The organism is Mesorhizobium sp. M0563 (genome assembly GCF_040321065.1).
Lineage (GTDB): Bacteria > Pseudomonadota > Alphaproteobacteria > Rhizobiales > Rhizobiaceae > Mesorhizobium.
On record NZ_JAMYQV010000011.1, the window covers coordinates 115,344 to 170,606 of the forward strand.

Genomic DNA, 55,263 nt, shown 5'->3' on the forward strand with positions numbered 1-55,263 from the left:
GAGAAATTCCATGCCGGCGTCGACGCGCTGTTCCCGGCGGGCAGCGACATCGGCGACACCACGGCGTCTCCCAAGATCTGGCAGGACATGGCCGGCTTCAAGACGGCTGAAGGCAAGTACCTCGCCGACGTCAAGGCGGCGGTCGCCGCGGCACCTGCGGATGCCGACGCGTTGAAGGCACAGTTCAACACCATCGGCGGCGGCTGCGGCAACTGTCATCAAAGCTACAGGGTGAAAAAAGGCTGATAGCGGGCAATGCCCTTGCTGAAGAAACTCGTCGGCGCCGCCCTCGTTCTGGGCGGCGTCGCCGCGATTGCCGGCTGGTTCCTGTCGGCTCCGGTCAGGCTCGGTGCCGCCACGCTGGCGCAGCTTGGCCCCGGTGACGCTGACAGGGGCAAGCGCATCTTCTACGCTGGCGGCTGCACATCCTGTCATGCCAAGCCTGGCTCGCAAGGCGACGCTCGCCTTCAGCTGGTCGGCGGCCTCGAGCTCAAGACGCCATTCGGCACCTTCGTGCCGCCGAATATCTCGCAGGATACCAAGGACGGCATCGGCGCCTGGTCGGTCGAAGACTTTGCCAACGCCATGCTGAAGGGCGTGTCGCCGTCGGGCGAGCATCTTTATCCAGCATTTCCCTATATTTCATACGCGCGCATGAAGCCGGCCGACATTGCCGATCTCTATGCGTTCCTGAAGACCTTGCCCGCGGTCGCCGGCAAGGCACCCGCCAATTCGCTGGGGTTTCCCTTCAACGTCCGACGCGGCCTTGGTCTGTGGAAATTGCTCTATCTGAGCGACAAGCCGGTCGTTTCCTTTCCCGAAGGCACGCCGCAGCCGGTGCAGGCCGGCCGCTATTTGGTCGAAGGCCCCGGCCATTGCGGCGAATGCCACACGCCGCGGGACCTTACCGGCGGTACCAGGAAGAGCCAGTGGCTGGCAGGCGCCGCGGCCGCGGAAGGCAGCGGCATCGTGCCCAACATCACGTCGGGCGAGGGCGGCATCGCCGACTGGTCGGAAGCCGACATCGCCAACTATCTCGAAACCGGCTTCACGCCGGACTTCGATACGGTCGGCGGCGCGATGGTCGACGTGCAACGGAACATGGCCGTGCTGACCCGGGAGGACCGCGCGGCGATCGCCGCCTATCTGAAAGCCGTGCCGCCGCATCCCAACGGCTATCCGGCGCGCAAGAAGCCGGCGAGCTGACGGGCCGTTGGGTCAGCGGTCGCCGAGGAAGTCGAAGCCGGTTTCGAAGAAGTGATTGTAGTCGCAGGTCATTTCCTCGCCGGGCGCAATGTCGCGCAAGGCATAGGTCTCCTCCGGCTGCGAGACGTCGCAATTCGGGCTGTCGGCATGGTTCATGTAGCGCGCATCGTCGGCTTCGAAGACGATGTAATTCGGGTCGCGCCGGTCCGGATAGGCGTAGCGGTCGAGATAGGTTTTGACCGGCCCGGTTTCCCGCTCGTAGGTCTCCACCTCGATGCGCCGGTCGTATTTCGGGTCGAGCTTCCAGACCAGCGTGCCGCGGGCAATGTGGTTTTTGGCAAAGACGCCGATGCCCTGGATGGGCGATTTGTCGAGATAGACATCGACGAGCAACATGGCAGATCCCTGGGTGATTGTGTGTTGGCGCGGCTGTGAAAAGCCGCGCACTGGGTAGCGCGCGGCCTTTGCAATTGCGAGCGGAAAATCAGCTGTGCCTGCCCATTATCCGAAGCCTCATACGGCGTCGCCTGTCGAGGTCCTAGCGCTGTTGCAGCGCCAGCCGGATGCCCAAGGCGCAATAGATGCCGCCGACAGCCTTGCCTTGCCATCTCAGCACCGTCGGGTTTCGGCGCAGGAATGCACCGAGGCCACCCGCACCCACGGCGAAAACCAGCGTGCTGATGAGGCCCAACAGAACAAAGATCACGCCCAATGTCGCCAGTTGAAGCATCACCGATCCGTTTTCAGGCCGCACGAACTGCGGAAGAAATGCAAGGAAGAAAAGCGCGGTCTTGGGGTTGAGAACCTCGGTCAAACAGCCTGCCGAAATGCTTTGGTAGCGGGGATCGCAAGTGCGCCGGCGGCCGGATAGGCAGGCGTTTTCTCGATGATCGCGCGAATGCCGAGATAAATGAGGTAGGCTGCGCCGATGTACTTCACGATGCTGAAAAGCGCCGCCGACGTGGCAATGATCGCCGAAATGCCGACGATCGCCATGAAGGTGTGAACCACGTCGCCGGCCGCGATCCCCGCGCCGGTCGCGATGCCAACCCTGGTTCCGGAACTGGTGGCCCGCGCCACGGTCAGAAGGGTGGCCGGACCGGGGATGAAGACAAAGCCAAGCACAACCGCGACATACGCAATCAATGTGGCGAGATCGATCATTGGTGGGCGTCTCCGCAACTCTTACCGCGAATGAAAGCCACGTCTCGGAACGGAAGGCAATGACCGCTCTCCCCCGACTTCACGCGGCTGGTTCGGCCTTGCCTGTTACCTTGAGCGCGAAGGCATAGGTGAACGCGATTTCCTCCAGCCTGGAAAACCGGCCGGAGGCGCCGGCGTGGCCTGAATCCATGTTGATCTTGAACAGAACCGGATTCCCCCCTGTCTTGCGGTCGCGCAACCGCGCCACCCATTTGGCCGGCTCCCAATAGGTGACGCGCGGGTCGGTCAGGCCGGCCAGCGCCAGGATCGGTGGATAGTCGAGTGCGGCGACATTGTCGTAGGGCGAGTAGGCGGCGATGGTCCGGTAATCCTCCGCCGAAGCGATCGGGTTGCCCCATTCCGGCCATTCCGGCGGCGTCAGCGGCAAGCTTGCGTCGAGCATGGTGGTGAGCACGTCGACGAAGGGAACCTCGGCGACGATGCCGCCGAAGCATTGCGGCGCCATGTTGGCGACCGCGCCCATCAGCATGCCGCCGGCCGAGCCGCCTTGCGCGACGATGCGGTCATGCTGCGTGTAGCGTTCGGCGACGAGGTGGTGGGCGGCAGCGACAAAATCGGTGAACGTATTCATCTTGTTCGCCCGCTTGCCGTCGTCGTACCAGCCATAGCCCTTGTCCTTGCCGCCGCGGACATGGGCAATCGCGTAGACAAAGCCGCGGTCGACCAGCGAAAACAAATTGGTGTTGAACGCGGCCGGCACCGCTATGCCGTAAGAGCCATAGCCGTAAAGCAGGCAAGGCGCCGATCCGTCGAGCGGCGTGTCGCGGTGGTGGAGGAGCGAGATCGGCACCAGTTCGCCGTCGGCGGCAGGCGCCATCAGCCGGCGCGTGACATAGTGCTCCGGGTCGTGGCCGGACGGCACTTCCTGGGTCTTGAGCAGCACGCGCTCGCGGGTGCGCATGCTGTAATCGAAGACCTGCGCCGGCGTCGTCATCGACGAATAGGAAAAGCGCATGATTTCGGTGTCGTATTCGTAGGAGCCGGACAGGCCGAGCGAGAAGGCTTCCTCGTCGAAGGAGATCAGGTGCTCCTCGCCGCTCGTGCGATCGCGCACGACGATGCGTGGCAGGCCTTCCTTGCGCTCGAGCCGGACCATGTGGTCCTTGAAGCCGATTACCGAAAGGATCAGCCGGCCCGCTTCGTGCGGCACCAGTTCCTGCCAGTTGGCGCGCACCGGATCATCGGCCGGCGCCGTCATGATCTTGAAGTCCTTGGCGCCGTCGGCATTGGTGAGGATGAAGAAGACGTCGCCGCCTTCCTCTAGGTCGTACTGCAAGCCGGTTTCGCGCGCTGCAACCAGCTTCGGCTCTACGAACGGGTCGTTGGCGATCATGATGCGGTATTCCGACGTCTCATGGTCGTTGATTCCGATCATGATCCACTCGTTGGAGCGTGTGCCGCCGACATCCATGAAGAAGCCCGGATCGGTTTCCTCATAGATCAGCCGGTCGTTTTCAGGACCATCGCCAAGCGCATGGAACAGCACTTTGGAGGGACGGTGGTTGGGGTCGAGGCGGGTGTAGAAAAAACCGTCATTACCGGCATCCCACACACCGCCGCCGCCGGTGTCCGGGACCCTGTCCGCCAGATCGTTGCCGCCGGCGAGATCGCGGACGCGCAGCGTGTAGAATTCGGAACCCTTGTCGTCGAAGGCCCAGAGCAGTTTGCGGTGGTCGTCCGAATGATCGACGCCGCCCAGGCGGAAATAGGGCTTGCCCTCGGCCTCGGCATCGCCGTCGAGCAAGATCTGCTTGTCGCCGCCGTCGCGCGAGGTACGGAAATAACGCGGCTGCTGGCCGCCAAGCTTGAAGGAGGAGCCGTAGGCGTAGGGCCCGTCCTTCATCGGCACGGAAGAATCGTCTTCCTTGATACGTCCCTTCATTTCCGCGAAAAGCTGCTTCTGCAGCCGGGCTGTATCGGCCATCAGCGCCGCCTGATAAGCGTTCTCGGCTTCCAGGTGGGCGCGGATCTCGCCGTCGAGCAGGGACGGATCCCTGAACATCTCTTGCCAATTCACGGTCCTCAGCCAGGCATAGTCGTCCGTCCGCGTCATGCCGTGATGCGTGTCGAAGATCGGCCGCTTCTCCGGCTGTGGCGGGGTGGCGGTCGGAAACACTGGAGTTCTGGTCATTGCGTCTCGCTGTGGAAGCTACTTGAATGGCGAATGAACACGCCGATCAGCGCGGGTTCAAGGGCTACGATCTATTGTCGTGGTGGCTCAAGAGGACGGGCTGGAGGAGAGGACAATGAATATTTTTTCTCGGACTGCCGCGGCCCTCGCCGTCGCTGCGATGACCCTGGCCAATGCCGGTCAATCTCATGCAACTGCCTTTGCGGCTTGGCAAGTGGCCAATGTGCCGTTCGGCGACACGCTCAATGTGCGCAAATATCCTTCAGGAACTTCGCAGAAGCAGGCCGCCTATCCCAACGGGACGGTTCTGCAGATGACCGGCAAATGCACCGGTGGGATAAACCTGCTCGACATGACCAGCCAAACCTACTGGCAGCAGAAACAGAAGATCCGCCATCGCTGGTGCGAAGTCTGGCACGATCCGGCACAGAGCGGCCAGTTCGTCACCGGCTGGGTCTACGGAAAATACATCACCCCGTTTCAGTGACGCAGCACGCCGCTCCGGCCGACGGCTCACGAGCAACAGTAACCCTTCGCAACCTATGATTTTACTGAATCCGCCGATCGGCCAGGCTGTAATGCTGCCGGCAGGATCAAGCATTGAGCTCTATTTACCTGCTGCCGTCTGTGTAATGGCTGCTTGCCGCGGCGTCAGTCGATGCTGGTCTGACCAGAAAAAACGGCAAAGTTACACTCTGCACGAAAGAGTGAAGCTGAATATGAAAGATTTGACTTGTATCGCTGAATAGAGCGCAAGAAGCGAATTGACTTACTTGACGCTCAGGCCCATTAAGATGCCGCGACGCGAATCGCGGAGGCTTTTTCCTGCACAAGTTCGCGCGATGCCCAACTATCGAAACGGGCGCAAACAGAAACAATTCTCGTTGGGGCCTGAACGCCATGGATATTACCGAAACACCTTCCAGAAACAGTGACGCGCTGATCGAGCTCACCGCCGATGTGGTGGCCGCCTATGTCAGCAACAATCCCGTGCCGGTCGGCGAATTGCCGAACCTCATCGCCGATGTCCATGCCGCTCTCGGGCGCGTCGGCGGGGCCGCCGAGCAGCCGCCTGCCGACAAGCAGAAGCCGGCGGTAAATCCGAAGCGTTCGGTGCATGACGACTACATCATCTGTCTCGAAGACGGCAAGAAGTTCAAGTCGCTCAAGCGTCACTTGATGACCCACTATGATCTGACGCCCGACCAGTATCGCGAAAAGTGGAACCTGGACCCGAGCTATCCGATGGTTGCGCCCAATTATGCGGCCGCCCGTTCGCAGCTCGCCAAGAAGATGGGTCTCGGTCGCAAGCGCAAGGGACGCTGACAAGCGGCTCTTCCGGTTTGACACTCAAGCGGCGCCTTCGGGCGCCGTTTTGTATTGTGGGGAGACCAAGCTCGGGCCGCCAGTTCTTCATACTGCCGGTAATTGCCGTCCGGTCAGGCGGTCTGCTTCAGCGCCGCCTCGGCGTCACGCTTGATACGCTTGACCATCGAGCGAAGACCATTGGCGCGCTGCGGCGACAGGTGCTCGTCAAGTCCGAGTGCCTTTAGCGTTGCCTCTGCGTCGGTCCTCTGGATTTCGCTGGCGGGCCGTCCCGAAAACAGCGCCAGCATGATGGCAACCAGGCCGCGCACGATATGGGCGTCGGAATCGCCCTTGAAGGTGATAACGGGATTGGCACCCTCGCCTTGCTCGGTGGTCAGCCAGACCTGGCTGACGCAGCCGGGCACCTTGTTGGCTTGTATGCGTTGCTCGTCGGGAAATGGCGGCAGCGCTTCACCCAGTTCAATCACATACCGATAGCGGTCTTCCCACTCGTCGAGCAGGGAAAAGTCGTCGCGGATGGTCTGGATCGTCGTGGTCATTTCCCCGGATATAGTCATCCGGCGCGGCCGCGTCACGGAAAAAGAGGAGAAACGCCGCAGGCGCCGAGAGCGGGGCGCCCTGCGGTTTAGCGATGGATTCGGCCGAAACAGTCTCAGTTCTTTGCCGGCAAGTGCACTTTCGCCGGCAAATCGACTTTCGCCGGCAAGACGATTTCCTCGGGCACGCTGCCGGTGGTCGTCACCGTATCGGGTTCAGCGGCCTTGTCGTCCAGCATGGCGGCCGCGATCTTGGCGGTCTCCTTTGCCCGGGCGGTGATGGTGTGCATTGCCGATTTGCCGGTCTCGCAGACGTCCGGCTTGCGCTCGCAGATGCCGGCGATGTCGCCGACGGCTTCGCGCGCGGCAAACAGCGCCTGGAGCGGCCCGACGCTTTCGCGGCCCGCATCATCGGAGCCGACACCCAGCGGCAGCGCCAGAAGCACCAGCGAAAACCAGAAAGCAGCTCTTATCAGAAAGCCCATCTGTCTGTCCTTTATGACGGTCATGCATCCGAACCGCACGACCCCTGTACGGCGATATTGGCACGGACGCGCAAAGGACGGCTTGTCCCGAAAGCAACAGTTTTCCTCAAATTTTAGGCAGATTCGAAACGAAGCGTTTTGAAATTCATTTGCCTCGAACGACTTAGATTTTATTCAGCAAAGGGTAACCATCCAACCTGTTGTTTTTCCTGCTCGTTTTTTGACCCGGCGACAGTTTGATGCCCTCGGCCCAAGTCCAGGCGCGGGCGGTCCGGATAACGCTCCGTTTACTATGGCGGCAATTGCCCCGGTTTTTCGCCGCCGGTATCCCGATATTTGCAGCCGGCCGGGGGACGATCGGCCCAGCCTTATCCATTCCTTAAACGCTGGATGCGAGTTTCGGATCGACAAAAGCCACCTGCAAAGCAGGGCCGTTCACGACCGGGTGCGTTGAGTTGAGTGCGATCAAGGCCAGATACGCCGAGTTGCCGGGCGCGATAGCCGCCGGTTGCGAACGGATGGTTCATCCGTCCGTCCTCGGCCAGGACGACCGCCGCCGCCACAGCCGGTTCATTGGCGTCATGCTGGCGGCTCCGTTCTTCAGCGCAGGTGCAGCGGTGACGCTGGTCACGTCGGGCATGGGCGCGGCCGTGACTGTGGCTGCGATCTTTGCCGCGTTCGGCCTTTGCTGGTTCGCCGCCCTGCTGGTGGCTGCATCGGGTAAGATCACCCTGGCCGGCCAACTAGCCTTGGTCGTGAGCAGTGTTGCCCTGGGTGCCCTTGTCGCTGCCGCCGGCGGTGTGGCCTCGCCGGTTGCCGTGCTTGCGGTGGCGCTGCCGTTTGAAGCCTGGTGGATCGGCCAGTCGCGCCGTGCCGTGATCTGGGGCGCCATATCGGCCCTTGTCGCAGTCTTGCTGCAGCCTTTCGCCGGTTCCGTCTTGCCGCTCGGCCAGACCGAAATCGCCGCATGGCACTGGCTGGTACCACTGGCCTGGGCGCTCACGCTCTTTCCGCGTGTCGCTCCACTTCGTGGCGCCGCCAACGCACAGCTCGATCCTGCCGGCAGCGACCGGCTCGAAGACCTGATCGACGCTGTCGTGCTGCGAATAGCGGCGCATGGCGAGGTTCTGGACGCCTCGACCAAGGCGCGCACCATGCTGAGGCTGCCGCCGGAGTTGCTTTTCGGCGCCGGGCTTTTCGATCGCATCCATCTGTCCGACCGCGTCCCGTATCTCAGCGCGCTGGCCGATATGCGCGATGGCGCTCTGTCGCGCCGGCTCGACCTTCGCGTCCGGCTGCCGCAGAACAGCGGCGTGACGGCCGACAATTACCGGCCGTTCTCGCTCGAGATGATGCGCGCGCCGGGGCAGGAGACTGTCTTCACGCTCGTTCTGCGCGAGAATGATGAACTGGCCGGACTGCGCCAGGAGCTTGCCGCCGCCAATGAAGCGGCTGCCTCGGCCGAGGTGGCGAAAGGACGCTTCCTTGCCGTCGTCAGCCACGAGCTGCGCACCCCGCTCAATGCCATCATCGGTTTTTCGGACATGCTGCTGCACGAGATGTTCGGCACCTTCAAGGATCCGCGCCAGAAGGAATATGTCGGCTTGGTACGGGATTCGGGCCAGCACCTGCTTGCCGTCGTCACCTCGATACTCGACGTATCGCGGATCGAATCGGGCGCCTATGCGACCGAACCGGAACCGTTCCGCTTCCGCGAAGCGGTCGAGATGTGCCAGTCGATGATGCGCCTGCAAGCCGAGGCAAAAGCCATTGATCTGCAGGCCCAGATCGCGCCGGACGCAGGTGAAATAAATGCCGACCGTCGCGCCGTGCAGCAGATCCTGATCAATCTCGTCTCCAACGCGATCAAGTTCACGCCCGAAGGCGGCAACGTCGTCATCGGCGCCAAGCGGATCGGCTCGCGGCTGCATTTCTGGGTCCGGGACACCGGCATTGGCATCGCCGAGGAAGATTTTGCCAATCTCGGCAAGCCGTTCATGCAGATACAGAACGACTATACCCGCCGGTTCGAAGGCACCGGGCTCGGGCTTTCGCTGGTGAAGGGGCTGGTGGCGCTGCACGACGGCACCATGTCGATCGAAAGCATGCCGGGCGAGGGCACCACGGTAACGATCAGCCTTCCCGTGAACGGCCCGACGGGCCACTCGGCGGAGAAGACCGGCGTGGTGCCGATGTCCGCGGCCAAAGCCAGAGCGGACGGTGGCAAAGGGGAGAGCAATGGGTCGCTCCGCAAAACAGCCTAAGGCGGTCAAACGCCGCGGCAATGCCTTCGAGCACGGAGCGATGGCTCTGGGCAGCCTGATCTCGCGCAATCCAGTTGTGGTCGGCGGCTCCACCGCATTCCTGGTGACGCTGTTCTACGTCTCGGCGAACGCTCTTTGGTACCAGCCCTTTCCGCACGCCGGCGCGTTTTTCGTCACCAGGAGCATCGAGCGCTTTCCCCGGGCGGACAGCGACGAGCCCGAAACCACCATCAACATCGTGCGTCCGGCGGCTGCGCCGATCAAGAGCGACCCGGTCGTCGAGCAGGTCCAGGGCATATTGAAGGATCTCGATTTCTATTCCGGCACCGTCGACGGCATTCCCGGACCGAATACGCGCAAGGCCATCCAGGCCTATCAGCAGAAGGTCGGATTGAATGCCTCCGGCGAGATCGACAGCATTCTGCTGGATCAACTGGGTGCCACGCCGACGACCGCGGCCGTGGTGCCGCATCCCGTGCCGCGGCCGGTCGAAACGGCCGCTGTTCCAGCCGCCATTCCAGCGTCCGCACCGGCAAATGCGGCGGCACCTGATCCCCGCATCGTCAAGATCCAGGCCGGACTGAAAGCTTTCGGCAATGACGACATGCAATTGGACGGCGTCGTCGGCGCACGCACCAAGGCCGCGATCAAGGAATTCCAGGCGCTTTTCGGCCTGCCCGAGACCGGCGAGCCCGACGAGATCGTCTACGTCAAGATGCGCGAGATCGGCCTGACCAAATGAGGGTCGTGACGGCCGCACGCCGGTCGCTCGGCAAAGACCGGTTACAGTCTTCCGGCCAATGCTGTAAGGACCGCCGCATGGCCAGGAATTCTCCATGCGGGTAACCACCGACCTGTGGGTATCGGCGCTGTTGCGTCGGGTTTTCAGCGCCGGCGGCTTTGCCGCCGTGGTCAAGCGCGGCGCGACGGAAGCCGGCGCGGTTTTCGTGCTGGCGCGGGGCAGGCTGGGGGAGATGGCGCTGTTCGGGCCGGCGCCGCAGACGAGCTACGATTCGGCCAGGCCGGACGACCGTTTCTTCAGCCTTCTCGGCGAGGGCGACGATGCCGCCATCTTCGACGCGCGGCTGGAGCGCGAGAAGAAATTCGATCCCGATATCTGGGTGGTCGAGGTCGAGGCGGGCGCCATTCCCGTTGAGGAGCTTATCTCGGTCAAGTTGCCGTAACTTTTCAGACGCGACGCGCCTTTGGGACAGCGGCAACATCGGCGCTGTTCGGCTTGCGCAGGTCGGCGTTTGCGGCGACGCGCCCGGGCTTGCGAACGATTTTCGACACGGTGTCGGCCTTCCAGCCGCGGAGCCTGTCCAACGCCGCGTCGCGGTGCAGCAGGCGGTAGCGGTCGAGGAAGATGCGGATCGCCTGCGGGTGCGGAAACTCGGTCGGATAGATGGTGGCCGTGATCAGGAACGCCTTGTCTTCGCTGAGGTCGAGCGCGCGCAAGGCGGCCAGCAGCGGTGTGTAATTTTGGCTCGTGGTGAGCGTCCGCGCCGTTGAAAAATCGACTTCGAGCGCATCGGCGAGCGCTGTCTGGAAGAATGCCGCATTGCCGGTCAGCGCGGTCTCGCGCAGCTTGACATAGGTTTGCGGCTCGACGAACGGACCGATAGCGGTGCCGCTCTCGGCGCGCATCATGGATCGCAACCGGCGGCGTACTGTTTCGGCGGCATCGGAAGCCTCTTGCCTGTTGGCATCGCTCGCAACCACTTCGGCGTTTTCGGACGCGGCTTTGGCGGTTGTTTCCGGCTGCTGTTGCGACCGCACCAGCGTCGGCCTTTCGAGCACTTTGATGAGATCCGCGATCGTTTGATTGAGGTCCTTGCGGCGGGCAATGGCACGGGCATGCGGCAGCCCGTGGCGCCCGATCAGCGCGATGAGGTCGACGTCGCTGAGGGCACGCGAGCGGATGAGCAGCGGAGCGGCGATATCGACCCGCTCCTGGCAAAGCCGCCGCACCAGCGCGGCGGGTGCATATTCGCATTCGGAAAGGGCTGCCGCGACGTAGCGGCGCGATTCGACCGAGACATTGTCGAAAAGCGGCAGCGTCAGGTCTTCGAGCTGCGCGATCTCGCGGCGTGAAGGTCGGGTGAGCGAACAGAACGCCGACACCGCGGCGCGGAACAGCCTCTCGGCCTTTCCCGATTCAGCTCCTGCTGCGATTTGCCTGAAATCCGAAGCTGACACGAAGGATACGCCCGACACTCGACACGATCTGGACTGCGCTCTGCCGGGCTGTACCGGTTTCGCGTTTCCCAAGAACAAAGATCAATTTAGCGGCGATCCGTTAGCGCTCCGTTAACCTACTGCCTCCTTAATCGACTATGGAGGCGTTGCGTTGTGCTCCGGGGCAACCGAGAGGAATACGCGAACCATGGGCATGGTACTGTCTTTCGTGCCGCGAACGGCGGCAACCAATCGAGCACAACAAACCGCGGGAACGCCGGCGGCGGTGATCATCTTTCCCGGGGTCCGCTACGAGCAGCGGCCGCTGACCGGCGAGACGCGGCCGGTCGGCCCCGATAAGCCGGGACCTTCGGGGACATTGCCGGTACCGCATCACTGAGCATCGGAAGTGGGTTAAAAATCCTGCAGTTCGCAGGAACTCTGTTCGAGAAACCGCGAGACGATCGGCTTCCAGCTGTCGTCGGGCACGAACGAGCGGATGACGAACATGCCTTCCGCTATCGGCGCTTCGACGAAGATCGCCCCTTGCAGTTCCGCGGGAAGATTCTTGCGGACCTCGATCATCTGCGCCGGCGTCAGCACCACGGTGTCGAGCACGCCTGCGGTCGCGCTGCGGTCGTTGAACGAGTAGATGTTGTGGCCGCCGCGGTCATAGACCGATATCGACCAGAACGGCACCTTTCCCGGCGCCTTGACCCGCACCATCCCCTCGGCAAGGTCGAAGCGGCAAGCCGCCGCATAAAACAGCGGATCGACCGATTTCACCACCGGCGCGCCGCCGGCTTCCGCGTCGAGCCTGGTCATCTTGTAGAGATCCGAAGCCATGGCCAATCGCGACCAGGCGTCGCGTTCGGAAAACTCGGGGACGAGCAGCAGCACGATGATGTGCACGATGCCGCCGCCAAGCAGGCCGAGCAGCACGGCATGCAGCAGGCTACGCATTGCAGCCGACCTTCTGGATCTGCGGCAGCGTGACGTCCGAGAGGCCGGTGCTGCTGGCGATCGGCGTGTCATAGAACGTGAGCACGAAGTACATCCCGCCGGCGCCGCTGGTCAGCAGCCAGTTGTCGGGCGCCGGGCGGCTGCCGACGGAAATGATCACCGAATTGTCGGCCTCGCGCAGCACTTGATAGGACTGCAGCGCAGCCAGCCTCGGCTTGCCGGTCTCGATCACGCCAAGCGACCGATCTGCGGCATAGAGGGTCCAGAACCGGGCGGTGGGAAAGCCGCCCGCAATCTTGTAGGCACATTGCCGCTTGAGTTGCTCGCCGCCGGAATCGCGCTCGGCGATGAAGGACAGTCCTTCCGCCTGTCCGAGCGCCAGCACGCCTTCGCGCGCCACGCGGGCCTTCGAATAAGGATCCGCCGTCGGCGTGCCGATATCGGGGAAGGCGGTCCATTGGCCGATCCTGATGGCGCCGACGCCGTCCTGCAGCTTCAGTGCATACCAGACGCTGCCGCCACCGCCGACGACGGCGATGGCAAGCGAAAGCAGTGTCAGGAAGGCATTCTTGAGCATGAGGAGCCGGGGAACCGAAGGCCGGGGACTGAAAGACTGTCGCTCGGGATATCGCGGTGCGGGGGCTTGTGGCAAGCGGCCCTGTGGAATTGACCGCTCAGAGCGCCGAGAGGGTCTCCGGTGCAGCGGGCGCGTCGAGCACGGGTGCCGCCTGGAACAGCTTGGTGAGTTCCTTCAGGGTCTGGGTGGTCCGGCTGGACAGCACCGGCGGACGCTCGGCGGCGGCATCGGCTGCTGCCTGTTCGGCGCTCTTCTTTTCCGCTTCCTCGGCCTTGGCAGCGATTTCGGCATCGACGAAGGGGTGATCGAGGCCAGGGATCGGTCTGAGGTCGATATTCTGGTGCGCATAGAGCATCAGGCGCTGCCACACCATGGCCGGCAGGGTGCCGCCGGTCATCTTGTTGGTCGCGGTGAAGTCGTCATTGCCAAGCCAGACGGCGGCCGTGTAGTTGCCGGTAAAGCCGACAAACCAGGCATCGCGGTAGGACTGGGTCGTGCCGGTCTTGCCGGCGACGACGATGTTTGGAAGGGCCGCGCGCCGGGCCGTACCGATCACCGGAACGGCGGCCAGCATGGTGTTCATGTATTTGAGCGCCTGCTCCGACAGCACCCGGTGCGGCGGCGGCGCATCCTTGGCGAAGTCGTAGACCACCTCGCCGGTGCGGGTGAAGAGTTGGCTGACGCCGTGCCGGGTTCCGGCAAAGCCGTTCTGGGCGAACACGCTGTAGCCCGTCGCCTGGTCCATCACGGTCATGCCCGACGTGCCGAGCACCATGGTCTTGTGTGATTCCAGCGGCGACTCGACGCCCATCGCCTCGGCCATCGCCTTGATCGGCTTGATTCCGAGATAATCCTTGGCCAGCCGCACCGGCACGGTGTTGATCGATTTGGCCATCGCCGTGATCAGCGTCACCTTGCCGGCCGACCCGCCATTGTAATTGTGGGGCGACCAACTGCCCCAGGAGATGGGTCCGCCGGAAACCACCGAATCCGGCGTGAAGCCATGCTCCATCGCCGTCGCATAGACATAGGGCTTGAACGAGGAGCCGGTCTGGCGAAGTGCCTTGGTGGCGCGGTTGAACTGGCTGGCGCCGTAGTCGCGGCCGCCGACGATCGCCCGGACCGCGCCGTTGGTCTCGATGACGACGATGGCGCCCTCGGTGACGTTGTATTCCTTGCCGAACTGGCGGAGGTGGAACTCCATCGATTCTTCGGCCGCCTTCTGGATGTTGGCGTCGAAGGTGGTGTGGGCGACAAGCGAGTGCGGGCCGCCTTTGGCGGCGATCTTCTTGACCTCTTCGAAGGCCCAATCGAGATAGTAGTCGGGGCTTTTCTGCTCGCCGCGATCAACGATTTCGGCCGGGTGTAATCTTGCCTGCAGCACCTGGCCTTCGGTCATGAAGCCGGAATCGACCAGGTTGGACAGCACGACATTGGCGCGCGCCCGGGCGGCGGGCAGGTTTATGTGCGGCGCATATTTGGTCGGTGCCTTGAACAGGCCGGCCAGCATCGCCGCCTCGGCAAGGTTCAGGTCCTTGACGCTCTTGCCGAAATAGAAATCTGCCGCCGCCTCGATGCCGAAGGTGCCGCCGCCCATATAGGCGCGGTCGAGGTAAAGCTGCAGGATTTCCTTCTTCGACAGATTGGCTTCGAGCCATAGCGACAGGAAGGCTTCCTTGATCTTGCGCTCGAATGTCCGCTCATTGGTCAGGAACAGGTTCTTGGCCAGCTGCTGGGTGATGCTCGAGCCGCCCTGGACGACAGAATTCGCCCGTACGTTCTCGAATATCGCCCGCGACAGGCCGAGCACGTCGATGCCGTAATGGTCGAAGAAGCGCCGGTCCTCGGTGGCCAGCACCGCCTTGATGACATGGTCGGGCATCTCGTCGACCGGCACCGAATCGCGCTGGATAATGCCGCGCTGGCCGATCTCGTTGCCGTAGCGGTCGAGGAAGGTGACGGCGAAGTCGCCCTGCGTGCGCCAGTCGCCGGCGGTTATCTGAAAGGCCGGCAAGGCCAGCGCCAAAAGCACAACGATGCCGCCCGCACCGAGCGTAAATCCTTCACTCAACAGTTCAATCATGCCGCGGCGCCAGCCGCCGACGCGGAAACGCCGCGAGAAGATGGTCGCCGCTTCCCAGAACTGACGCGCCCTGAAGCCGATTTCGTAGACCGAGGAATCGATCCACGCATCCACCGCCAGCAGCCTTGCGGCGATCGGACCTCTTCTCTTGCGTGGTTCCAAAGGACTAGCCATTCCAGGATCCGGCTGCGGCGATGCCGCCAACTGAGAAACCGCATGCCGGCAATTTCACGGCGGCGCACCTTGCAAGACTATTCGTCCATTTTGGTGCTGCCGACAAGGGCGATGAAGGTAAGGACGATGAAGATATAGCGGGCGGTTCGTCGAGGGGAAGACGGCTCCTGCGAGGCGTCAGCGCAGGATGTTGGCTACCCTGCGCGAGTAGGTGGTGCCGTCGAGTTGGGCGAGCATGAAGGCCGCCACGTCGGCACGCGCCAGCGTCGGCAGCAGCGACGCCGACCGGATGCCGTTGCCGTGGCGGAATTCGCCCGTTGCCGCTCCATTGCTCAACCTGGGCGGCTCCACGATGGTCCAGTCGAGCCTGGATTGAACGATCAGGCTTTCCTTCACCTCGTGGTCCGCCACCTCATGGCGCAGAACCAACGGTACGATGACGCCGCCAAGTAGCGGCCCCAGTTGCCGCCGCTCGGAGATAAGCTTGACCGCACCATGCAGGCACTGACGGCGCTTGTGCGTTCGGGCAAGAATCGCATTCAGCTGGCGCTGATCAGCGACGAGACGCGATAAGGGTCTGGTGCCGCGCTTGCGCGGGGTGCCGAGGATTGGCAATCGTCACATGGGACGCTTGTCCGCGATCTTTTTCGGGTCGCGGCCTATCGTGCCGGCGTCGGCTTTCCTGTGCTTGTCGGCAAGCCTGCGAATGCGATCGAAGCGGCTTTCCTCTGCCACTTTGGTCTTCGTGGCTGCATTTGGCTTCGGGACGAATGCGATCATGGATCGATCTCCTTGCCGATGGCGCGCGCCGGGGAATATCCCCCGGCGGCTGTCTTTCAGGCTTGTTTCCGGCAGCGGCTGGTCAATAGCCCATGCCGCCGGGCGAAGCAGCGGCTTCCTTGGCTGAAACGTCTGTGATCATGGCCTCAGCAGTGATCAGTAGCGCCGCAATCGAGCCCGCGTCCTGCAGCGCCGTCCGCACCACCTTCGCGGGGTCGACGATGCCGGCCTTGATCATGTCGACATAGACCTCGTTCTGGGCATCGAAGCCCTGATTGTGGTCCTTGCTGTCGGCGAGTTTGCCGACGACAATCGAACCTTCGACGCCGGAATTCTCGGCGATCTGCCGGATCGGCGCTTCGAGCGCTCTCGACACGATCGAAATGCCCGCCGTTACATCGGCATTGGCTCCGGTCAGCCCGTTCAGCACAGCCTTGGCGCGCAGCAACGCGACGCCGCCGCCGGGAACGATGCCTTCCTCGACGGCCGCGCGGGTGGCGTTCAGCGCATCGTCGATGCGGTCCTTCTTTTCCTTGACCTCGGATTCGGTGGCGCCGCCGACGCGGATGACGGCAACGCCGCCCGCCAGCTTGGCGAGACGTTCCTGCAGCTTCTCCTTGTCGTAGTCGGAAGTGGTTTCCTCGATCTGCCCCTTGATCTGCTGGACGCGCGCCTGGATGGTGGCCTTCTCGCCGGCGCCGTCGATGATCGTGGTGGTGTCCTTCTCGATCAGCACGCGCTTGGCGCGGCCGAGCATCTCTATGGTGATGTTCTCCAGCTTGATGCCGAGATCCTCGGAAATCATCTGTCCGGCGGTGAGCACGGCGATGTCTTCCAGCATCGCCTTGCGGCGGTCACCGAAGCCAGGCGCCTTGACGGCCGCGACCTTGAGGCCGCCGCGCAGCTTGTTGACGACCAGCGTCGCCAGCGCTTCGCCCTCGACGTCCTCGGAGATGATCAACAGCGGCCTGCCGCTTTGCACCACGGCTTCGAGGATGGGCAGCAGCGCCTGCAGATTGCCGAGCTTCTTTTCGTGGATGAGCACGTAAGGCTCCTCCAGCTCGGCGCGCATCTTCTCGGCATTGGTGACGAAATAGGGCGAGAGATAGCCGCGATCGAACTGCATGCCTTCGACGACGTCGAGTTCGGTTTCGGCGGTCTTGGCCTCCTCAACGGTGATGACGCCGTCATTGCCGACCTTGTCCATCGCCTTGGCGATCATGGCACCGACGCTGGTGTCGCCATTGGCGGCAATGGTGCCGACCTGCGCGATCTCGCCTGAGGACTTGACCTTCTTGGCTCGAGCCTGGATTTCCTTGACGACGGCGGTGACGGCAAGGTCGATGCCGCGCTTGAGGTCCATCGGGTTCATGCCGGCGGCAACGAATTTGGCGCCCTCGCGCAGGATGGAAGCGGCAAGCACCGTGGCGGTGGTGGTGCCGTCGCCGGCGAGGTCGTTGGTCTTCGAGGCCACTTCGCGCACCATCTGTGCGCCCATGTTCTCGAACTTGTCGGAAAGTTCGATTTCCTTGGCCACCGTCACCCCGTCCTTGGTGATGCGCGGCGCGCCATAGGCCTTGTCGATGATGACGTTGCGGCCCTTAGGGCCGAGCGTCACCTTGACGGCGTTGTTGAGGATTTCGACACCGCGCAGCATGCGGTCACGCGCGTCGGTGGAAAATTTGATTTCCTTGGCAGACATGATTTTTTCCAGTTCGGTTGGTTGTGGCAAGACGCTTGCAGCGCGCCTGAATCAAAGCTTGGAGCATCCTTTGCGCGCCCGGCAGGGCGCGCGGCATTCCAATCAGGCGGCCTTCTTGGTAGCCACGCTCTTGTCGATGATACCCATCTCGCTCTTGTCGATGATGCCCATGATGTCGGCCTCCTTCATGATCACAAGGTCCTCGCCGTCTATCTTGACCTCGGTGCCGGACCATTTGCCGAACAGGATGAGGTCGCCGGCCTTGACGTCGAGCGCCATCAGCACGCCGCTTTCGTCCCGCGCGCCCGGCCCGACGGCGATCACTTCGCCTTCCTGCGGTTTTTCCTTGGCATTGTCGGGGATGATGATGCCGCCCTTGGATTTGGTGTCGCTTTCGGCGCGCCGAATGACGACGCGATCGTGGAGTGGCCGGAATTTCATGGGGACTCTTTCTGGGGCCGGCTTAGGCGGCCGCCCCTCTCTATAGGCGCCTTGGCACTCGATTGATAGGAGTGCCAAAAAATATTCATGGGGTATGTCAAATATTGAATGAATTATTTTGCCTGGCTATCCCTTGGTGTTCGGGCATTGCCGAATATTAATGAAATTGAATTTCTGTCTTTGAACACCTATTTTATGGTGAAGTTCACACTCACGACTTTCGCTGCAAGGGAGATTTTACCGATGGCCGAAGGCAATCAGAACATCATGGAAAAAGCTCAGGCTCGCTTCATGGAAAATCAAAAGAAAACGGCGGAGCGGAACAAGGCAACTGCCGAATATCTCTCGGAGGCCAAGGCCAGGGCGATCAAAACGGCAAGACTGAGGGAATTGCGACTGGCCAAGGAAGAGGCGGATCGCGCGGCGGCAGCTCTGAATCCGGTCGCCCCAAAGAAGAAGCGGGCGGCGCGGACAGTCAAGCAGGCCGTATCCGCATCGACGGAGGCCAAATCATGAGCCTGACATTTCCCAATCCCAGCCGCAGCTACGACGAGGCAAGCAAACGCATCCGCTTCGTCGGCCATGACGGCATGTTCCAGATTTCCTTCTCTGTCGCAACCGATGCCATCTCCAAAGTGCAGCCGGGAACGGCGGCCTCGGAAGCTACCTATCTGGCGGCCTTCGACACGGCTTCCAGCTCGATCCACGATGTCGCCAGGAATGCCTATGCCCGCACCCGCAGGAGCATATATGTGCTGACTGCGGCCGATTTTCGCTAGATCCGTCGCGATCCGTCCACAAGACGCTTTCTCGGGGCTTCCGGTCCGCCTGCATCCGCCGCGATGTCACGACTGTTCAGCCGATCGACCATCGCGTGCGCATCGCACGTGTTCATGCCGACCATGGATTGCTGCTTGAGCTCGACAGGCTGGCCGGTGAAGACGTAGAAGACGGTCCAGCTGTGAGGACGTTCCATACGCAGCGCGTAGCGGTTTGCCATCTTGGCATCCTTTAGTTTCCGCCCGATCGATGAATGTCGCTGGGCGACGAAGAATATTGCCGCCAGGACAAGCACCGTCCACAAAACGACGAACAGCTTCAGGGCCAGGCTACCGTGCGCCGAGAGCAGCTCCCGAGTGCGGTTGACCAAATTCTTGATGGTCATCGACATGGTCGGCGCCGCAATCGCGACCGGCCGCGCCCTGACCCCAAGCTTTCCGAAAACAGGCAGCAGCGATGGCTCGCGCACGAAAACGACCTCGAATGTTTGGAAACCAGAATCTTCATAGCATCGTTCTTCGAACGCCCTGCACGCCAAATGAATTCGCGTCACCCTCAAGGGCGTCCGTGACGCGAAAGGCCGCGGCGTCGCGGGTTCCAGTAGCAGGGCTTATTCCCGAGATCATGAAGGTTCATAATCCGTATGAGACGCGCTGATTCGCGCTTTGCCGGGATGCCGCCATGCAACGCAGCTACGCAGCAGGGAGGTCGACGCGACGGGCGAGGGGAAAGACAATGACCGCGCCACCCGTCGAATTGCAGAAGGCCATATTCGAGGCAGTGAATGGCGATCCCGATTTATCGGCGGCACTGGGCGACGCAAGATTGTTCGACCGTGCGCCGGAAAATGTTGCGTTTCCCCACATGACCTTCGGCCGCACCAGCGTTTACGACTGGGCTACGGGCACGGAGAACAACGCCGAGCAGTTGCTGACGCTGCATGTCTGGTCGAAGTCCGAGGCCAGCAAGGAAACGCTCGACATCATGGACCTGGTCAGCGCCCGCTTGCGAGATGCGGCACTCTCGCTTGGCGAACATCGCCGCGCCTATCTCAAGCTCGAATTCGCCGAAGCCCGCTACGACGAGGACCTTTCGGCCCATCACGGGCTGCTGCGTTTCCGCGCCATGATCGAGGATGAGGGCTGACCGCCGGGCACTTTCCGTAAGAATCGGGCAATTTTGTTCTTGCTTTGTGCCGGCAGCTATGCTACTAATTTCACTATGGTGCTGATTGGCGCCAACGACCCGCCGCCGAGCGGGTTTTTTTGTTTCAGGTCGGTTCGCCTGAACCTGCCTTCGGTTGCCGGATCGATTGTCCCGGATCGATTGTCGAAGTCGGCGCACACCTGAAGCGATTGCCTTCTCCGCCAAATGATGCCGGTTGTCGGCGAAGGATCGGAGGGCTAGGTTAAACTTTGGCGATTTCGCGAGACGGGCGGCGAGATGGCAATCCGGTAATCTCGCGCTTCAGGGGTGTGGCGGGCATGCATTCGAGCGTTCACCGTTCATATCACGTTCAGCACCAGCGCGTTAGAACGCTGACCATGAACATCCTTTGCTCCCACTTCCGGACCGCGGCACTGGCGCTCTCAGCCGCCGGTCTGCTTGCGTCGCAGGCGATGGCGATCCCCGTTGTCGTGCCCGAGCAGCCCCAACCGGTCGTCCTCGCCGCCTCGGACTGCTATGCGATCGGCCAGCAGGTGGCCGAGCAGAATGGCGGCACCCTGGCCAAGGCCTCGCAGTCGACACGCGGCGGCCAGCCGGTCTGCGTCATCGTCGTGCTGGTTCCGGGCAAAGAAGGGCAGCGTCCGCGTCGCTCGGAGATCGTCGTTCCGCTGAACTGAACCGTGCCGTTTCCCAGTCTGCCGGAATCGGCCTATATCTGAACAGCTTCAACAGGCCTCCCGCATGCGCGTACTCGTCGTCGAAGATGACAAGGATCTCAACCGGCAGATCGGCGACGCGCTGGTCGATGCCGGCTATGTCGTCGATCGCGCTTTCGACGGCGAGGAAGGGCACTTTCTCGGCGACACCGAGCCCTACGATGCCGTCGTGCTCGACATCGGCCTGCCGCAGATGGACGGCATCAGCGTGGTCGAGCGCTGGCGGCGTGGCGGCCGCAAGATGCCGGTGCTGATCCTGACGGCACGCGACCGCTGGAGCGACAAGGTTGCCGGTATCGACGCAGGCGCCGACGACTACGTCACCAAACCTTTCCACATCGAGGAAATCCTGGCCAGGGTGCGGGCCTTGATCCGGCGTGCCGCCGGGCATGCCTCGTCGGAGCTGACCTGCGGACCGCTGCGCCTCGACACCAAGGCCTCCAAGGCCGACGTCGATGGTGTACCGCTGAAGCTGACATCGCATGAATTCCGCCTGCTTGCCTATTTGATGCACCATATGGGCGAGGTCGTGTCCCGGACCGAACTGGTCGAGCATCTCTACGATCAGGATTTCGACCGCGATTCCAATACGATCGAGGTCTTCGTCGGACGGCTTCGCAAGAAGATGGGCATCGACATGATCGAAACCGTTCGCGGCATGGGCTACCGCATGCGTAAGCCGGAGGCGTAACGCGGAACCGCTGCCTACAAAACCCGCCGTCTCGAACACGCCGTCGCTGCGGTCATGGCCGCGTTCGCTGGCGTTTCGCGTCATCGCCTTTTCCACGGTCTGGGCGATCCTCACTCTGGTCGTCATCTTCATCTTGATCACCACGCTCTATCGCCAGGCCAGCGAGCGCGGTTTCGACAGCCTGCTCTCGGCGCATCTGTTCAACCTGATCGGCTCGGTCGGCGTTTCCGAAAGCGGCCAATTGACCGGCGCTCCCGACCTTGGCGATTTGAGGTTCTCGGAGCCGAATTCCGGCTGGTACTGGTCGGTCGAGCCCGCCTCGGAAGGCGTGCACGGCGATCTCCATTCGTCGTCGATGACCAAGGCGATCCCGTCGCCAAGCGTTGCCGAGGTGCCATTCAATGCCAGCTTCCAGCGCAGTTATTCGGCGGACGGCATCGAAGGCGAGCAACTGGAGGTGTTCGAGAGCGAGTTCGTCCTCGATGCGAAAAACCGCGCCGCGCGCTTCCGTGTCATGGGCAACCAGACCGAGCTCGAGCAGGAAATCGCCACCTTCCAGCGGCGCCTTTTGACCTATCTGTCGCTGTTCGGCGTCGGCATGATCGCCATCAATGCAATCGCCATCCTGCTCGGCCTGCAGCCGCTGCGCCGGGTCAGGAATGCCCTTGCCATGGTGCGCGAAGGAACTGCGCAACGGCTCGACGGCCGCTTCCCGGCCGAGATCGAGCCGCTCGCCAACGAGACGAATGCGCTGATCGAGAACAACAGGCGTATCGTCGAGCGGTCGCGCACGCAGGTCGGCAACCTCGCGCACTCGCTGAAGACGCCGCTGGCCGTGCTGCTCAACGAGGGGCGGGCGCTGGGTGGCGCCAAGGGCCAGCTCATCGCCGAGCAGGCCGCTTCCATGCAGAAGCAGGTCGACCACTATCTGCAACGTGCCCGCGTTGCCGCGCAGCGCGACAGCGTCGTTTACCGCACGCCGGTGGCGCCGCTGGTCCAGCGCATGGTGCGCGTGCTGCAGAAGCTCAACCCGCGGACCGCGCTCTCGCTCTCGCTGCCGGCCACCGACATCGTCTTTGCCGGCGAACGTGAGGACCTTGAGGAGCTGCTCGGCAATCTGCTCGACAATGCGATGAAATGGGCAAGGAGCGCGGTCGCCGTTTCCGTCAAGCCCATCGCCGGCAGGGAAGGGGCGGCCAATCTGTTCGAGATAGCCATCGAGGATGACGGCCCCGGCATTCCCGAAGACAAGGCGCGCGAGGCATTGCAGCGCGGACGGCGTCTCGACGAGACAAAACCCGGCAGCGGGCTCGGACTTGCCATTGTCGCCGACCTTATCAACGAGTATGGAGGCGTTCTGGCGCTGGAACGATCCGTCATGGGTGGATTGAAGGCGGTGGTTCGATTGCGGAGCCTTCAGTAATGCTTTTCCGGGCGGCTGGCTGCGGCCAAATTTCCGATAAACATCGACATTATGGCGGCGCCAGCCTGCTGACAGCGCGGCGGTCCAGCTCAAGAAAGCCGGTATTGGCATGAAGATTCGCGTCGCGCTCGTTTCCGCCCTGCTCGCCGTCTCCGGCTGTACGACGCTCGGCAAGGGCCCAGCCGTTACGGTGACACCGGCCGCCACGCCTCCCAGTGGCGCCAAGGTCGCGACGACGATCATCGCCGCCATGGGCGGCGGCCTCGTCGGTGGCTCGATCGGCACCGGCTTGAGCGAGACCGAGAAGCGCAGCGCGCTCGAGGCGGAATACAAGGCGCTTGAATATACGGCGAGCGGCCAGAAGGTGGCGTGGAAGAGCGACAGTTCGGCCCATCGCGGCGAAGTTGTCGCCGCCCAGCCCTATCGCGTCGGCTCGCAGGACTGCCGGCAATACACCCATACGGTGTTTACCGGCGCTGCCGGCGCCACCGCGCGCGGAACCGCCTGTCGCAATGCCGACGGCAGCTGGACCCCGCTGACGTAGCTCGCCGGCCATTGATACACCGATCCCGGTCCGGCACTATCGATCGGAGCGGTCCCGTCAAAGCGTCGCAGCACGCTTGTGTTGGCAGGGCAAGGGTCTCGTTCTATTGGAAGAGCCATGCTGTTCTGGGTCATAGCCGCAATCCTGACGCTGGGCGCAAGCCTGGCGGTGCTGCTGCCGTTGGCGGGCGAAACAAAGAACACGTCCGCTGCCGGCGATCACGACCTTGAAGTCTATCGCGACCAATTGGCCGAGCTTGACCGCGACGTGGCGCGTGGCCTGATCCGGCCAATGGAGGCCGAAGAGGCGCGCGCCGAGATCGCCCGCCGCATCCTTCGCCTGAGCAATGCCGGCCCGGCCGGCACGACGGCGACACAGCGGTCGACAAGGCTGGTGGCGACCGCTGCCGTGCTGGTGGTTCCGCTGGTTAGCTGGGGCCTTTACGGCCAGCTCGGCTCACCCGACCTGCCGTCGCAGCCGCTCAGCGAACGCCTGGCCAAGAACCCCGCCGACAGCTCGGTGGACGAGCTGGTGGCACGCGCCGAAGCGCACCTTGCGGCCAACCCGTCCGATGGCCGCGGCTGGGACGTGCTGGCGCCGGTCTATCTGCGCATGCAGCGATACGCCGATGCGGTAACCGCCTACCGCAATGCCATTCGCCTTGACGGCGACAGTGCCGCCCGTCAAGCCGGCCTCGGCGAGGCGATCGCCAATGCGGCCGGCGGCATCGTTTCAGCCGACGCCCAGGCTGCTTTCGAGGCGGCGCTGAAGCTCGATCCGGCAAACCCGAAGGCCTCGTTCTATCTCGCCATGGGCTTGGCGCAGGAAGGCCGCACAGCTGAAGCGACGGCGGCTTGGCAAAAGATGCTTGCCGCCTTGCCGCAGGGCTCGCCGTGGCGCGGTGCCGTCGAGCAGGCGCTCGCTGAATCCGCCGCCCGCAACGTCGCTTCGGAGGCGCCCGCGAAAGGGCCGAGCGCCGACGATATCGATGCTGCCTCCTCGATGTCGCCGCAGGACCGGCAAGCCATGATCAGCACCATGGTTGCCGGCCTCGACGAAAAGCTTCGGCAAAATCCGCGCGACGAGGAAGGGTGGATGCAGCTCGTTCGTTCCTATGCCGTGCTGGGCAAGACAGATCAGGCGCGTGACGCACTCAATCGCGGTATCGCCGTCTTTGGCGCGGACAGCGACCAGGCCAGGAAATTCACCGCCTTTGCCGCCTCGCTCGGCGTGACGGCGACGGAGTAGACGATGACGCGCAAGCAGAAACGACTGTCGGTGATCGCTGCGGGGCTGGCCTTCCTCGGGGTTGCCACCGGGCTGACCTTCTATGCGCTCGGCCAGAAGGCCTCCTACTTCTACATGCCGGCCGATCTGGCCACCGCCAGCCTTCAGCCGGGCCAGCGTATCAGGCTCGGCGGCCTCGTCGAAAAAGGCACAGTAGAGCGTAGCCAGGGCGCCACCGTCGCCTTTTCGGTGACCGACAACCAGAAGGACGTCAAGGTTACCTATACCGGCATTCTTCCCGACCTTTTCCGGGAAGGGCAGGGCGTGATCACCGAAGGCTCGTTCGGCCCTGACGGAATCTTTGTCGCCGACAGCGTGCTCGCCAAGCATGATGAGACCTATATGCCCAAGGAAGTGGCCGACGGCCTCAAGGCCAAGGGCGTCTGGCAGGAGAGCAAGAGTGACTAGAGAGGTTCCGCAAAAGTGTTCCACGGTTTTGCGGCAAGAACCTGCGGCAAAACCTGGCGAGCGGGGCGACAATGGTTGAAACCGGACATTTCGCCCTGGTCCTGGCGTTTGCGCTGGCCCTGGTGCAGACGGTGGTGCCGCTGTTCGGTGCGCGCACCGGCAACCACAAGATGATGGCCGTCGGCGCACCCGCCGCGCTGACCGGCTTTGCCTTGACAGCGCTGTCCTTCGTGGCGCTGGCGACCGCGTATGCAGGCTCCGACTTTTCGGTGGAGAGCGTCTGGGAGAACTCGCATTCGCTGCAGCCGCTGATCTACAAGATCACCGGCACTTGGGGCAATCACGAAGGTTCGATGCTGCTCTGGGTGCTGATCCTGACCTTCTTCGGCGCGCTTGTCGCCGTCTTCGGCGGCAATCTTCCGGCGACGCTCCGGGCCAATGTGCTTGCGGTGCAGGGAGCGATCGGCGCTACTTTCTTGCTGTTCATCCTGACGACGTCGAACCCGTTCGTCAGGCTCAATCCGGCGCCCATCGAGGGCCGCGATCTCAATCCGATCCTGCAGGATCTCGGCCTCGCCATCCATCCGCCGCTGCTCTATCTCGGCTATGTCGGCTTTTCGATATGCTTTTCCTTCTCGGTCGCCGCCCTCATCGAGGGCCGCATCGACGCATCGTGGGCGCGCTGGGTGCGGCCGTGGACGCTGGTCGCCTGGATGTTCCTCACCGGCGGCATCGCCATGGGCTCCTACTGGGCCTACTACGAGCTCGGCTGGGGCGGCTTCTGGTTCTGGGATCCGGTCGAGAACGCGTCCTTCATGCCGTGGCTGGCGGGCACGGCGCTGCTGCATTCGGCGATTGTCATGGAAAAGCGCTCGGCGCTGAAGATCTGGACGCTGCTGCTGGCGATCCTGACCTTCTCGCTGTCGCTGCTCGGCACCTTCCTGGTGCGCTCCGGCGTGCTGACCTCAGTCCACGCCTTCGCCACCGATCCGACGCGCGGCGTTTTCATCCTCTGCATCCTGACGCTGTTCATTGGCGGCTCGCTGGCGCTGTTTGCCTTGCGCGCCTCCCGGCTGACGGCCGGCGGCCTGTTTCACCCGATCTCGCGCGAAGGCGCGCTGGTCCTCAACAATCTGTTCCTGACCACCGCCACCGCCACCGTGCTGGTCGGCACGCTCTACCCGCTCGTAGTCGAAGCGCTTTCGGCCGACAAGATTTCTGTCGGCGCGCCGTTCTTCAACCTGACATTCGGCCCGCTGATGGTGCCGCTGCTGGTCGTCGTGCCGTTCGGGCCACTGCTCGCCTGGAAGCGCGGCGACATTTTCGCGGTCGCCCAACGCCTGATGGCGGCTTTCGCGGCGGCGCTGCTCGCCGTGCTGGTGACCGCCCTGTTCATCGATGGCGCTTCGGTGTTGGCGGCACTCGGTGTCGGCCTTGCCTTCTGGCTGATCTGCGGCGCGTTCACCGATCTCGCCGTCAAATCCGGCTTCGGCACCGTCGCGCCCGCCACCGTGCTCAGGCGCTTCGCCGGCCTGCCGCGCTCGGTCTTCGGCACAGCGCTTGCGCATCTCGGCCTCGGCCTGACGACGCTCGGCATTGTCGGCACGCTTTGCTTCGGCACCGAAAAAATCCTGTCGATGCATGCCGGCGATACAGTCGAACTGTCCGGCCACACCCTGCGCTTCGAGGGGCTCTACCCGGCCCAGGGGCCTAACTACAGCGAGGATCGCGGCCGCTTCGCCCTGCTTGGCGCTGACGGCAGCATCGCTGGCGAGATCACCTCAGCCAAGCGCTCATACCCGGTGCGCCAGATGACAACGACCGAATCCGGCATCAGCACGATCGGCTTCAGCCAGCTCTATCTCTCGCTTGGCGACGAGGCCAGCGACGGCTCTGTAGTCGTTCGTCTGTGGTGGAAGCCGCTGGTGACGCTGATCTGGGGTGGCGGCCTGGTGATGATGGCGGGTGCGGCGATGTCGCTGCTCGACCGCCGCCTGCGTGTCGGCGCGCCGTCGTCCCGCAAGCCGGCGGGCGCCGTGCCATCGGCGAGCCCGCCATGAGCCAAAGGGTCACGCTGGCCTCGCTGGTCCTCTTGCTGGCGCTGTTGTTCGCCGGCGCCGCGCAGGCGGTCAAGCCCGACGAGGTGCTCGCCGACCCGGCGCTCGAGGCGAGGGCGCGCGCTTTGTCGGAAGGCTTGCGCTGCATGGTCTGCCAGAATCAGTCGATCGACGAGTCCGATGCCGACCTTGCCCGTGACCTGCGCATCCTTGTGCGCCAGCGCCTGGTCGCCGGCGATACCGATCAGCAGGTGATGGACTATGTCGTTTCGCGCTACGGCGAATTTGTGCTGCTGAAGCCGCGCTTCAATCTGCGCAATGCCTTGCTCTGGGGCACGCCAGTTCTTCTGCTGCTCGTTGGCGGGACGTTCATCCTGCTGGCCGCTCGCTCGCGCCGCTCGACAGCGACCGCTGCCCTGACCTCGGACGAGAAGGCGGCGTTGGACGCGATACTCCGCCGCGATTGATCCTAACATTACGAAAGTTTCATGTACCGGAAATGGCGCCGTAATGTGCGGCTCTCTATTTCCTTTGTCGAGGATGCCAATCAAGGGGCGTCCCTTGAAAAGAGGATACGAGAACCATGAATGTTGCCCCCAATTCATATCTTCGCACCCGCAAACGCCTGCTGGCCGCAGCCGCATCCCTAGCCATTGCCGGCGCGATCGGCTTTGGTGCTGTTGCCACCGGGACAGCCCCGGTTCTGGCCGATGCCGTGCGTGTCGAGGCACCGCAGGTCCCGAGCTTCGCCGATGTGGTCGAGCGCGTTTCGCCGGCGGTCGTCAGCGTGCGCGTCAAGGCCAAGATCCAGTCGACGGCCGATGACGGTTCCGGCCAGATGGACGACGAGGACGGCCTAGGCAATCTTCCCGACAATCCGCAGCTGCGCCGGTTCTTCCGCGAATTCCGCGGCTTTGGCGATCAAGGCGGCGACCAGGGTCCGAACGGAATGCGCCGTTTTGGACACCGTGACCGCAACAACGACCAGCCGCGGCCGGTGGCGCAAGGGTCGGGCTTCTTCATCTCCGATGACGGCTATCTCGTCACCAACAACCATGTCGTCGAGGAAGGCACCGCCTTCACCGTGGTGACCAATGACGGCAAGGAGCTTGACGCCAAGCTGATCGGCACCGATCCGCGCACCGACCTTGCCGTGCTCAAGGTCGATGACGGCAACAAGTTCACCTATGTCGACTTCGCCGATGATTCCAAGGTTCGCGTCGGCGACTGGGTGGTGGCTGTCGGCAATCCGTTCGGCCTCGGCGGCACGGTTACCGCAGGCATCGTTTCGGCCCGCGGCCGCGATATCGGCGCCGGCCCCTATGACGACTTCATCCAGATCGACGCCTCGGTGAACCGCGGCAATTCGGGCGGCCCGACCTTCAACCTCAACGGCCAGGTCGTCGGCATCAACACCGCGATCTTCTCGCCGTCGGGCGGTAGCGTCGGCATTGCCTTCGACATTCCCGCTTCGACCGCCAAGCAGGTCGTGCAGGATCTGATGAAAAACGGCACAGTCCAGCGCGGCTGGCTCGGCGTCGAAATCCAGCCGGTCACGCCCGAAATCGCCGAGTCGCTTGGCCTTGGGTCCGGCAAGGGCGCGCTCGTTGCCAGCGCGCAGGACAACAGTCCCGGCAAGAAGGCCGGCATCACCGCAGGTGACGTGATCACTCAGGTGGACGGCAAGGACGTTGCTTCGCCGAAGGAACTCGCCCGTCTGATCGGCGCTTACCCGCCCGGCAAATCGGTCGATGTCACGGTGTGGCGCAACGGCAAGAGCGAGGCGGTCAAGGTCGATCTCGGCAAGCTGCCGTCGAGCGACAAGCAGGCCTCGGCCGACCAGCAGCCTGCACCCGCGCCGAAGACCGATACGCTGGCCGATCTCGGCCTGACCGTCACCAAGTCCGACAACGGCAAGGGTCTTGTGGTGACCGATGTCGACCCCGACAGCGATGCCGCCGATCGCGGCATCCAGCCCGGTGACGTCATCACCTCCGTCAATTCGACGGAAGTGACCGGCACCGGCGACATCGACAAGGCGATGGCCGACGCGGTGAAGTCCGGACGCAAGGCGGTGCTGATGCAGATCACCCGCGACGACAGCAACCGCTTCGTCGCGCTGCCTGTCGCCAAGGGCTGACGACCGGTTCGACTTTTCCGGTGCGGCGGTTTTCACACCCCCGAGCCGCCGCACGGGAAAGCACGGGGCCTGAATACGTTAGTCAGTCATCGTGTTCCGCCCCAGCGGCAGCGGGCTTCCGATCGCCCGCTGCCGCTCGAACGTGTCGGTCAAAGCGTGAAGCGGTTTTAGGCTACGACATGCTAAAACAAAGACTTACCGCGTATTCCTGAATCACTTTGTTCGCGATACGCCATGGAGACGGCCACGATGCATATGCCGGCCACTCAATCTTCCAGCGAAATCGCGTATAACGGTTCTATGAAGATTCTCGTCATAGAAGACGATCGCGAGGCGGCCGACTACCTGCAGAAGGCGTTCGCCGAGGCCGGCCATACCGCCCATGTCGCCGGAGACGGCGAAACCGGCTTCGCACTCGCTGATTCCGGCGACTATGACGTCATGGTCGTCGACCGCATGATGCCGCGCCGCGACGGCCTGTCCGTCATTGCCGGGCTCAGGTCCAGAGGCAATACGACGCCCGTGCTGATCCTGTCGGCGCTCGGCGAAGTCGACGACCGGGTCACCGGTCTGCGTGCCGGCGGCGACGACTATCTGACCAAGCCCTACGCGTTTTCCGAACTGCTCGCCCGCGTCGAGGTGCTGAACCGCCGCGCCAGCGCCAGGGAGGCAGAAACCGTCTACCGGGTCGGTGATCTCGAACTCGACCGGCTGTCGCATTCGGTGCGGCGCGCCGGGCGCGAGATGACGCTGCAGCCACGCGAGTTCCGCCTGCTCGAATATTTGATGCGACACGCCGGCCAGGTAGTGACGCGCACCATGCTGCTCGAGAACGTCTGGGACTACCATTTCGATCCGCAGACCAACGTCATCGACGTTCATATCTCGCGGCTGCGCGGCAAGATTGAGAAGGGCTTCGACAAGCCGATCCTGCACACGGTTCGCGGCGCCGGCTATATGCTGAAAAGCGGCTAGAACCCCATGGCCCTTTCCGTGCCGGCCATCATGAGGACGACGGCAGCGCGGCTTTCAGCGCTTTATCTTCTGCTTTTTGCGCTGTGCGCTGTGCTGCTGGTCTGGTACATGACCTCGCTCTCGGCGCGCATGCTGACTGCCCAGACGCAGGAGACGATCAACGACGAGGTACTCGGCCTTGCCCGCGCCTATCAGCGCGGCGGCCTACCGGTGCTGGTCCGCGTCGTCGAGCAGCGCTCCCGCCAGCCCGGCGCCAATCTCTATCTGATCGCCGATGCCAACGGCCAGATCCTGACCGGCAACGTGCAGAGCCTGGAGCCGGGCGTGATTGAGGCCGAGGGCTGGACCACCGAACCGTTCTCCTACCGCCGCTTCGGCGAGGGCGAGCTCGAGCGGCAGCGCAACCCGGTCTCCGACCCGAACGAGCCCGCGCAGAACGAGGTCCAGGCCGAAGGCGAGAAAGGCCACAACGCCATCGCCCTGGTGCTGCGCCTGCCCAACCAGATGATCATGCTGGTTGGCCGCGACCTCGGCGAGCCGGAGCGCTTCCGCGCCGTCATTCGCCGCGCCTTGATGCTGGCGCTCGGCATGATGGGCGTCGGCGGGCTGCTGATCTGGTTCTTCGTCGGGCGCGCTGCGCTGAAGCGCATCGACAGTGTGTCGGAGGCGAGCCGCCGCATCATGGGCGGCGATCTTTCCGGCCGGCTGCCGGTCACCGGCGCCGGCGACGAGTTCGACCGGCTGTCGGAAAACCTCAATTCCATGCTGGCCAGGATCGCCACGCTGAACGAGGGACTGAAGCAGGTCTCCGACAACATCGCCCACGACCTGAAAACGCCGCTGACCAGGCTGCGCAATCGCGCCGAAGCGACGCTTTCCGGCAAGCACAACACCAGCGACTACCGACAGGCGCTGGAAGGAACGATCGCCGAATCCGATCAGCTGATAAAGACCTTCAACGCCATCCTGATGATCTCACGGCTGGAGGCCGGCTATTCCTCCGAAAGCACCACCAGGGTCGACCTGGCCGCTGCCGTGCACGACGTCGTCGAACTCTACGAGCCTGTGGCGGAAGAGGCGGGTGTGACGCTCGAAACCTCGGTACAGGGTGCCTTCGCCGTCAACGGCAATCGCGAGCTGATCGGCCAGGCGCTGTCCAATATCGTCGACAACGCGATCAAATATTCGACCGACTCGACCTCCAGGCCTACGGTTCGCGTGACGCTGGAGCGTATCGATGGCGAGATCAGGCTTGCTGTTTCCGACAACGGCCAGGGCATTCCCGACGATGTCGACCGCGCCAGGGTGACCGAGCGTTTCGTGCGGCTGGAAAAGAGCCGCTCGCAGCCGGGTTCCGGCCTTGGCTTGAGCCTCGCCAAGGCGATCATGACGTTCCACAATGGACGGCTTGCGCTTCTGCCCGGCAATCCCGGATTGTCCGTCGTCATGAGTTTTCCCGGGCGGGAGGATCGCTGATGGTGGCGAGGATGGCAGCGCGACGCCGCGAGACGGACTGGCTTTTGAAGCCGGCGGTAAAGCTCGTTCCGCTGGATGCAAGCCGCGCCAGGCAGGAATTGGCGGAGATCGCCGACGCCGCGCGGCAGGAAGAACTGCCGCGACTGGCGAAATTTCTCGCCGGCAAGGAGGTCGTCCAGGATTTCCTCGCCGCCGTTTTCGACCTGTCGCCGTTCCTGCGCGATACCGCGCGCCGCCGGCCGCGAATCCTCGATGCGCTTTTTGACGAGATCATCGAGGCGCGGCTGTCATCGATCGGCGCCGCGGTCGACAAGGCAGCGCGCGCAGAGGCCGTCTCCGAAGGCAGCCTGATGATGGAGCTGCGCCGATGCAAGGCGGAGGCGCATTTCCTGATCGCCTTGGCCGATCTCGCCGGCGAGGCCGAGACTTCGCTGACGGTGCGGCGACTGAGCGACCTTGCCGACGCCTGCACGCGTGCAGCCGTCGATTTCCTGCTCCGCGACGCGCATGAGCAAGGCAAGCTCAGTTTGCCGGATCCGAAAAATCCGGCGCAACGCTCGGGCTGGATCCTGCTCGGCATGGGCAAGCTCGGTGCGCATGAGCTGAACTTCTCCTCCGACATCGACCTCGTCGTCTTCTTCGACCCCGATGCGCCTGCCGTCGTCGATCCGCTCGATGCCACCGAGCTGTTTTCGCGCCTGACCCGCCGGCTGGTCCGCATTCTCCAGGACCGCACCGAGCACGGTTACGTCTTCCGCACCGATCTCAGGCTTCGTCCCGACCCCGGCTCGACGCCGCTGGCGATCCCGGTCGAGGCGGCGCTGCGCTACTATGAGGCGCGCGGCCAGAACTGGGAGCGCGCCGCCATGATCAAGGCGCGCCCGGTGGCTGGCGATCTTGCCGCCGGCGCCGCGTTCCTGAAGGAACTGCAGCCCTATATCTGGCGCAAATACATGGACTATGCGGCGATCGCCGACGTCCATTCGATCAAGCGCCAGATCCACGCCCACAAGGGCCATGGCGAGGTCGCGGTCAAGGGCCACAACGTCAAGCTCGGCCGCGGCGGCATCCGCGAGATCGAGTTCTTCGTCCAGACCCAGCAGCTCATCGCCGGCGGTCGCTTTCCCGAACTGCGCGGCCGCGAGACCGTGCCGATGCTTGGCGAACTCTCCGCGCGTGGCTGGATCACTGCCGATGCGCGCGATGCGCTCACCAGGCAATACTGGTTCCTGCGCCGCGTCGAGCACGCCATCCAGATGGTTGCCGACCAGCAGACGCACATCCTGCCGGAGGACGAAGAGGGGCTGGAGCGCGTCGCCCGCATGCTGGGCTTTGCCGATGCGGCAGGCTTTGCCGAAGCGTTTCGCGCGGCCCTGCACCAGGTCGAGCGCCACTATGCAGCGCTGTTCGAAACCGCGCCGGAGCTTTCGGCAGGCATCGGCAATCTGGTCTTTACCGGCGACGTCGACGATCCCGACACCTTGCAGACCCTGAAGCGGCTCGGCTTCCAGCGGCCGAGCGACATCTGCCGGGTTATCCGCGGCTGGCACTTCGGCCGGTATCGCGTCACCCGGTCGGCGGAAGCGCGCGAGCGGCTGACCGAACTGACGCCGGCGCTGCTGCAAGCCTTCGGCCAGACGCGGCGGGCGGACGAGGCAGTGATCCGCTTCGACGAATTCCTTGCCGGCCTGCCTGCCGGCATCCAGCTGTTTTCCCTGCTGCAGTCGAACCCGGCTTTGCTGAAGCTGATGGCGACGATCATGGGCGCGGCACCGCGGCTGGCCGCCATCATCACGCGCCGGCCACATGTCTTCGACGGCCTGCTCGATCCGGCGCTGCTCAGTGAACTGCCCAACCGTGCCTATCTGTCGGCGCGTCTTGCCGCCTTCCTCGAAGGCGACAGGGCCTATGAGGACGTGCTCGACCGACTGCGCATCTTTGCTTCGGAGCAAAAGTTCCTGATCGGCGTCAGGCTGCTTGCCGGGTCGATCGATCCGCCGCGCGCCGGCCGCGCTTTTTCCGATCTCGCCGATCTGACTATCGAAGCGGCATTGCAGGCGGTGATGGCCGAATTCGCGCTGCGTCATGGCTATATTGCCGGCGGCAGGGTCGCACTGCTCGGCATGGGCAAGCTCGGCAGCCGCGAACTGACGGCAGGTTCCGACGTCGACCTCATCCTGCTCTACGATCACGACGCCGATGCCGAGGAGTCCGACGGCGACAAGCCGCTTGCCCCGTCGCATTACTACAGCCGGCTGACGCAGCGGCTGATCGCCGCCGTTTCCGCGCCGACCGCCGAGGGCGTGCTCTACGAGCTCGACCTTCGCCTTCGGCCGTCCGGCAACAAGGGGCCGGTGGCCACGCATGTCGACGCCTTCAAGAAGTATCAGCGCCAGGACGCCTGGACATGGGAGCACATGGCGCTGGCGCGAGCCCGCGCGATCGGCGGCGATGCCGAGCTCTGCCGCGAGGTCGAAGGGGAAGTTGCCGCAGTGCTCGCTCTGCCGCGCGATCCAGTCAAGGTGATGGCCGAGGCATCCGAGATGCGCGCCATGGTCGACAAGGAGAAGCCGCCGCGCGATACCTGGGACATCAAGCTGATCCCGGGCGGCCTCATCGATCTCGAATTCATCGCCCAGGTTGCGGTGATTACCGGAAAGATCGAGGCAGGCCGCAGGGCCACCGGCACGGCTGACATCCTGTCGCGCCTGGCGCCGGATTTCGCCAGCGCCCAGGTCAGGCAGGAACTGGTGGATGCCTATTCGCTCTATCTGGCGCTGACCCAGATAATACGGCTTTGCCTTACCGGCGCGTTCGAACGCGACGACGTTCCGCCAGGGCTTTCGGATCTGCTTCTGGCGGTCACCGACCTGCCGGATTTCGGTGTGCTTGAAGCGCACCTCAAGGAGACGTCGCAGAAGGTCAGAAAGGATTTTGACCTTTTGCTTCGTGCGAAACAACCGTGACGGCAATCGGCCGAACGGGCGAGAGCATCGGAGCCAAAAGTGGCGGCCTGCTTTGGGAGCTTCCGATGCTCAAACAAGGAGATAGAGCGGGGATTGAAGATCTGCCGCTCTAGCATCGGGGGTGACGATGCAACAGGAGAAGACCATGAGAAAGACGACCAGACTTGCACTCGTTTTCGCAGCCCTGGCCGGCGCCGTCGGCACCGCTGCCTATGCAGACGAGCACTCCGGCGCCGGGCCGCGCGAGGGCATGATGATGCGCCTCGGTAAGGTCATGAAGGACAATGACGGCACCATCACCTTCGACCAGTTCTCCGACGCCATGAACGCGCGGCTGAAGAAGATGGTCGCCGACAATGGCGGCAAGCTGACCGTGGCACAGCTCGCCGACGCGCTGGAGAAGGCACGCTTCGAGCAGATGGCCAGGCGCATCATCGCCCGCTACGACACCAAGGGCGACGGCACGCTGACCGCCGACGACATCACCAGCCGCCAGAAGAAGGTGTTCGCCATGCTCGACCGCGACAATGACGGCAAGATCGAGAAGAACGAACTGCCGAAGGGTCCCGGCCGTCACCACCAATGGGGCGGCGACGGCAATGACGGCATGCAGTGAGAATTAATAACCTCTCCGGCGGCGCGAGCCGCCGGAGACTTATTTTGTCGTTTCAGGCAGCGGCCTTGACCGCCTGCGTGGCTTTCTTGATCGGGATGCGTACCGAGACGATCGTGCCGACGCTTTCGGTCGAGCGGATCTTCAACGCGCCACCCTGAAGCTCGGCCAGCGAGCGCGAGATGGCGAGGCCGAGGCCGGAGCCGGCATGGCTCTTGGAGAACTGGTTTTGCACCTGTTCGAACGGCCGCCCGAGCTTGCTCAGCGCCGCCTTCGGGATGCCGCAGCCATTGTCCTCGATCGTCAGGATCAGCGCGCTGGAAATGCTGCGGGCCCTGACCGAGATGTGGCCGCCTTGCCCGGTGAACTTCACGGCATTCGATAACAAATTGATGAGGATCTGCTTGATCGCCCTGCGGTCGGCGAACAGCGTCAGCGAATCGGCGATGCGGGTTTCGACGGTGATCGATTTTTCGGCCGCCTGCAGCGAAACGACGCGAACCGTTTCCCTGATCAGCGGGCAGAGATCGATTTGTTCCTGATCCAGCGCGAACTGGCCGGCCTCGATCTTCGACATGTCGAGGATATCGTTGATGACGCCGAGAAGATATTTGCCGCTGCCGTTGATGTCGGTGGCATACTCTTCGTAGCGCGGCGAACCCAGCGGCCCGAACAGGCCCCGTTCCATCAGTTCCGAAAAGCCGATGATCGCGTTGAGCGGCGTGCGCAACTCGTGCGACATATTGGCCAGGAATTCAGATTTGGCCCGGTTCGCCGCTTCCGCCCGCTCGGTTTCCTTCATGTATTTGCGATTGAGCTCGACGAGTTCGCGGGCCCGTTCTTCTTCCGCCCGACGGGCAAGGCTGAGGTCGTGGATCGTTGCCATCAAACGGCGCTCGCTGTCGACCAGCTTCTCCTGGTGCAGCTTGATCTGGGTGATGTCGGAGCCGACCGAGACGGTGCCGCCGTCCCTTGTCCGCAATTCGTTCACCTGAAGCCAGCGGCCGTCGGCAAGCTGGCGCTCGAAGGTCACGCCCCCCTGCGGTCCGTTGGTATTCGCAAGCCGCCGCTCCGAGGCGAACGCCAACATGCGTTCATCCAGCACGGCGCGCGGGGCGCCCGGCATCACGTCGCGATCCGACAGGCCGTTATCCTGCTGGTATTTGGAATTGCACATGATCAGGCGCTCGGACGAATCCCACAGCACGAAGGATTCGTTGATGTTTTCGATGGCTGTCCTCAGGCGCAGGTCCGCGGCTTCGGAGCGCAGCGCCAGGTGCCGCTGCTCGGTGACGTCGACGGCGATGCCGATCAGCTGGATCTCCGGGGCTTCCGGGTCGATAACCTGTGCTCTTGCCCGCATCCAGACCCATTGCCCGTCGGCATGACGCATCCGGAACACCTGGTCGATGTGGTCGATCTCGCGCCCGACGATCCTGTTGGCGAGTTCAAACAAATCGCCGTCCTCGGGATGGATGATTTCGTCGACTTCGCCGAACGACAGCATCGTGTCGCAAGGCTCGTAGCCCAGCATGTCGTACATCGAGCGCGACCAGTACATCTTGCCGCGCACCATGTCCCAGTCCCACAGGCCGCAGCGGCCGCGCACCAGCGCCATGTCGATGCGCTGGTGGGCTTCGAGATAGATGCGGTCGGCGGCCTGGGCGCGCGCCGCCTGGCCGAAATAGGCGTAGAGGATGATGATCAGCACGCCGGCCGTCAGCACAAACAGCGTGACGTTGAGCGAGACCGTCTTGCGCCAGGTGTCAAAAACTGCCTCCTGCGGCACAAAGGCTGCCGCGGCACCCCTTCGGCCATTCGCCAGGCTCACCGCCGCGTACCAGTCCTGTCCGCCGATGCTGACCTCCATCACCCCGGCGCGGTCGCCGAACATGAACAGCGGCTGCCCGCCCTGCACGACGCCATCGAGCGATCGCCCCTCCCAGTGCGTCGACTGCGGCGATACGGCAATGATCTTGAAGGCGCTGTCGGTGATCGCCAGTACGTGGCTTCGGCCCATCGCGCCCTGACGGCCGGTTCCCTCCAGCAGGTCCTGGATCGCGCCGGGCGTCGAAACCATGGTCGCGTCGGCAGCGATCGAACTGGCCAGTTGGCCCGCGGCCAGCGCAAGGATCGCCTTGGCGTCGCGCTCGATCTCGTCGCGCTCGTTCATCAGCGACAGAAAGCGCAATACTGCAATGATCAACAGAAAGATGATGATGAGGGCCGGTATCGATCGCCGCAACAGCGGCTCGGCTGCCAGCAGCCGTCGGTAGGCAGGTTCGGCGATGAGCCGCGTATTGCCGGCGAGACCGTCGCTTCGCGCCTCGCGTCGCTCAAAAGCCGTCCCACCGGGCGCGCCCCACGCGTCCGCCTTCGCCATAAATGGCACTCCCCGATTTTCAATCTGCTTGACGATCCGGCAACGCCGCACTTCCGAATCGTCTGTAAAGAATCAAAGGTGATTCGCCTTGTCCAGAGGCGCGGCGAAAAAAGATTAAAAATCGACTAAAATAATGCGGTTTTCGGGCGAGACGCCATTGTGGTGGTGAGCCGGCGCGTTGTCAGGCCAGCGTGCGCTCGACGATGTCTCGCAAATCGGCCGACAGCTTCTCTGCATTGGCGATCGAAAGCAGCGCCTCCCTTGCCTTGGCCTGCCGCACCGGTTCGAGCGACCGCCAAGACCTGAGCGCCGTCGCCAGCCTGGCGGCCACCTGCGGGTTGCGCTTTTCCACCTGCAGCACCGTTTCGACGAAAAGCCGGTAGCCCTCGCCGTCGGCGCTATGGAAGCCGGTCTGGTTGGCGCTGGAAAACGTACCGATGAGTGAGCGCACCCGGTTCGGGTTGGCCATCGAGAACGTCGGGTGGCCGGTCAAAGCGCGCACCGCATCGACGGTTTGCGGGCCGGGCACACTGGCCTGGATCTGGAACCATTTGTCCATGACCAGCGCATCGGTTGCATATCTCGCCTCGAAATCGGCCAGCGCCTTGGTCGCCTCCGGTGAGCCGTGGTGACGGTGCGCAAGCACGGTCAACGCCGCGGCCCGGTCGGTCATGTTGGTCGCCGACTGGAAGTGCCGGGCAGCGAGTTCCGCGCCTCCCGGCAGCAAGCAGAGATAATCCAGCAGGACATTGCGCAGTGCACGCCGCCCGGCACTGGTCGCATCCGGGCTGAACGGACCATTGTCGGCGAGCCGATCGTAAAGTTTGGAGAATATCTCGCTGTTGGTCTCGGCGATCGCAACCACTAGCGCCTCGCGCGCCGCGAAAATGGCGTCGGGGTCGATGTTCTTGCCAATGTCGCGGGCGATATCGGCCTCGCCGGGCAGCGCCAGCGCCAATGCCCGATAGGCGGGTTCGAGTGCTTCGTCGCCGGCTATCTTGCCCGCAAGCTCGGTCAGCCGGGCGCTGAACTCGGGTTGCCTGTGGTCCAGGATCTGACGGAAGGCTGCAATCAGGGCATCGGTCAAAAGCGTGTTGAACGCCTGCCAGCGCGAGAAGGCGTCGCTGTCATGGCCAGCCAGAAAAAACTGGTCGTCGGGCCGTTGCTCGACCGAAAGCGTCACCGGCGCCGAAAAGCCACGGTTGAGCGACATGGCCGGACGCTCGGCAATCCCGGAAAACCTGACGACATGGCGACGTTTGCGGATATGGATGACACTGTCCTCGACGTTCGCCCCTTCGACGCCGCTATGCGCTATCGCCTCGCCACCGGCGCCAACCAGGCCGAAGGCAAGCGGAATGTGCATCAGCCGCTTGCGGCTTTCCGCCGGTGTTGGCGGCACCGACTGCTCGATTTCGAGCGTGAATTCTCGCGCCGCCGGATTATATGCTGAACTGACGGTCAGGTTCGGCGTACCGGCCTGATGGTACCACAGCGAAAACTGCGACAGGTCGCGACCGGAGACGTCTTCGAACACCTTGATGAAGTCTTCCATCGTCGCCGCCTGGCCGTCGTGACGTTCGAAGTACAGGTCCATGCCGGCGCGGAACGTCTCGGCGCCGAGGATGGTATGGATCATGCGCACGACTTCCGAGCCCTTTTCGTAGACCGTCGCCGTGTAGAAATTGTTGATCTCGCGGTAGCGGCGCGGCCGCACGGGATGCGCCAGCGGCCCCTGGTCCTCGGGAAACTGATGGGCGCGCAGCGTACGCACCTCGGCGATGCGCTTGACGGCGCGCGAGCGCTGATCGGCGGAGAATTCGTGGTCGCGGAAAACGGTCAGGCCTTCCTTCAGGCAAAGCTGGAACCAGTCGCGGCAAGTGATTCTGTTACCTGTCCAATTGTGGAAATACTCATGGGCAATGATGGCTTCGATATTGGCGAAATCGGCGTCCGTCGCGGTTTCCTGGTCGGCCAGCACATACTTGTCGTTGAAGATGTTGAGACCCTTGTTCTCCATCGCGCCCATATTGAAGTCGGATACGGCGACGATGTTGAAGACATCGAGGTCGTATTCGCGGCCGAACGCCTCCTCGTCCCATTTCATCGAGCGTTTCAAGGCATCCATGGCGTAGCCGGCGAGCCTCTCCTTGCCCGGTTCGACATAGATTCCGAGCTCGACGTTGCGGCCAGACAGGGTAACGAAACTGTCCGAGATCTTGCCGAGGTCGCCCGCCACCAGCGCAAACAAATAGGACGGCTTGGGGAACGGGTCGTGCCAGACCGCATAGTGCCTGCCGCCGGCAAGTTCGCCGCTGCCGGCCGGGTTGCCGTTGGACAAAAGCAGCGGCGCCTCACGGCGCTGAGCTTCGATGCGCACCGTATAGACCGACAGGATGTCGGGGCGGTCGAGGAAATAAGTGATGCGGCGAAAGCCTTCGGCCTCGCACTGCGTGCAATAGACGTCGCTGGAGCGATAGAGGCCCATAAGCGCTTCGTTCCGCGCCGGCGCCAGCACGGTTTCGATTCTCAGTTGGAAGCGCCTTGCCGCAGGGGGGCTGACGATTGTCAGTTGATCGGGCGTGGCGAGAAAATCCGCAGGGCTCGTTTCCTGGCCGTCGATGGCGATGCTGCTGAGCGTCAGCCCGTCGCCATCGAGCACCAGCGGCACTGATGCCGCAATCCCGTCGCGGCGTTCGACCGCCAGCACGGCGGTGACATGCGTTGCTTCAGGTGAAAGGCGGAAAGTCAGGCTGGTTTCCGGAATGAGATAATCGCTGGGGCGATAGTCTTCGAGCTTGAAGACCTGGCCGGTATCGGTGCGCATTCCTTGATTTTTCCTGTCGATCCGGGAGTGGCGGGCGGGTCCGCTGGTCCAAATAAATTGAAGTCTGCGCTCTTTACACGAAACACTCCCTCGACAAAACTGCAGCGACGTCTATTTCAGGCGATCATTTCCCAAGCATCATCGCGAGGCTTCCATGACCGTCGTCACGCCGAAATTCGGGATGGGCGCCTCGGTGCTGCGTCGCGAGGCCTTCAAGGGCGCCGGGGAGGCGAGTACGATCGGGTCGACGCGTGCCGCGCTCAATGAGGTGACCGACGCTCTCTATAGCGCCTACGGCATCAGACATATCGACATGCCCGCAACGCCGGCGCGCATTTTGGCGGCGATCCAGGAAGCAAAAGGGGCGTGACAGCCGAACGGGACTTGCCAGTGCTTGCTGCCGGCGACCACAGCACGCTAACCGGGATCGTGCTCAAGATCGTATCGGTGGCGGTCTTCGTCGGCATGTCGTCCTGCATCAAGGCGGCAGGCACGGTGCCGGCGGGCCAGATCGTCTTTTTCCGCTCCTTCTTTGCCATCTTTCCGATCATCGCCTTCCTCGCCTTCCAGGGGAAACTCGGCACCGCCTTTTCGACAAAGCGCCCGCTCAACCACATTGCGCGCGGTGTTGTCGGGGTTTGCGCCATGGGGCTCGGCTTCTTCGCGCTGACGCGGCTGCCGCTGCCCGAGGCGATTACGCTGAACTACGCGCAGCCGCTGCTGGTCGCGGTGTTCAGTTCGATCTTCCTCGGCGAAGCCATCCGCATCTATCGCTGGAGCGCGGTTGCCGTCGGCCTGGTCGGGGTGCTGATCATCTCGTGGCCGGAACTGACGCTGCTGGGCTCGGGCGCTGCCCTTGGCGACCAGGAGGTGCTCGGCGTCATCGCCGCCCTCATGGCCGCGGCGATCTCGGCCATCGCCATGCTCCTGGTGCGCAACCTCGTCCAGAGCGAGCGGACGGCGACCATCGTGCTGTGGTTCTCTGTGACGGCGAGCGTCATGGCGCTGCTTTCGCTGCCATTCGGCTGGCAGGCGCTGACGCCAGTGCAGGCGGGGCTTCTGATTGCCGCGGGTTTTTGCGGCGGGCTCGGCCAGATCCTGATGACCTCGGCCTATCGCCATGCCGAAGCTTCGGTCGTGGCACCGTTCGAATACACCTCGATGATCCTCGGCGTCGTGGTCGGCTATCTGGTCTTTGGCGACGTCGCCACGATCAACATGCTGGTCGGCGGCATTATCGTCGTCGCAGCGGGCATTTTCATTATCTGGCGTGAGCGCCAGCTCGGCCTCGAACGCACCCGCACGCGCAAGGCGATCGCGCCACAGGGGTGATCAGCCTTTCGCCGCGTCGGCCCGCCCTTTCGCCAGCCGCACCAGCACCGCCCGCGTCTGCTCGTCGGCCGGGAAAAAGGATTCGATCGCCAGCTCCGACAACGTCACGTCGAGCGGCGTGCCGAATACGGTGATGGTGCTGATGAACGACAGCATCGCGTCGCCATGGGCAAGCTTGAGCGGATGGACAATCGCATTCGGTTCGACCGGCGCCGGCCGGCTGCCTTTGAGGCCGGACGGATAGGCCCGAAGCTCGCGCTCGAGCTCGACCAGCACCGGATCGGCGGTAGCATCGTTCTGCTGCTTCAGCCGCTCCAGAAGATGCGTCCGCCATTCCGCAAGGTTGACGATGCGCGGCGCGATGCCGCCGGGATGCAGGCTGAGGCGCAGCACGTTGACCGGCGGCGTCAGCAATGAGGCATCGGCGACATTGCGGAGGAACGGGCCTATGGCGGCGTTCGCCGACACCAGGTTCCAGTGCCGGTCGACGGCAAGCGCCGGGAACGGCTCGTGCGCCTTGAGCACGGTCTCGACCGCCGCCATCGCCGGCGCCATCGAGGCATCGTCAAGCGGCCGCTCACTGAAGCTCGGGGCAAAGCCGGCGGCCAGCAGCAGCTGGTTGCGCTGCCTGAGCGGGATCGAAAGCTGCTCGGCCAGATGCAGCACCATATCGCGCGAGGGTGCGGCGCGGCCGCTTTCGACGAAGCTCAGATGCCGCTGCGAGATCTCGGCCTCCATGGCGAGGTCGAGCTGGCTCATGCGCCGGCGTGTACGCCATTCGCGAATGAGACTGCCGGCGGAAATCTGGACTGCTGTCATGACGAGATGACTAGGCCGGTGGGAGAGGGATTTCAATTACCTGGGAAGTCATCGGCACTGTCTTTCCCTTCTCCACCACAGAGAGAAGGAAGAGGCGCGCGAACCTCAACTCAGCGCCCGCAACTTCGCCTTCACTTCGAGGAAATCCCGCCACGCCAGCTTCTTGTGCGCCGGCGTCCTCAGGAGATAGGCCGGATGCAGGGTCGGCATGGCGGGAATTGCGACGCCGGATGGGGTCGTGTGGACGCGCCAGTTGCCGCGCAGCCGCAATATGCCTTCGGAGGTGTTGAGCAGGGTCTTTGCCGACGGGCCGCCGAGATTGACCAGCACTTTCGGAGCAACCAACTCGATCTGCCGTTCGATGAACGGCCGGCATATCTCGGTCTCGTGCGGCGTCGGCGTGCGATTGCCCGGTGGCCGCCAGGGAATGACATTGGCGATGTAGACTGAATTTCGATCAAGACCGATCGCGGCCAGGATGTGGTCGAGCAGCCGGCCAGAGCGGCCGACGAACGGCAGGCCCTCTATGTCCTCGTCGCGGCCCGGCGCTTCGCCGACCAGCATCACCTCGGCAGTCGGATTGCCGTCGGCGAACACCAGGTTCTTGGCCGTGAATTTGAGATTGCAGCCGTCGAATGCCGCCATGTGCTGGCGAAGCTCGTCGAGGTTTGCCGCCGACCTCGCCAGTTGCCGCGCCAACGCCGCCTGCGCCTCGTCGGGCACCGTTGCGGTGGCCGGAGGCGTTCGCACTACCGGTGCCGTGTTCGGTCTCTCGCCCATTTCGGCGCGCGACACGCTCGTCGAGCGTTGCGGCGCCGCATTTTCACCGGCCGGCAGAGCGGCCGCCGCGGGTACCCGCTCCGGCGGCCTGGCTTCTGCAAACCTGTTTACCGGCTGTTCTTCAAGTGCCTCATCGACGCCAGCGCTGGCGTAGAAGGCCAGCAGCTCGGCGAGATCGGCTCGGTTATTGTGGGGGGCGGCAGTCATGGTTTCACATTCGGCCGCGGAGCTTGAATTTGCAAGTTCAGCTCGACGGTATGCGCGGATCCTGCACCAGATAGAACGTCCAGCGCGGCGTGTAGTCGGTGATCAGGAAATAGAAGCTGGCGGTCTTCAGCGGGTCGATCTTGCCGTTCTTGAACAGCAGGCGGTCATACGGTTCGAAATTGCGGTCGAAATCGGCGTAGCTGCTCGACCAGATATTTTCGGGCGTTTTGTTGCGCTGGTCGAACGACAGGCCGTCGCCGAACACGCTCGGCTGGTCGAGGATCTCCTGGAGTTCGAACTGGAACTCGACCCAGGCCTGGCCGCTATTGTTGAGCACGTCGATGCGCATGTACATCAGCCCATTGGCGAAGTCTCCAGCCTTGCCGAACGGCTGGATCGGCTTGGTCGTGCGAATGGCTAGCGTTACCGGCGTCGCTGAATTCAGCTCTTCGGTGATGACGAGCGGATCCTCCTTCGTGCCGACGCCCGAAGCCCCGGTGATGCGGAAGCCGCCGCGCTCGTCGGAAAAGGAGTAGGCGCCGGTCGCCCAGACCAGTCGTGGGTCGGCGCGGGCATCAACGGCCGCCAGCGGCAGAAGCGCCAAGAACGCCGCACGGCAAATCCGGCCGGGCGTGAAAAAAAAGCGCGTCGATGAAAAGCCAGCCGGCCCGAATATGCGCATGGCGGGAAGTATGGCCGATAAGCAAGCCGTCGAACAATTAAAAACATCAGTGCGACATATCTCTACAAACGGAATAGGATTGAAGATTGGTGCTCGCCACCGCGAATCTGTGCGGCAGGACGCGACTTTTTGACGAAATCGGTATTGTCACGTCCGCGCCGGTTTCCCGTCGCTATTTGATGCGCTATGCAGCGCGTGAGCCAGCAAGATGCCGGGAATAGCGAGCCAGTGAGGGGTCGATGAGCGATATCGAACGCGAAAGCATGGAATTCGACGTGGTCATCGTCGGCGCCGGCCCGGCCGGCCTCGCCGCCGCGATCCGTCTCAAGCAGGTCAATCCCGAGCTTTCCGTTGTCGTGCTGGAAAAGGGCGGCGAAGTCGGCGCGCACATCCTGTCCGGCGCCGTCGTCGATCCGATCGGCATCGACCGGCTGTTGCCGGGTTGGCGCGAAGAGGAGGGTCATCCCTTCAGGACACCGGTCACCGACGACCATTTCTTGGTTCTCGGCCCCGCCGGTTCGTTCCGTCTGCCCAATATCCTGATGCCGCCGCTGATGAACAATCACGGCAACTATGTCGTCTCGCTCGGCAATGTCTGCCGCTGGCTGGCGACAAAGGCCGAGGCGCTGGGCGTCGAGATCTATCCGGGCTTTGCCGCGGTCGGCCTGCTCTACAACGAGGCCGGTGCGGTCACCGGCGTCGTCACCGGCGACATGGGCGTCGAGAAGGACGGCACGCACGGCCCGGGCTTTGCGCCGGGCATGGCGCTGATGGGCAAATATGTCTTGATCGGCGAGGGCGCGCGCGGCTCGCTGGCCAAGCAACTGATCGCCAAATATCACCTTTCCGACGGTCGTGAGCCCGGAAAATACGGCATCGGCCTCAAGGAACTCTGGCAGGTCAAACCGGAAAACCACCGGCCGGGCCTTGTCCAGCATTCCTTCGGCTGGCCGCTCGATATGAAGACCGGCGGCGGCTCCTTTCTCTACCATCTCGAGGACAATCAGGTGGCAGTCGGCTTCGTCGTTCACCTGAACTACAAGAACCCCTATCTGTCGCCCTTTGACGAGTTCCAACGCTTCAAGACCCATCCGGCGATCCGCGGCACCTTCGAGGGCGCCAAGCGGCTGGGCTATGGTGCCCGCGCCATCACCGAAGGTGGCTGGCAGTCGGTGCCGAAACTGTCCTTCCCCGGCGGTGCGCTGATCGGCTGCGCGGCCGGCTTCGTCAACGTGCCGCGCATCAAGGGCTCGCACAATGCCGTGCTCTCCGGAATGCTGGCCGCCGAGCATGTCTGTGATGCGATAGCCGCCGGCCGCGCCAATGACGAGCTGGCCTCCTACGAGGCCGCCTGGCGCGCCACCGACATCGGCAAGGATCTGAAGAAAGTGCGCAACGTCAAGCCGCTATGGACGCGCTTCGGCACCATTGTCGGCGTCGGCCTTGGCGGGCTCGACATGTGGCTGAACACGCTGTTCGGCTTCTCGCCCTTCGGCACGATGAAGCACGGCAAGGCCGACTACGCGACGCTGGAACCGGCCGCCGCGCACCAGAAGATCGCCTATCCGAAGCCGGACGGGGTGCTGACCTTCGACCGGCTGTCGTCGGTGTTCCTGTCCAACACCAACCACGAGGAAAACGAGCCGGTGCATCTGCTCGTCGCCGACATGGACCTGCAGAAGCGCTCCGAACATGACGTCTATGCCGGGCCCTCGACGCGTTACTGCCCGGCTAGCGTCTACGAATGGGTCGACAAGGACGGCAATGCCGCCGCCGATCCTGCGGCCAAGGATGTGCGCTTCGTCATCAACGCGCAGAACTGTGTGCACTGCAAGACTTGCGATATCAAGGACCCGAACCAGAACATAAATTGGGTGCCGCCACAGGGCGGCGAGGGCCCGGTCTACCAGAACATGTAAGTCACAAGGTTTGCTCCGGACCAAACAAGATGAGGAGCAGCGCAACCATAGGATTGTTGAATAGACCGCCTGCCTGTGTTTCCTTTCTGTGACGACAGGGAGGAAGGAAAATGCGTCTGGCAGTTCTGACGAGCGCTGTGGCGATCGGGGCGTTGTGCACCCCTTTAGCCTTGGCCGACACTAAAGTATTGGTCAAGACACGAACTTATAACATTGCCGGAACCACCGGCGCGGCCCTGATCGAGGCCATGGATCGCAGTGGGCCGAAGCACGGCTTCATGACCCACGCCATCGCGCAGACCGGCTACAGCGTCGATGATTGGACCTTCGACGCCTATACGGAAAACGGCGTCTGCCGCCTGCGCCAGGCCAACGGGACGCTCAATCTCTTCTATACCTATCCCAAACTAGCCTCAGCCACGTCGCCGGCACTGCAGAAGCGGTGGAAGCGGTTCTTCGCTGGCGTCCGCGCCCATGAAGAGACCCATGGCCGCATCGCCAGACAGATGATGCGGGCCACCGAAAAGTCGGTTCGAGGGTTGACAGTCGGTGATGACCCGCACTGTTTCGAGGCACGTCGCGAGGCAAAGCGCCGGATCAATGCCATCTATGCCGAATATGAAGCAAAGCAGAAGGCCTTCGATGCGCGCGAGCATCGCGACGGCGGCCCCGTCGAGCACCTCATCCGCGCTTTTGTGGGCCAATAATAAGCCAGGGTAGAGATTGGACTGCGGATTTTCAGCTTCGGGCCCCGCCAGGCAGCGCCGCAAATGCGGTCGCCGTCTGGTGCTCGTCGAGCGGCTCTTGTCCACCCGAGCGCAGCGAAAATTCCACCAGCACCGGCAGATGGTCTGAGCCGGTGTCCCCAAGGGTCGACGCCGAACGGATGGCGATAGCGCCCTTGCTGAAAACCTGGTCGATCGGCAGTCCGGCGAAGCGCAGGAAATCCGGCAGCTTTCTGTAGAGCCAGGTCGGCCCGACCGATGGCATTACAGTCAGCTTGCCAAGCGATGCGACGCGCCGGACAGCGGCGCTCCATGGCGCTGCGTTGCAGTCGCCCGCCAGGATCGACGTCTCGCCAAGCGAGACGATTTCGTTCGACAGTCCGTCAATCTGCCGTGATTGGTTGTGCGGCCATGGCCAGGTGAGGTGGATGGCGGCGACATCGACGTCGGTTCCGCCGAAATCGACCGTAGCGATTGCCATCGCGCCGCGGCTGTCGCAGTGCGGCTCTGTGCCCGCGGCAAACGGTCGTCTGGACAGCAGCGCAACGCCGAACACGCCATTGGGATACGGGCAGAGGATCCGGTAGGGATAAGCGCCGGACAGCAGCCCAAGCTTTGCCTTCCACATTTCGGACACCTCATCGAGGGTGATCACATCAGGCTGGGTCCGGCCGATCAGCGACAGCACCTTCTCAGGCGTTGGATTGTTGAACCTGAGGTTTATCTGCAGCAGGCGGTAGACCGCCTCGCCGCCGGGCCTGGCGTCGTAGGCGGCCTGCACCTGCCATAGCCGCGAAAGCGGCAAGGCATTCGACGTGGTGGCAAAGGCGGCCACCGCAAACAGCAATCCGGCGGCGGCCTGCAGGCGAAACGAGGTGGCGAGCAGCGGCAGCGCGCAAAGCGCCATCAAGAAGGCAAAATGAACGCGGAAATGAGCAAAAGAATCGAAGGCCGGATGCAGCGATCCGAAGAACCCGGCCACCAGCGCGACCGAGAGTGCAAGCATTGCGACGAACGCCAGTGCAACCGTCATGTCTCGAACACGTGCCATCGCTTTGTCTATCGGCAGAAATGCGGCTCAATCAAGATGACGAAACGTCCTGCCGTGGACCGACACATGCGATCGGCAGCTACTGGAAGGCAGTTTCCGAAAAGCTCCTGAGCTTGCGCGAATGCAGCCGCTCCATCGGCATTTCGGCCAGCTTCTCCATCGCCCTGATGCCGATGGTCAAATGCTGCGCCACTTGCCGCTTGTAGAATTCGGTCGCCATGCCAGGCAGCTTCAATTCGCCATGCAGGGGCTTGTCGGAGACGCAAAGCAGCGTGCCATAGGGCACCCGGAAGCGAAAGCCGTTGGCGGCGATCGTCGCCGATTCCATATCGAGCGCGATCGCCCGCGACTGCGACAGCCGCTGCACCGGCCCGCGCTGGTCGCGCAGCTCCCAATTGCGGTTGTCGATGGTGGCGACGGTGCCGGTGCGCATGATGCGCTTGAGGTCGTAGCCGGAAAGCCCGGTGACCTCGGCGACCGCTTCCTGCAGCGCCACCTGGATTTCAGCCAACGGCGGAATCGGCACCCAGACCGGAAGGTCGTCGTCGAGGACATGGTCTTCCCGTACATACGCATGCGCCAGCACATAATCCCCCAGCGCCTGCGTGTTGCGCAGACCGGCGCAATGGCCGAGCATCACCCAGGCATGCGGCCGGAGCACCGCGATATGGTCGGTGATCGTCTTGGCGTTGGAAGGGCCAACGCCAATATTGACCATGGTGATGCCGCCATGGTTCGGCTTCTTCAGATGATAGGCCGGCATCTGCGGCAGGCGAGGCGGCGCGGCACCCTCACCGGGCGCGCTGTCCCCGACTTTGGTCACAATATTGCCCGGCTCGACGAACTCGACGTATCCGTCACCGCCATTGGCCATCAAATCGCGTGCACGGGCGACGAATTCGTCGATATAGAACTGGTAATTGGTGAACAGCACGAAGTTCTGGAAATGCTGGGGACTGGTCGCGGTGTAATGCGACATCCGATGCAGCGAATAGTCGATCCGTTGCGCGGTGAACGGTGCCAGCGGCCGTGCCTCGCCCAATGCCACTTCGAACGTGCCGTTGGCGATCTGGTCGTCGGTGCCGTCGAGATCCGGCACGTCGAACAGGTCACGGATCGGCCGTTTAATGCGCTCGGCAGCAGTGCCGTCGACATGCGTGCCTTCGAGAAAGGCGAAATGCAGCGGGATGGGAGTGGTCGATTCCGAAACCGTGACCGGAACGCCGTGGTTGCGCATGATCAGCCGAAGCTGTTCGGTGAGATAGCTTTCGAAAAGGGCAGGCTGGGTGACGGTGGTCGAGAAATGCCCCGGCGTCGGCATGTGGCCATAGGCCTGCCGCGAGTCGATCTGGGTGAACGAACTCGTGGTGACGCCGATCTCCGGATAGAAGGCCCGGTAGCGTTTGTTGTTGTCGCCGCCCGCGGCGAGCGCGGCAAATGAATCGCGCAGGAACTTGGTATTGCGGTCGTAAAGCACCTGCAGGGCGGCGACCGCCTTCCTGGCGTCGTTGAAGCTCTGTCGGCCAAACGGCTCCGGCGTGACGACCGATTCAATGGCTTGGGGATAGATTCGCTTTTCCATGACCCAATATAGAGAGTTGGGCGCGCAGTTGGGAGGGGGTAAGGCGATCTCAGAACGCCTGTTGGCGTTTTCTTTCCAGCGATTTAACCGCGCCGCAGGCTGACCAGCAGCACAAAGCCGACGCCGGACTTCCTCAGCGCAGGCGCCTCGATGGTCGAACCGGCATCGGCGCGCATCGTCGGCACGGCCAGGACCGGGGCCGCCAGAAGCATCAGGATGAGCGCCGTCCGCGGCAGAAGCCGAAGGGTCTTGAGGAAGTTGGCGGTGAGGTGGGTCATGGCGTGGTTTTCTAGATTCTCGCTGTCGGGTTCAGTGGCGAAGCTGGTTCGGGCAACCGAGCCGGCAGGAGATGGCGACATCCCAGGCGCGGGCCGGACGGCCGGCTTCGGCGACAAGGACAGCGAACAACATGCCGAACAGGCTCATCAGCAGGCAGACGATGGTGAAGCGGCGGGCAAGCATTGCGCGGTGTCTCCTTCAACACGCATGACAATGCCTTGCCCCGGCTGAACCGGCTCTGATGCCGGCGTTCATCTGGGGTTCAAAATGGTTGATGATCTCTGGGCGGGCTGCCTTGAAAAGCAGCGACCGATGGCGACGCCGTGGCTGCGAGACCGATAAAATGAAAACGGGGCCGACTGGTCCCGCTCACCACGGCAGGAAGGGCACGATCAGAGCTTGTGCCAGGTCTGGCTCTTGCAGATCAGCCCGCCGAGCACGCAGCCGCTCATCTTGAGCGAACTGCCGGAAAGCGACGCCTTGCCCGAATAGGTCTTGTCGGTTTCCGGGTCGGTTATCGTGCCGGCATATTTGTTGTCGCCGGCCACCTTCAGTGAACCGATGTTCTTGCCGGCAAATTTGCCGGATTTGAGCGTAATCGAAAATGCCCCGCCGCCACCCGAAATGGCGGCAGTCGATCCGGCTTGCGTTTTCCAATTGCCTTCGATCGGATCGGCCCATGCCGCGCCGGTCATCGTTATTGCGGCCGCGAGGGCCAGGCTCACTTGTCGAAACATGTCTCTCCTCCCTCAGGCAAGTCAATCGGGCTCCGCCCCGGCCGTCTGCCCCTTACGCAAACGTAAGCTAGTCCAGCTCTCGGAAAAACAAAAGCGGTGCCGCGACGGAAGGGTTGCGGGTTTTTGCCCGCTCCCGAACGGCCGCGCCGGCGAAAAATGAAACGGGCCGCACACGTCTTTGTGTTCCGTGGTTAGCGGAGTCTTGATCCGCGCCTCGCAAGTTTTCTTCAAATTTTGTGCAAACCGGCGCGATTGCTGGCTTTGTATCCTTAACGAATTTTCGCGTTTACCTCTTGTTTTAGCTTTGTTTTCCTCAAATTAAGCACGCCATTTAACGACGGATTCAAGCCTCCGCGGCATTCTCGAAAGCATCGAAAGAGAGCCGCCCCGAAGGTAGTCAAGGACACCGAGGGACAGACGGAGACACCTCTCGGGAGCCAGAACAGGGGATTTGAAATGGCACGTTTTGAAATGCTTGAAGCCGGCTTCGGCGCCATGGGGGCAACTGCCCAGGCCGATATTCTTTTCGAGTTGGGCATGATGTATGCGACCGGCCGCGATTGCGAGACCGATGTCGTCGCCGCCCACAAATGGTTCAATATCGCCGCGATCAAGGGTTCGGCCCGCGCCGCGGAACTGCGCTCTGAATTGTCGGCCGCCATGTCGAAGGTCGAGATCGCCAAGGCGCTCCGCGAAGCCCGCGAATGGATGACGATGCACTGAATTCGTCAACGTCGACTTCACGGGGTACTGAGTTCACGACAGGGACGCTTCGGGTCAAAGCCGCGCAGACGGTTAGGCCCGAAAAATCAAGGCCGCGCAAGACGGCTGGGCTAACAAGATCAAGAACACGGCAGCGAGCTGTGCAATAGACAGGGAAGGCGAGCGGTTCCTGGCGCCGATGCGTTGGGAAGCTCGATGGCAAAAGCCGCGACCGGCCGGAACAAGGCTGGCGCGGCTTTGTCTTTGGGACCGCGTGTTGCAGGCCCAATCGAGTGCCGACGATGCGCCTAGACAGCTCCGGTGAAGGATGAAATTCTCCCGCCACTCTGGAAGAGGCGCGGCCGGGACGGTCGCGCGAGAGTGGAGGAGTTGTGTCACCATGAAGAAATTCAGTATTTTGAGCGCCGCCATATTTGGCCTGATGATGACCGCGCCGGTCGCCTTCGCCGACGACATCACCTTTTCGGTGGTCGGACCGATGACCGGTCAGCTTGCCACCATCGGCGACCAGTTCAAGCAGGGCGCGCAAGCCGCCACCGACGCGATCAACGCGGCGGGCGGCGTCGACGGCCGCCAGATCAAGCTCGACATCGAGGATGACCAGTGCGATCCGAAGCAGGCAGTTTCGGTCGCGAACCGCATCATCGCCAATGGTGTCAAGTTCATCGATGGCCATGCCTGCTCGGGCTCCAGCATCCCGGCCTCCGCTGTCTACGCCGAAGCCGGTGCGCTGATGATGAGTCCGGCTTCCTCGAACCCGGTGCTGACCGACGCAGCGGCGAAGGCCGGCTGGCCGACGATCATGCGCCTCTATACGCGCGACGATGCGCAGGGCGCTTTCATCGGTCCATGGATCGCCAAGAAATATGCCGGCAAGAACGTCGTCATCATGCACGACAAGAGCGCCTATGGGCAGGGTGTGGCCGATGCCGTCAAGGCAACGATGAACCAGAACGGTCTCAAGGAGATCCTCTACGAGGGCATCAACGCCGGCGAGAAGGACTACTCCGCGCTTGTTACCAAGCTCAAGGAGCTGAAAGCTGATGTCGTCTATTTCGGCGGCTATCATCCCGAAGCGGGCCTCATCCTGCGCCAGTCGGCGGAGCAGAACCTCAAGTTCCAGCTGATCATGCCGGACTCGATCGCTTCGCCGGAATTCTGGCAGGTTGCCGGTCCGGCCGGTGAAGGCACCATGTTCGTCTTCCCATCGGATCCGCAGGCGAAGCCCGAAGCCAGGGAAGCCATCGCCAAGATCAAGGCCGGCGGCTTCGTGCCGGAGGGCTTCACGCTGTTTTCCTATGCGGTGATCCAGGCCTTCGCCGAAGGCATCAAGCGCGCCGGCAGCGACGACCCGGCCAAGGTCGCTGAAGCGTTGAAGAACGGCCAGCCGATCAGCACGGTTGTCGGTCCGGTCACCTTCGACGAGAAAGGCGACCTCAAGAACGCCAGCTACGACATCAACCAGTGGCACGACGGCAAATACGCCCCGATCCAGCCGTAATGGCCGCGGCGCCGCAAGCTGCGCTGGTGTAATCGAACATGGCCGGGGTCAAACCCGGCCATGTTGTTCTTGGCGATGCCTTTGTGACGCGTTCGAGATCACTTCGTGGATAGGGAAACAGCAGTCAGCTGTGGTTCCTCGGCAAAGCGAACCAGCACGGTTCCGTCGGTGACCTGCGCGCCTTCGGCAGCGATTTCGGCGATTACCCCGTCATGGGGGGCGGCAATGGTGTGCTCCATCTTCATCGCCTCCAGGATCAGCAGCGGCTGCCCCTTGATCACGGCCTCGCCTTTGCCAGCACGAACCAATTTGACCAGTCCCGGCATTGGCGCGCGCAGGCTGCCGGAAGCGGCTGCGGCTTCGTCGGCCCGCGCCAGCGGATCCGGCACGGCAAAACCGTAGCCGATGGCGCCTTCGAAGACCGTGACGTGGCCCGGCCAGCGGGCGAGGCGAGGCGCGGCGCGGAGATCATGCGAATTGGCGCTGTCATAGGGGGCATCCAGCGCCACCTCGAACCGCCCGTCCGGCCGCACCGATACGCGCGCGACGATCCCCTGCTCGCCAAATCTCAGCAGCGTGCGCCGCGCCACCGCGTGGAAATGCGCATAGCCGGCCAGTGACGACCAGGGATCGTCGGAGGACGGCAAGTCGCCCGCACCAGACGCGGCAAGTGCCGCAGCGGCAATCGTCTCACCGCTCGGCGGCGGAACCGCCGTCAGCGCCTGCTGATGCCTGGCGATCAGGTCGGTATCGACATCGCCCGCCGCAAAATCCGCATCAGCGGCCAGCGCGGCAAGAAAGGCGGTGTTGACCGTCGAGCCGGCGATTTCGGTCTGCGACAGCGCCGCGCCGAGTGCCGTGAGCGCCGTCCGCCTGTCCTTGCCATGGATGACCAGCTTGGCGATCATCGGATCGTAAAACGGCGAGATCGCATCGCCGGCGCGCACACCGGTTTCGATGCGCATGCTCGCACCTTCGGGCGCCGGTTGCGGAAATTTTAAATGGTGCAAGGTGCCGGTCGCCGGCAAAAACCCTCTTGCTGCGTCCTCGGCATAGATGCGCGCCTCGAAGGCGTGGCCGGAGAGCGCGACCTCGCTCTGCGTCTTCGGCAGTTTTTCGCCGGAGGCCACCCGCAACTGCCACTCGACCAGGTCGATGCCGGTGACCATTTCGGTGACCGGGTGCTCGACCTGCAGGCGGGTGTTCATTTCCATGAACCAGAAACGGTCGGCCTTCAGACCTTGCGAGGCATCGACGATGAACTCGATGGTGCCGGCGCCGGAATAGTGGATTGCCTTGGCGGCCTTCACCGCCGCCTCGGTCATCGCCTTGCGCAACGCCGGCGTCATGCCGGGGGCAGGCGCCTCCTCGATCACCTTCTGGTGGCGGCGTTGCGCCGAGCAGTCGCGCTCGTAGAGGTGCACGACATTGCCGAAACTGTCGCCGAATATCTGCACTTCGATGTGGCGCGGCTTGTCGACATATTTTTCCACCAAAACGCGGTCGTCACCGAAGGCGGCCTTCGCCTCGCGCCGCGCGCCAGACAGTGCTTCCGAAAAATCATCGGGATGCTCGACGCGCCGCATGCCCTTGCCGCCGCCACCGGCGCGCGCCTTGATCAATACGGGGTAGCCGATCTCGCGCGCCTTGGAGGCGAGCAACACGATCTCCTGCGCCTCGCCATGATAGCCCGGCACCACCGGCACGCCGGCCTTTTCCATCAGCCGCTTAGCCGCGTCCTTCAATCCCATGGCGCGGATCGAGGCCGCCGACGGCCCGATGAAGATCAGCCCCGCCGCGACCACCTGGTCGACGAAGTCGGGATTTTCCGAGAGAAAGCCGTAGCCCGGATGAATGGCCTCGGCACCCGTGGCCAAGGCCGCCGCGATGATCTTGTTACCCCGCAGATAGCTTTCGCCGGCAGGCGAGGGACCGATATGCACCGCCTCGTCCGCCGTCTCGACATGCAAGGCGCGAGCGTCGGCGTCAGAATAGACGGCGACGCTGCGCACACCCATCCTGCGTGCCGTGCGGACCACCCGGCAGGCGATCTCGCCACGGTTGGCGATCAGGATCTTGGCGAACATCGGGCCTCCACAGGCAGAGCTCGCCGCCAACGGCGCGAATTCTCTTCACGCGAGCTGCGGCAATACCCCGCTTTGTAATCTGGCCGTCAAAGGATAGGCAAGCGAGGCCTGCCTACTTGGAGGCCGCGATTTCGCAAGCTCCACCGGTCGTGACCTTGTAATGGCTGCGGGTGGCCTGGCAGGATTTCATAGCCATATCCTCGGCAGCCTTTTGCGAGGGCGCATTCAAGCGCGAGCCGCACATGATGTACAACGAACGCACTCTGGAATACGGAGTGGTCGCATAGGCTGAATGGCCGCTGGCCGCCACATA

56 protein-coding genes and 1 pseudogene (2 of these 57 running past the window's edge) are annotated in these 55,263 nt (G+C 63.2%); 31 read left to right on the forward strand and 26 right to left on the reverse strand.

Annotated elements, in window-relative coordinates; genetic code table 11:
• Together NKI50_RS16145 and NKI50_RS16150 are read left to right on the forward strand one after the other, a co-directional pair.
• Positions 1 to 246 carry the 3' portion of a c-type cytochrome gene (locus NKI50_RS16145; RefSeq protein ID WP_023718412.1) on the forward strand. The gene continues 198 nt to the left of window position 1, outside the view, so the window shows 246 of its 444 coding nt (coding positions 199-444); its start codon lies beyond the left edge, outside the window; it ends in the stop codon at positions 244 to 246.
• A 9-nt stretch (positions 247 to 255) separates the two neighbouring features.
• Positions 256 to 1,206, forward strand: a complete 951-nt coding sequence (locus tag NKI50_RS16150; protein ID WP_023718411.1) for a cytochrome c — start codon at positions 256 to 258, stop codon at positions 1,204 to 1,206.
• A 12-nt stretch (positions 1,207 to 1,218) separates the two neighbouring features.
• Here the strand turns inward: NKI50_RS16150 and NKI50_RS16155 are convergent, their stop codons facing one another.
• From NKI50_RS16155 to NKI50_RS16165, 3 genes and pseudogenes are all read right to left on the reverse strand, one after another.
• Complete coding sequence (locus tag NKI50_RS16155; protein ID WP_023718410.1) at positions 1,219 to 1,602, reverse strand: SET domain-containing protein; 384 nt, start codon at positions 1,600 to 1,602, stop codon at positions 1,219 to 1,221.
• Between the two features lie 142 nt (positions 1,603 to 1,744).
• Positions 1,745 to 2,370 (reverse strand): annotated as a pseudogene (locus NKI50_RS16160) (LysE family translocator).
• A gap of 79 nt (positions 2,371 to 2,449) precedes the next feature.
• Entirely contained in the window at positions 2,450 to 4,561 is a 2,112-nt protein-coding gene (locus tag NKI50_RS16165) for a S9 family peptidase (protein WP_352717105.1), read from the reverse strand.
• Positions 4,562 to 4,676: 115 nt separating this feature from the next.
• Here NKI50_RS16165 and NKI50_RS16170 point away from each other — a divergent pair, with 115 nt between their 5' ends.
• Both NKI50_RS16170 and NKI50_RS16175 read left to right on the forward strand, forming a co-directional pair.
• Positions 4,677 to 5,048, forward strand: coding sequence for an SH3 domain-containing protein (locus NKI50_RS16170; RefSeq protein ID WP_023718408.1), 372 nt, complete (start codon positions 4,677 to 4,679; stop codon positions 5,046 to 5,048).
• 413 nt (positions 5,049 to 5,461) lie between these two features.
• On the forward strand, positions 5,462 to 5,887 hold the full coding sequence (locus tag NKI50_RS16175; protein WP_023677844.1) for a Ros/MucR family transcriptional regulator: 426 nt from the start codon (positions 5,462 to 5,464) through the stop codon (positions 5,885 to 5,887).
• A gap of 113 nt (positions 5,888 to 6,000) precedes the next feature.
• Here NKI50_RS16175 and NKI50_RS16180 read toward each other — a convergent pair whose 3' ends face one another.
• Positions 6,001 to 6,429: a SufE family protein gene (locus tag NKI50_RS16180; protein WP_023718407.1), complete on the reverse strand. Its 429-nt coding sequence runs from the start codon at positions 6,427 to 6,429 to the stop codon at positions 6,001 to 6,003.
• Between the two features lie 113 nt (positions 6,430 to 6,542).
• Positions 6,543 to 6,911 carry a DUF5330 domain-containing protein gene (locus NKI50_RS16185; protein ID WP_023718406.1) on the reverse strand — a complete coding sequence of 123 codons (369 nt, stop codon included), beginning with the start codon at positions 6,909 to 6,911 and terminating at the stop codon, positions 6,543 to 6,545.
• Between the two features lie 518 nt (positions 6,912 to 7,429).
• Between NKI50_RS16185 and NKI50_RS16190 the strand changes: the two genes are divergently transcribed.
• From NKI50_RS16190 to NKI50_RS16200, 3 genes are all read left to right on the forward strand, one after another.
• On the forward strand, positions 7,430 to 9,175 hold the full coding sequence (locus NKI50_RS16190; RefSeq protein WP_023718405.1) for an ATP-binding protein: 1,746 nt from the start codon (positions 7,430 to 7,432) through the stop codon (positions 9,173 to 9,175).
• The gene (locus NKI50_RS16195; protein WP_352717108.1) at positions 9,150 to 9,917 is read left to right on the forward strand and encodes a peptidoglycan-binding domain-containing protein; all 768 of its coding nucleotides are present in this window, start codon (positions 9,150 to 9,152) and stop codon (positions 9,915 to 9,917) included. The genes NKI50_RS16190 and NKI50_RS16195 overlap by 26 nt, the downstream gene beginning before the upstream one ends.
• A 94-nt stretch (positions 9,918 to 10,011) precedes the next feature.
• Positions 10,012 to 10,359, forward strand: coding sequence for a DUF1491 family protein (locus NKI50_RS16200; RefSeq protein WP_023718403.1), 348 nt, complete (start codon positions 10,012 to 10,014; stop codon positions 10,357 to 10,359).
• A gap of 4 nt (positions 10,360 to 10,363) precedes the next feature.
• On the opposite strand, the gene NKI50_RS16205 is transcribed toward NKI50_RS16200, so the two are convergent.
• Positions 10,364 to 11,374, reverse strand: a complete 1,011-nt coding sequence (locus tag NKI50_RS16205; protein ID WP_023718402.1) for a DUF2336 domain-containing protein — start codon at positions 11,372 to 11,374, stop codon at positions 10,364 to 10,366.
• Between the two features lie 187 nt (positions 11,375 to 11,561).
• On the opposite strand from NKI50_RS16205, the gene NKI50_RS16210 reads away from it, so the two are divergent.
• On the forward strand, positions 11,562 to 11,753 hold the full coding sequence (locus NKI50_RS16210) for a hypothetical protein (protein WP_031193791.1): 192 nt from the start codon (positions 11,562 to 11,564) through the stop codon (positions 11,751 to 11,753).
• A gap of 14 nt (positions 11,754 to 11,767) precedes the next feature.
• Here NKI50_RS16210 and NKI50_RS16215 read toward each other — a convergent pair whose 3' ends face one another.
• The 7 genes from NKI50_RS16215 to NKI50_RS16245 form a co-directional block, all read right to left on the reverse strand.
• Positions 11,768 to 12,316 carry a DUF1254 domain-containing protein gene (locus tag NKI50_RS16215; RefSeq protein WP_023718401.1) on the reverse strand — a complete coding sequence of 183 codons (549 nt, stop codon included), beginning with the start codon at positions 12,314 to 12,316 and terminating at the stop codon, positions 11,768 to 11,770.
• Positions 12,309 to 12,893, reverse strand: a complete 585-nt coding sequence (locus NKI50_RS16220) for a DUF1214 domain-containing protein (RefSeq protein WP_023718400.1) — start codon at positions 12,891 to 12,893, stop codon at positions 12,309 to 12,311. The genes NKI50_RS16215 and NKI50_RS16220 overlap by 8 nt, the downstream gene beginning before the upstream one ends.
• Before the next feature lie 97 nt (positions 12,894 to 12,990).
• Positions 12,991 to 15,150: a transglycosylase domain-containing protein gene (locus NKI50_RS16225; protein ID WP_023718399.1), complete on the reverse strand. Its 2,160-nt coding sequence runs from the start codon at positions 15,148 to 15,150 to the stop codon at positions 12,991 to 12,993.
• 177 nt (positions 15,151 to 15,327) lie between these two features.
• The gene (locus NKI50_RS16230; RefSeq protein WP_023718398.1) at positions 15,328 to 15,765 is read right to left on the reverse strand and encodes an NAD(P)H-binding protein; all 438 of its coding nucleotides are present in this window, start codon (positions 15,763 to 15,765) and stop codon (positions 15,328 to 15,330) included.
• Between the two features lie 3 nt (positions 15,766 to 15,768).
• The gene (locus NKI50_RS16235) at positions 15,769 to 15,930 is read right to left on the reverse strand and encodes a hypothetical protein (protein WP_023718397.1); all 162 of its coding nucleotides are present in this window, start codon (positions 15,928 to 15,930) and stop codon (positions 15,769 to 15,771) included.
• Positions 15,931 to 16,012: 82 nt separating this feature from the next.
• Positions 16,013 to 17,632 carry a chaperonin GroEL gene (gene groL, locus NKI50_RS16240; RefSeq protein WP_352481903.1) on the reverse strand — a complete coding sequence of 540 codons (1,620 nt, stop codon included), beginning with the start codon at positions 17,630 to 17,632 and terminating at the stop codon, positions 16,013 to 16,015.
• Positions 17,633 to 17,734: 102 nt separating this feature from the next.
• Positions 17,735 to 18,073, reverse strand: coding sequence for a co-chaperone GroES (locus NKI50_RS16245; protein ID WP_023718396.1), 339 nt, complete (start codon positions 18,071 to 18,073; stop codon positions 17,735 to 17,737).
• A 243-nt stretch (positions 18,074 to 18,316) separates the two neighbouring features.
• On the opposite strand from NKI50_RS16245, the gene NKI50_RS16250 reads away from it, so the two are divergent.
• Both NKI50_RS16250 and NKI50_RS16255 read left to right on the forward strand, forming a co-directional pair.
• On the forward strand, positions 18,317 to 18,589 hold the full coding sequence (locus tag NKI50_RS16250; RefSeq protein ID WP_023718395.1) for a hypothetical protein: 273 nt from the start codon (positions 18,317 to 18,319) through the stop codon (positions 18,587 to 18,589).
• Positions 18,586 to 18,852, forward strand: coding sequence for a DUF1488 family protein (locus tag NKI50_RS16255; protein ID WP_023718394.1), 267 nt, complete (start codon positions 18,586 to 18,588; stop codon positions 18,850 to 18,852). Before NKI50_RS16250 ends, NKI50_RS16255 begins: the two co-directional genes overlap by 4 nt.
• On the opposite strand, the gene NKI50_RS16260 is transcribed toward NKI50_RS16255, so the two are convergent.
• Positions 18,849 to 19,322 carry a hypothetical protein gene (locus NKI50_RS16260; RefSeq protein ID WP_245278553.1) on the reverse strand — a complete coding sequence of 158 codons (474 nt, stop codon included), beginning with the start codon at positions 19,320 to 19,322 and terminating at the stop codon, positions 18,849 to 18,851. The two genes, NKI50_RS16255 and NKI50_RS16260, sit on opposite strands and share 4 nt — an antisense overlap.
• Positions 19,323 to 19,588: 266 nt before the next feature.
• Between NKI50_RS16260 and NKI50_RS16265 the strand changes: the two genes are divergently transcribed.
• From NKI50_RS16265 to NKI50_RS16330, 14 genes are all read left to right on the forward strand, one after another.
• Entirely contained in the window at positions 19,589 to 19,999 is a 411-nt protein-coding gene (locus NKI50_RS16265; protein ID WP_023718393.1) for a DUF3168 domain-containing protein, read from the forward strand.
• A gap of 398 nt (positions 20,000 to 20,397) precedes the next feature.
• A complete protein-coding gene (locus NKI50_RS16270; RefSeq protein WP_023718391.1) occupies positions 20,398 to 20,697 on the forward strand; it encodes a hypothetical protein in 300 nt (99 codons plus the stop codon).
• Between the two features lie 64 nt (positions 20,698 to 20,761).
• The gene (locus NKI50_RS16275; protein ID WP_023718390.1) at positions 20,762 to 21,427 is read left to right on the forward strand and encodes a response regulator transcription factor; all 666 of its coding nucleotides are present in this window, start codon (positions 20,762 to 20,764) and stop codon (positions 21,425 to 21,427) included.
• A gap of 10 nt (positions 21,428 to 21,437) precedes the next feature.
• A complete protein-coding gene (locus NKI50_RS16280; RefSeq protein WP_352717122.1) occupies positions 21,438 to 22,850 on the forward strand; it encodes an ATP-binding protein in 1,413 nt (470 codons plus the stop codon).
• Positions 22,851 to 22,959: 109 nt separating this feature from the next.
• Positions 22,960 to 23,394: an RT0821/Lpp0805 family surface protein gene (locus NKI50_RS16285; RefSeq protein ID WP_023718388.1), complete on the forward strand. Its 435-nt coding sequence runs from the start codon at positions 22,960 to 22,962 to the stop codon at positions 23,392 to 23,394.
• A 117-nt stretch (positions 23,395 to 23,511) separates the two neighbouring features.
• Complete coding sequence (gene ccmI / locus NKI50_RS16290; RefSeq protein WP_023718387.1) at positions 23,512 to 24,642, forward strand: c-type cytochrome biogenesis protein CcmI; 1,131 nt, start codon at positions 23,512 to 23,514, stop codon at positions 24,640 to 24,642.
• Between the two features lie 3 nt (positions 24,643 to 24,645).
• Positions 24,646 to 25,089, forward strand: a complete 444-nt coding sequence (gene ccmE, locus NKI50_RS16295; RefSeq protein WP_023718386.1) for a cytochrome c maturation protein CcmE — start codon at positions 24,646 to 24,648, stop codon at positions 25,087 to 25,089.
• Between the two features lie 71 nt (positions 25,090 to 25,160).
• Complete coding sequence (locus NKI50_RS16300; protein WP_023718385.1) at positions 25,161 to 27,149, forward strand: heme lyase CcmF/NrfE family subunit; 1,989 nt, start codon at positions 25,161 to 25,163, stop codon at positions 27,147 to 27,149.
• Positions 27,146 to 27,613 carry a cytochrome c-type biogenesis protein gene (locus NKI50_RS16305; protein WP_023718384.1) on the forward strand — a complete coding sequence of 156 codons (468 nt, stop codon included), beginning with the start codon at positions 27,146 to 27,148 and terminating at the stop codon, positions 27,611 to 27,613. The genes NKI50_RS16300 and NKI50_RS16305 overlap by 4 nt, the downstream gene beginning before the upstream one ends.
• Positions 27,614 to 27,729: 116 nt before the next feature.
• Positions 27,730 to 29,286: a Do family serine endopeptidase gene (locus tag NKI50_RS16310; protein WP_023718383.1), complete on the forward strand. Its 1,557-nt coding sequence runs from the start codon at positions 27,730 to 27,732 to the stop codon at positions 29,284 to 29,286.
• Positions 29,287 to 29,586: 300 nt separating this feature from the next.
• Positions 29,587 to 30,261, forward strand: coding sequence for a response regulator transcription factor (locus NKI50_RS16315; protein WP_023718382.1), 675 nt, complete (start codon positions 29,587 to 29,589; stop codon positions 30,259 to 30,261).
• Positions 30,262 to 30,267: 6 nt separating this feature from the next.
• Entirely contained in the window at positions 30,268 to 31,737 is a 1,470-nt protein-coding gene (locus NKI50_RS16320) for a sensor histidine kinase (RefSeq protein WP_352717111.1), read from the forward strand.
• Entirely contained in the window at positions 31,737 to 34,703 is a 2,967-nt protein-coding gene (locus NKI50_RS16325; protein WP_352717113.1) for a bifunctional [glutamine synthetase] adenylyltransferase/[glutamine synthetase]-adenylyl-L-tyrosine phosphorylase, read from the forward strand. The genes NKI50_RS16320 and NKI50_RS16325 overlap by 1 nt, the downstream gene beginning before the upstream one ends.
• Before the next feature lie 145 nt (positions 34,704 to 34,848).
• A complete protein-coding gene (locus NKI50_RS16330) occupies positions 34,849 to 35,319 on the forward strand; it encodes an EF-hand domain-containing protein (protein WP_352481890.1) in 471 nt (156 codons plus the stop codon).
• A 52-nt stretch (positions 35,320 to 35,371) separates the two neighbouring features.
• On the opposite strand, the gene NKI50_RS16335 is transcribed toward NKI50_RS16330, so the two are convergent.
• Both NKI50_RS16335 and pepN read right to left on the reverse strand, forming a co-directional pair.
• Positions 35,372 to 37,699, reverse strand: coding sequence for a PAS domain-containing sensor histidine kinase (locus NKI50_RS16335; protein WP_023718378.1), 2,328 nt, complete (start codon positions 37,697 to 37,699; stop codon positions 35,372 to 35,374).
• Between the two features lie 181 nt (positions 37,700 to 37,880).
• A complete protein-coding gene (pepN, locus tag NKI50_RS16340) occupies positions 37,881 to 40,526 on the reverse strand; it encodes an aminopeptidase N (RefSeq protein ID WP_023718377.1) in 2,646 nt (881 codons plus the stop codon).
• A 154-nt stretch (positions 40,527 to 40,680) separates the two neighbouring features.
• On the opposite strand from pepN, the gene NKI50_RS16345 reads away from it, so the two are divergent.
• Both NKI50_RS16345 and NKI50_RS16350 read left to right on the forward strand, forming a co-directional pair.
• Positions 40,681 to 40,896: a hypothetical protein gene (locus NKI50_RS16345; protein ID WP_023718376.1), complete on the forward strand. Its 216-nt coding sequence runs from the start codon at positions 40,681 to 40,683 to the stop codon at positions 40,894 to 40,896.
• A complete protein-coding gene (locus NKI50_RS16350; protein WP_023718375.1) occupies positions 40,893 to 41,858 on the forward strand; it encodes a DMT family transporter in 966 nt (321 codons plus the stop codon). The genes NKI50_RS16345 and NKI50_RS16350 overlap by 4 nt, the downstream gene beginning before the upstream one ends.
• Here the strand turns inward: NKI50_RS16350 and NKI50_RS16355 are convergent, their stop codons facing one another.
• The 3 genes from NKI50_RS16355 to NKI50_RS16365 all read right to left on the reverse strand — a co-directional run bounded on the left by NKI50_RS16355 (position 41,859) and on the right by NKI50_RS16365 (position 44,346).
• Positions 41,859 to 42,677 carry a helix-turn-helix domain-containing protein gene (locus tag NKI50_RS16355; protein WP_023718374.1) on the reverse strand — a complete coding sequence of 273 codons (819 nt, stop codon included), beginning with the start codon at positions 42,675 to 42,677 and terminating at the stop codon, positions 41,859 to 41,861. It abuts the gene before it with no gap.
• Between the two features lie 105 nt (positions 42,678 to 42,782).
• Positions 42,783 to 43,664 carry a uracil-DNA glycosylase gene (locus NKI50_RS16360; RefSeq protein ID WP_023718373.1) on the reverse strand — a complete coding sequence of 294 codons (882 nt, stop codon included), beginning with the start codon at positions 43,662 to 43,664 and terminating at the stop codon, positions 42,783 to 42,785.
• 37 nt (positions 43,665 to 43,701) lie between these two features.
• Complete coding sequence (locus tag NKI50_RS16365) at positions 43,702 to 44,346, reverse strand: hypothetical protein (protein ID WP_023718372.1); 645 nt, start codon at positions 44,344 to 44,346, stop codon at positions 43,702 to 43,704.
• Between NKI50_RS16365 and NKI50_RS16370 the strand changes: the two genes are divergently transcribed.
• The 3 genes from NKI50_RS16370 to NKI50_RS16380 all read left to right on the forward strand — a co-directional run bounded on the left by NKI50_RS16370 (position 44,297) and on the right by NKI50_RS16380 (position 46,972).
• Positions 44,297 to 44,479 carry a hypothetical protein gene (locus tag NKI50_RS16370; protein WP_198030476.1) on the forward strand — a complete coding sequence of 61 codons (183 nt, stop codon included), beginning with the start codon at positions 44,297 to 44,299 and terminating at the stop codon, positions 44,477 to 44,479. The two genes, NKI50_RS16365 and NKI50_RS16370, sit on opposite strands and share 50 nt — an antisense overlap.
• A 106-nt stretch (positions 44,480 to 44,585) precedes the next feature.
• Complete coding sequence (locus NKI50_RS16375; protein WP_352639544.1) at positions 44,586 to 46,265, forward strand: electron transfer flavoprotein-ubiquinone oxidoreductase; 1,680 nt, start codon at positions 44,586 to 44,588, stop codon at positions 46,263 to 46,265.
• 110 nt (positions 46,266 to 46,375) lie between these two features.
• On the forward strand, positions 46,376 to 46,972 hold the full coding sequence (locus NKI50_RS16380) for a DUF922 domain-containing protein (RefSeq protein ID WP_352481881.1): 597 nt from the start codon (positions 46,376 to 46,378) through the stop codon (positions 46,970 to 46,972).
• A gap of 31 nt (positions 46,973 to 47,003) precedes the next feature.
• Here the strand turns inward: NKI50_RS16380 and NKI50_RS16385 are convergent, their stop codons facing one another.
• From NKI50_RS16385 to NKI50_RS16405, 5 genes are all read right to left on the reverse strand, one after another.
• Positions 47,004 to 48,041: an endonuclease/exonuclease/phosphatase family protein gene (locus tag NKI50_RS16385; RefSeq protein WP_023718370.1), complete on the reverse strand. Its 1,038-nt coding sequence runs from the start codon at positions 48,039 to 48,041 to the stop codon at positions 47,004 to 47,006.
• Positions 48,042 to 48,120: 79 nt separating this feature from the next.
• The gene (locus NKI50_RS16390) at positions 48,121 to 49,623 is read right to left on the reverse strand and encodes an AMP nucleosidase (protein ID WP_352549000.1); all 1,503 of its coding nucleotides are present in this window, start codon (positions 49,621 to 49,623) and stop codon (positions 48,121 to 48,123) included.
• Between the two features lie 83 nt (positions 49,624 to 49,706).
• Entirely contained in the window at positions 49,707 to 49,901 is a 195-nt protein-coding gene (locus tag NKI50_RS16395; RefSeq protein ID WP_023718368.1) for a hypothetical protein, read from the reverse strand.
• A 31-nt stretch (positions 49,902 to 49,932) separates the two neighbouring features.
• A complete protein-coding gene (locus NKI50_RS16400) occupies positions 49,933 to 50,085 on the reverse strand; it encodes a hypothetical protein (RefSeq protein WP_023718367.1) in 153 nt (50 codons plus the stop codon).
• A gap of 209 nt (positions 50,086 to 50,294) precedes the next feature.
• Positions 50,295 to 50,639 carry a DUF2147 domain-containing protein gene (locus tag NKI50_RS16405; RefSeq protein WP_023718366.1) on the reverse strand — a complete coding sequence of 115 codons (345 nt, stop codon included), beginning with the start codon at positions 50,637 to 50,639 and terminating at the stop codon, positions 50,295 to 50,297.
• A gap of 456 nt (positions 50,640 to 51,095) precedes the next feature.
• Between NKI50_RS16405 and NKI50_RS16410 the strand changes: the two genes are divergently transcribed.
• Together NKI50_RS16410 and NKI50_RS16415 are read left to right on the forward strand one after the other, a co-directional pair.
• Positions 51,096 to 51,362, forward strand: a complete 267-nt coding sequence (locus tag NKI50_RS16410; RefSeq protein WP_010915070.1) for an SEL1-like repeat protein — start codon at positions 51,096 to 51,098, stop codon at positions 51,360 to 51,362.
• A gap of 379 nt (positions 51,363 to 51,741) precedes the next feature.
• Entirely contained in the window at positions 51,742 to 52,863 is a 1,122-nt protein-coding gene (locus tag NKI50_RS16415; protein ID WP_023718365.1) for a branched-chain amino acid ABC transporter substrate-binding protein, read from the forward strand.
• 98 nt (positions 52,864 to 52,961) lie between these two features.
• On the opposite strand, the gene NKI50_RS16420 is transcribed toward NKI50_RS16415, so the two are convergent.
• Both NKI50_RS16420 and NKI50_RS16425 read right to left on the reverse strand, forming a co-directional pair.
• Positions 52,962 to 54,950, reverse strand: coding sequence for an acetyl/propionyl/methylcrotonyl-CoA carboxylase subunit alpha (locus NKI50_RS16420; RefSeq protein WP_023718364.1), 1,989 nt, complete (start codon positions 54,948 to 54,950; stop codon positions 52,962 to 52,964).
• Between the two features lie 112 nt (positions 54,951 to 55,062).
• Positions 55,063 to 55,263: the 3' portion of a hypothetical protein gene (locus tag NKI50_RS16425; RefSeq protein ID WP_023718363.1), read on the reverse strand. It continues 171 nt past the right edge of the window; only the last 201 of its 372 coding nucleotides appear in the window; its start codon lies beyond the right edge, outside the window; the stop codon is at positions 55,063 to 55,065.

Bases quoted from the DNA above. Each gene is read 5' to 3' on its own strand.
- NKI50_RS16320 (WP_352717111.1), top strand. From the start codon at position 30,268: ATGGCCCTTTCCGTGCCGGCCATCATGAGGACGACGGCAGCGCGGCTT.
- NKI50_RS16390 (WP_352549000.1), bottom strand. From the start codon at position 49,623: ATGGAAAAGCGAATCTATCCCCAAGCCATTGAATCGGTCGTCACGCCG.
- NKI50_RS16395 (WP_023718368.1), bottom strand. From the start codon at position 49,901: ATGACCCACCTCACCGCCAACTTCCTCAAGACCCTTCGGCTTCTGCCG.
- NKI50_RS16225 (WP_023718399.1), bottom strand. From the start codon at position 15,150: ATGGCTAGTCCTTTGGAACCACGCAAGAGAAGAGGTCCGATCGCCGCA.
- NKI50_RS16345 (WP_023718376.1), top strand. From the start codon at position 40,681: ATGACCGTCGTCACGCCGAAATTCGGGATGGGCGCCTCGGTGCTGCGT.
- NKI50_RS16165 (WP_352717105.1), bottom strand. From the start codon at position 4,561: ATGACCAGAACTCCAGTGTTTCCGACCGCCACCCCGCCACAGCCGGAG.
- NKI50_RS16175 (WP_023677844.1), top strand. From the start codon at position 5,462: ATGGATATTACCGAAACACCTTCCAGAAACAGTGACGCGCTGATCGAG.
- pepN (WP_023718377.1), bottom strand. From the start codon at position 40,526: ATGCGCACCGATACCGGCCAGGTCTTCAAGCTCGAAGACTATCGCCCC.
- NKI50_RS16365 (WP_023718372.1), bottom strand. From the start codon at position 44,346: ATGCGCATATTCGGGCCGGCTGGCTTTTCATCGACGCGCTTTTTTTTC.
- NKI50_RS16405 (WP_023718366.1), bottom strand. From the start codon at position 50,639: ATGTTTCGACAAGTGAGCCTGGCCCTCGCGGCCGCAATAACGATGACC.
- NKI50_RS16270 (WP_023718391.1), top strand. From the start codon at position 20,398: ATGAACATCCTTTGCTCCCACTTCCGGACCGCGGCACTGGCGCTCTCA.
- NKI50_RS16255 (WP_023718394.1), top strand. From the start codon at position 18,586: ATGAGCCTGACATTTCCCAATCCCAGCCGCAGCTACGACGAGGCAAGC.
- NKI50_RS16210 (WP_031193791.1), top strand. From the start codon at position 11,562: ATGGGCATGGTACTGTCTTTCGTGCCGCGAACGGCGGCAACCAATCGA.
- NKI50_RS16180 (WP_023718407.1), bottom strand. From the start codon at position 6,429: ATGACCACGACGATCCAGACCATCCGCGACGACTTTTCCCTGCTCGAC.
- NKI50_RS16265 (WP_023718393.1), top strand. From the start codon at position 19,589: ATGACCGCGCCACCCGTCGAATTGCAGAAGGCCATATTCGAGGCAGTG.
- NKI50_RS16285 (WP_023718388.1), top strand. From the start codon at position 22,960: ATGAAGATTCGCGTCGCGCTCGTTTCCGCCCTGCTCGCCGTCTCCGGC.
- NKI50_RS16410 (WP_010915070.1), top strand. From the start codon at position 51,096: ATGGCACGTTTTGAAATGCTTGAAGCCGGCTTCGGCGCCATGGGGGCA.
- NKI50_RS16335 (WP_023718378.1), bottom strand. From the start codon at position 37,699: ATGGCGAAGGCGGACGCGTGGGGCGCGCCCGGTGGGACGGCTTTTGAG.
- NKI50_RS16235 (WP_023718397.1), bottom strand. From the start codon at position 15,930: ATGATCGCATTCGTCCCGAAGCCAAATGCAGCCACGAAGACCAAAGTG.
- NKI50_RS16360 (WP_023718373.1), bottom strand. From the start codon at position 43,664: ATGACTGCCGCCCCCCACAATAACCGAGCCGATCTCGCCGAGCTGCTG.
- NKI50_RS16420 (WP_023718364.1), bottom strand. From the start codon at position 54,950: ATGTTCGCCAAGATCCTGATCGCCAACCGTGGCGAGATCGCCTGCCGG.
- NKI50_RS16215 (WP_023718401.1), bottom strand. From the start codon at position 12,316: ATGCGTAGCCTGCTGCATGCCGTGCTGCTCGGCCTGCTTGGCGGCGGC.
- NKI50_RS16275 (WP_023718390.1), top strand. From the start codon at position 20,762: ATGCGCGTACTCGTCGTCGAAGATGACAAGGATCTCAACCGGCAGATC.
- NKI50_RS16310 (WP_023718383.1), top strand. From the start codon at position 27,730: ATGAATGTTGCCCCCAATTCATATCTTCGCACCCGCAAACGCCTGCTG.
- ccmI (WP_023718387.1), top strand. From the start codon at position 23,512: ATGCTGTTCTGGGTCATAGCCGCAATCCTGACGCTGGGCGCAAGCCTG.
- NKI50_RS16305 (WP_023718384.1), top strand. From the start codon at position 27,146: ATGAGCCAAAGGGTCACGCTGGCCTCGCTGGTCCTCTTGCTGGCGCTG.
- NKI50_RS16315 (WP_023718382.1), top strand. From the start codon at position 29,587: ATGAAGATTCTCGTCATAGAAGACGATCGCGAGGCGGCCGACTACCTG.
- NKI50_RS16415 (WP_023718365.1), top strand. From the start codon at position 51,742: ATGAAGAAATTCAGTATTTTGAGCGCCGCCATATTTGGCCTGATGATG.
- NKI50_RS16385 (WP_023718370.1), bottom strand. From the start codon at position 48,041: ATGGCACGTGTTCGAGACATGACGGTTGCACTGGCGTTCGTCGCAATG.
- NKI50_RS16400 (WP_023718367.1), bottom strand. From the start codon at position 50,085: ATGCTTGCCCGCCGCTTCACCATCGTCTGCCTGCTGATGAGCCTGTTC.
- ccmE (WP_023718386.1), top strand. From the start codon at position 24,646: ATGACGCGCAAGCAGAAACGACTGTCGGTGATCGCTGCGGGGCTGGCC.
- NKI50_RS16245 (WP_023718396.1), bottom strand. From the start codon at position 18,073: ATGAAATTCCGGCCACTCCACGATCGCGTCGTCATTCGGCGCGCCGAA.
- NKI50_RS16170 (WP_023718408.1), top strand. From the start codon at position 4,677: ATGAATATTTTTTCTCGGACTGCCGCGGCCCTCGCCGTCGCTGCGATG.
- NKI50_RS16195 (WP_352717108.1), top strand. From the start codon at position 9,150: ATGGGTCGCTCCGCAAAACAGCCTAAGGCGGTCAAACGCCGCGGCAAT.
- NKI50_RS16250 (WP_023718395.1), top strand. From the start codon at position 18,317: ATGGCCGAAGGCAATCAGAACATCATGGAAAAAGCTCAGGCTCGCTTC.
- groL (WP_352481903.1), bottom strand. From the start codon at position 17,632: ATGTCTGCCAAGGAAATCAAATTTTCCACCGACGCGCGTGACCGCATG.
- NKI50_RS16150 (WP_023718411.1), top strand. From the start codon at position 256: ATGCCCTTGCTGAAGAAACTCGTCGGCGCCGCCCTCGTTCTGGGCGGC.
- NKI50_RS16200 (WP_023718403.1), top strand. From the start codon at position 10,012: ATGCGGGTAACCACCGACCTGTGGGTATCGGCGCTGTTGCGTCGGGTT.
- NKI50_RS16355 (WP_023718374.1), bottom strand. From the start codon at position 42,677: ATGACAGCAGTCCAGATTTCCGCCGGCAGTCTCATTCGCGAATGGCGT.
- NKI50_RS16155 (WP_023718410.1), bottom strand. From the start codon at position 1,602: ATGTTGCTCGTCGATGTCTATCTCGACAAATCGCCCATCCAGGGCATC.
- NKI50_RS16380 (WP_352481881.1), top strand. From the start codon at position 46,376: ATGCGTCTGGCAGTTCTGACGAGCGCTGTGGCGATCGGGGCGTTGTGC.
- NKI50_RS16300 (WP_023718385.1), top strand. From the start codon at position 25,161: ATGGTTGAAACCGGACATTTCGCCCTGGTCCTGGCGTTTGCGCTGGCC.
- NKI50_RS16185 (WP_023718406.1), bottom strand. From the start codon at position 6,911: ATGGGCTTTCTGATAAGAGCTGCTTTCTGGTTTTCGCTGGTGCTTCTG.
- NKI50_RS16330 (WP_352481890.1), top strand. From the start codon at position 34,849: ATGAGAAAGACGACCAGACTTGCACTCGTTTTCGCAGCCCTGGCCGGC.
- NKI50_RS16190 (WP_023718405.1), top strand. From the start codon at position 7,430: ATGGTTCATCCGTCCGTCCTCGGCCAGGACGACCGCCGCCGCCACAGC.
- NKI50_RS16325 (WP_352717113.1), top strand. From the start codon at position 31,737: ATGGTGGCGAGGATGGCAGCGCGACGCCGCGAGACGGACTGGCTTTTG.
- NKI50_RS16220 (WP_023718400.1), bottom strand. From the start codon at position 12,893: ATGCTCAAGAATGCCTTCCTGACACTGCTTTCGCTTGCCATCGCCGTC.
- NKI50_RS16375 (WP_352639544.1), top strand. From the start codon at position 44,586: ATGAGCGATATCGAACGCGAAAGCATGGAATTCGACGTGGTCATCGTC.